This is a genomic window from Microvirgula aerodenitrificans DSM 15089, from assembly GCF_000620105.1.
GTDB classification, from domain to species: domain Bacteria; phylum Pseudomonadota; class Gammaproteobacteria; order Burkholderiales; family Aquaspirillaceae; genus Microvirgula; species Microvirgula aerodenitrificans.
In genome coordinates, this window is the sequence record NZ_JHVK01000004.1 from 225,765 (window position 1) to 282,028 (window position 56,264).

Annotated in this window: 54 protein-coding genes (2 of these 54 cut by a window edge); 27 read left to right on the forward strand and 27 right to left on the reverse strand. The window is 66.2% G+C overall.

Going from position 1 to position 56,264, the window contains the following annotated elements:
• On the reverse strand, nt 1-637 hold the 5' portion of the coding sequence (bioF, locus tag Q352_RS0106495) for an 8-amino-7-oxononanoate synthase (RefSeq protein ID WP_028498645.1). 509 nt of this gene lie to the left of the window's left edge; only the first 637 of its 1,146 coding nucleotides appear in the window; its start codon is at nt 635-637; its stop codon lies off the left edge, out of view.
• Nucleotide 638: 1 nt separating this feature from the next.
• Nucleotides 639-1,649 carry a biotin synthase BioB gene (bioB, locus tag Q352_RS0106500; protein WP_036385495.1) on the reverse strand — a complete coding sequence of 337 codons (1,011 nt, stop codon included), beginning with the start codon at nt 1,647-1,649 and terminating at the stop codon, nt 639-641.
• A gap of 49 nt (nt 1,650-1,698) precedes the next feature.
• Here bioB and Q352_RS20075 point away from each other — a divergent pair, with 49 nt between their 5' ends.
• The 3 genes from Q352_RS20075 (at nt 1,699) to Q352_RS0106515 (ending at nt 4,206) form a co-directional block, all read left to right on the forward strand.
• Nucleotides 1,699-2,487, forward strand: coding sequence for a ComFC family protein (locus tag Q352_RS20075; RefSeq protein ID WP_051528727.1), 789 nt, complete (start codon nt 1,699-1,701; stop codon nt 2,485-2,487).
• Between the two features lie 82 nt (nt 2,488-2,569).
• Nucleotides 2,570-3,034, forward strand: coding sequence for a tRNA (cytidine(34)-2'-O)-methyltransferase (locus tag Q352_RS0106510; RefSeq protein ID WP_028498647.1), 465 nt, complete (start codon nt 2,570-2,572; stop codon nt 3,032-3,034).
• Nucleotides 3,035-3,237: 203 nt separating this feature from the next.
• On the forward strand, nt 3,238-4,206 hold the full coding sequence (locus tag Q352_RS0106515) for a septal ring lytic transglycosylase RlpA family protein (protein WP_028498648.1): 969 nt from the start codon (nt 3,238-3,240) through the stop codon (nt 4,204-4,206).
• 68 nt (nt 4,207-4,274) lie between these two features.
• On the opposite strand, the gene Q352_RS22205 is transcribed toward Q352_RS0106515, so the two are convergent.
• From Q352_RS22205 to bioH, 5 genes are all read right to left on the reverse strand, one after another.
• Nucleotides 4,275-4,865, reverse strand: coding sequence for a phosphatase PAP2 family protein (locus Q352_RS22205; RefSeq protein WP_051528728.1), 591 nt, complete (start codon nt 4,863-4,865; stop codon nt 4,275-4,277).
• Between the two features lie 2 nt (nt 4,866-4,867).
• A complete protein-coding gene (gene ruvA / locus Q352_RS0106525) occupies nt 4,868-5,464 on the reverse strand; it encodes a Holliday junction branch migration protein RuvA (RefSeq protein WP_028498649.1) in 597 nt (198 codons plus the stop codon).
• A gap of 69 nt (nt 5,465-5,533) precedes the next feature.
• A complete protein-coding gene (locus Q352_RS0106530) occupies nt 5,534-6,451 on the reverse strand; it encodes a patatin-like phospholipase family protein (protein ID WP_028498650.1) in 918 nt (305 codons plus the stop codon).
• Between the two features lie 73 nt (nt 6,452-6,524).
• Nucleotides 6,525-7,421 (reverse strand): malonyl-ACP O-methyltransferase BioC, encoded by an 897-nt coding sequence (gene bioC / locus Q352_RS0106535; RefSeq protein WP_028498651.1) that lies wholly within the window; start codon nt 7,419-7,421, stop codon nt 6,525-6,527.
• A gap of 111 nt (nt 7,422-7,532) precedes the next feature.
• Nucleotides 7,533-8,312, reverse strand: coding sequence for a pimeloyl-ACP methyl ester esterase BioH (bioH, locus tag Q352_RS0106540; protein WP_036385497.1), 780 nt, complete (start codon nt 8,310-8,312; stop codon nt 7,533-7,535).
• Nucleotides 8,313-8,483: 171 nt separating this feature from the next.
• Between bioH and Q352_RS0106545 the strand changes: the two genes are divergently transcribed.
• The gene (locus Q352_RS0106545; RefSeq protein ID WP_028498653.1) at nt 8,484-9,125 is read left to right on the forward strand and encodes a bifunctional 4-hydroxy-2-oxoglutarate aldolase/2-dehydro-3-deoxy-phosphogluconate aldolase; all 642 of its coding nucleotides are present in this window, start codon (nt 8,484-8,486) and stop codon (nt 9,123-9,125) included.
• Here Q352_RS0106545 and Q352_RS22210 read toward each other — a convergent pair.
• Together Q352_RS22210 and Q352_RS22215 are read right to left on the reverse strand one after the other, a co-directional pair.
• Nucleotides 9,122-10,966, reverse strand: a complete 1,845-nt coding sequence (locus Q352_RS22210) for an HD domain-containing phosphohydrolase (protein ID WP_308417831.1) — start codon at nt 10,964-10,966, stop codon at nt 9,122-9,124. The genes Q352_RS0106545 and Q352_RS22210 overlap by 4 nt on opposite strands.
• A gap of 3 nt (nt 10,967-10,969) precedes the next feature.
• Nucleotides 10,970-12,049 (reverse strand): cache domain-containing protein, encoded by a 1,080-nt coding sequence (locus tag Q352_RS22215; RefSeq protein WP_051528730.1) that lies wholly within the window; start codon nt 12,047-12,049, stop codon nt 10,970-10,972.
• Between the two features lie 326 nt (nt 12,050-12,375).
• Between Q352_RS22215 and Q352_RS0106560 the strand changes: the two genes are divergently transcribed.
• Nucleotides 12,376-13,083: a pseudouridine synthase gene (locus tag Q352_RS0106560; protein WP_028498654.1), complete on the forward strand. Its 708-nt coding sequence runs from the start codon at nt 12,376-12,378 to the stop codon at nt 13,081-13,083.
• A 24-nt stretch (nt 13,084-13,107) separates the two neighbouring features.
• On the opposite strand, the gene Q352_RS0106565 is transcribed toward Q352_RS0106560, so the two are convergent.
• Nucleotides 13,108-13,866: a TlyA family RNA methyltransferase gene (locus Q352_RS0106565; RefSeq protein WP_028498655.1), complete on the reverse strand. Its 759-nt coding sequence runs from the start codon at nt 13,864-13,866 to the stop codon at nt 13,108-13,110.
• A gap of 142 nt (nt 13,867-14,008) precedes the next feature.
• Between Q352_RS0106565 and Q352_RS0106570 the strand changes: the two genes are divergently transcribed.
• The 3 genes from Q352_RS0106570 (at nt 14,009) to Q352_RS20090 (ending at nt 17,015) form a co-directional block, all read left to right on the forward strand.
• Entirely contained in the window at nt 14,009-15,067 is a 1,059-nt protein-coding gene (locus Q352_RS0106570; RefSeq protein ID WP_051528731.1) for a YjgN family protein, read from the forward strand.
• The gene (locus Q352_RS0106575) at nt 15,045-16,103 is read left to right on the forward strand and encodes a M48 family metallopeptidase (RefSeq protein WP_051528732.1); all 1,059 of its coding nucleotides are present in this window, start codon (nt 15,045-15,047) and stop codon (nt 16,101-16,103) included. The genes Q352_RS0106570 and Q352_RS0106575 overlap by 23 nt, the downstream gene beginning before the upstream one ends.
• 72 nt (nt 16,104-16,175) lie before the next feature.
• Nucleotides 16,176-17,015, forward strand: a complete 840-nt coding sequence (locus Q352_RS20090; RefSeq protein WP_051528733.1) for a tRNA threonylcarbamoyladenosine dehydratase — start codon at nt 16,176-16,178, stop codon at nt 17,013-17,015.
• Between the two features lie 30 nt (nt 17,016-17,045).
• On the opposite strand, the gene ruvB is transcribed toward Q352_RS20090, so the two are convergent.
• Nucleotides 17,046-18,080, reverse strand: coding sequence for a Holliday junction branch migration DNA helicase RuvB (ruvB, locus tag Q352_RS0106585; RefSeq protein ID WP_028498658.1), 1,035 nt, complete (start codon nt 18,078-18,080; stop codon nt 17,046-17,048).
• 118 nt (nt 18,081-18,198) lie between these two features.
• Complete coding sequence (locus tag Q352_RS20095) at nt 18,199-19,155, reverse strand: LysR family transcriptional regulator (RefSeq protein ID WP_051528734.1); 957 nt, start codon at nt 19,153-19,155, stop codon at nt 18,199-18,201.
• Nucleotides 19,156-19,912: 757 nt separating this feature from the next.
• On the opposite strand from Q352_RS20095, the gene Q352_RS20100 reads away from it, so the two are divergent.
• Complete coding sequence (locus Q352_RS20100) at nt 19,913-21,040, forward strand: EAL domain-containing protein (RefSeq protein WP_028498659.1); 1,128 nt, start codon at nt 19,913-19,915, stop codon at nt 21,038-21,040.
• An 18-nt stretch (nt 21,041-21,058) separates the two neighbouring features.
• A complete protein-coding gene (locus tag Q352_RS0106600) occupies nt 21,059-22,675 on the forward strand; it encodes a methyl-accepting chemotaxis protein (protein WP_028498660.1) in 1,617 nt (538 codons plus the stop codon).
• A 7-nt stretch (nt 22,676-22,682) separates the two neighbouring features.
• Here Q352_RS0106600 and Q352_RS0106605 read toward each other — a convergent pair whose 3' ends face one another.
• Nucleotides 22,683-24,179: a diguanylate cyclase domain-containing protein gene (locus Q352_RS0106605; RefSeq protein ID WP_084299921.1), complete on the reverse strand. Its 1,497-nt coding sequence runs from the start codon at nt 24,177-24,179 to the stop codon at nt 22,683-22,685.
• Between the two features lie 71 nt (nt 24,180-24,250).
• Here Q352_RS0106605 and Q352_RS0106610 point away from each other — a divergent pair, with 71 nt between their 5' ends.
• The 3 genes from Q352_RS0106610 (at nt 24,251) to Q352_RS0106620 (ending at nt 29,043) form a co-directional block, all read left to right on the forward strand.
• Entirely contained in the window at nt 24,251-26,113 is a 1,863-nt protein-coding gene (locus Q352_RS0106610) for a ribonuclease catalytic domain-containing protein (RefSeq protein WP_028498662.1), read from the forward strand.
• A 495-nt stretch (nt 26,114-26,608) separates the two neighbouring features.
• Entirely contained in the window at nt 26,609-26,998 is a 390-nt protein-coding gene (locus tag Q352_RS0106615; protein WP_028498663.1) for a hypothetical protein, read from the forward strand.
• A 71-nt stretch (nt 26,999-27,069) separates the two neighbouring features.
• Nucleotides 27,070-29,043 (forward strand): peptidase U32 family protein, encoded by a 1,974-nt coding sequence (locus Q352_RS0106620; RefSeq protein ID WP_028498664.1) that lies wholly within the window; start codon nt 27,070-27,072, stop codon nt 29,041-29,043.
• Between the two features lie 24 nt (nt 29,044-29,067).
• Here Q352_RS0106620 and fmt read toward each other — a convergent pair whose 3' ends face one another.
• Both fmt and def read right to left on the reverse strand, forming a co-directional pair.
• Nucleotides 29,068-29,997: a methionyl-tRNA formyltransferase gene (gene fmt, locus Q352_RS0106625; RefSeq protein ID WP_028498665.1), complete on the reverse strand. Its 930-nt coding sequence runs from the start codon at nt 29,995-29,997 to the stop codon at nt 29,068-29,070.
• 55 nt (nt 29,998-30,052) lie between these two features.
• The gene (gene def, locus Q352_RS0106630; protein WP_028498666.1) at nt 30,053-30,556 is read right to left on the reverse strand and encodes a peptide deformylase; all 504 of its coding nucleotides are present in this window, start codon (nt 30,554-30,556) and stop codon (nt 30,053-30,055) included.
• Between the two features lie 236 nt (nt 30,557-30,792).
• On the opposite strand from def, the gene dprA reads away from it, so the two are divergent.
• From dprA to Q352_RS0106650, 4 genes are all read left to right on the forward strand, one after another.
• Entirely contained in the window at nt 30,793-31,893 is a 1,101-nt protein-coding gene (gene dprA / locus Q352_RS0106635) for a DNA-processing protein DprA (protein WP_028498667.1), read from the forward strand.
• 113 nt (nt 31,894-32,006) lie between these two features.
• Nucleotides 32,007-32,462, forward strand: coding sequence for a Smg family protein (locus tag Q352_RS0106640; RefSeq protein ID WP_028498668.1), 456 nt, complete (start codon nt 32,007-32,009; stop codon nt 32,460-32,462).
• A 155-nt stretch (nt 32,463-32,617) separates the two neighbouring features.
• Nucleotides 32,618-34,921 carry a type I DNA topoisomerase gene (gene topA / locus Q352_RS0106645; RefSeq protein ID WP_028498669.1) on the forward strand — a complete coding sequence of 768 codons (2,304 nt, stop codon included), beginning with the start codon at nt 32,618-32,620 and terminating at the stop codon, nt 34,919-34,921.
• Entirely contained in the window at nt 34,918-35,196 is a 279-nt protein-coding gene (locus Q352_RS0106650; protein WP_028498670.1) for a hypothetical protein, read from the forward strand. The genes topA and Q352_RS0106650 overlap by 4 nt, the downstream gene beginning before the upstream one ends.
• Before the next feature lie 30 nt (nt 35,197-35,226).
• Here Q352_RS0106650 and tolQ read toward each other — a convergent pair whose 3' ends face one another.
• The 3 genes from tolQ to Q352_RS0106670 all read right to left on the reverse strand — a co-directional run bounded on the left by tolQ (nt 35,227) and on the right by Q352_RS0106670 (nt 37,929).
• Nucleotides 35,227-35,913, reverse strand: coding sequence for a protein TolQ (gene tolQ / locus Q352_RS0106655; RefSeq protein ID WP_028498671.1), 687 nt, complete (start codon nt 35,911-35,913; stop codon nt 35,227-35,229).
• Between the two features lie 54 nt (nt 35,914-35,967).
• On the reverse strand, nt 35,968-36,525 hold the full coding sequence (locus Q352_RS0106660) for an L-threonylcarbamoyladenylate synthase (protein ID WP_028498672.1): 558 nt from the start codon (nt 36,523-36,525) through the stop codon (nt 35,968-35,970).
• A 243-nt stretch (nt 36,526-36,768) separates the two neighbouring features.
• Nucleotides 36,769-37,929: an MFS transporter gene (locus Q352_RS0106670; RefSeq protein ID WP_028498673.1), complete on the reverse strand. Its 1,161-nt coding sequence runs from the start codon at nt 37,927-37,929 to the stop codon at nt 36,769-36,771.
• Nucleotides 37,930-38,155: 226 nt separating this feature from the next.
• On the opposite strand from Q352_RS0106670, the gene Q352_RS0106675 reads away from it, so the two are divergent.
• Nucleotides 38,156-40,180: an NADPH-dependent 2,4-dienoyl-CoA reductase gene (locus Q352_RS0106675; protein WP_028498674.1), complete on the forward strand. Its 2,025-nt coding sequence runs from the start codon at nt 38,156-38,158 to the stop codon at nt 40,178-40,180.
• Between the two features lie 76 nt (nt 40,181-40,256).
• Here the strand turns inward: Q352_RS0106675 and Q352_RS0106680 are convergent, their stop codons facing one another.
• Nucleotides 40,257-41,015 (reverse strand): BPSS1780 family membrane protein, encoded by a 759-nt coding sequence (locus Q352_RS0106680; protein WP_028498675.1) that lies wholly within the window; start codon nt 41,013-41,015, stop codon nt 40,257-40,259.
• 187 nt (nt 41,016-41,202) lie between these two features.
• Here Q352_RS0106680 and tkt point away from each other — a divergent pair, with 187 nt between their 5' ends.
• The 8 genes from tkt to mobA all read left to right on the forward strand — a co-directional run bounded on the left by tkt (nt 41,203) and on the right by mobA (nt 49,100).
• Entirely contained in the window at nt 41,203-43,188 is a 1,986-nt protein-coding gene (tkt, locus tag Q352_RS0106685) for a transketolase (protein WP_028498676.1), read from the forward strand.
• 62 nt (nt 43,189-43,250) lie between these two features.
• Nucleotides 43,251-44,267, forward strand: a complete 1,017-nt coding sequence (gene gap / locus Q352_RS0106690; RefSeq protein ID WP_028498677.1) for a type I glyceraldehyde-3-phosphate dehydrogenase — start codon at nt 43,251-43,253, stop codon at nt 44,265-44,267.
• A 55-nt stretch (nt 44,268-44,322) separates the two neighbouring features.
• Entirely contained in the window at nt 44,323-45,501 is a 1,179-nt protein-coding gene (locus tag Q352_RS0106695) for a phosphoglycerate kinase (RefSeq protein ID WP_028498678.1), read from the forward strand.
• 45 nt (nt 45,502-45,546) lie between these two features.
• The gene (locus tag Q352_RS0106700) at nt 45,547-46,179 is read left to right on the forward strand and encodes a LysE family translocator (RefSeq protein ID WP_028498679.1); all 633 of its coding nucleotides are present in this window, start codon (nt 45,547-45,549) and stop codon (nt 46,177-46,179) included.
• A gap of 58 nt (nt 46,180-46,237) precedes the next feature.
• Entirely contained in the window at nt 46,238-47,302 is a 1,065-nt protein-coding gene (fba, locus tag Q352_RS0106705; RefSeq protein WP_028498680.1) for a class II fructose-bisphosphate aldolase, read from the forward strand.
• A gap of 184 nt (nt 47,303-47,486) precedes the next feature.
• Nucleotides 47,487-47,738 (forward strand): molybdopterin converting factor subunit 1, encoded by a 252-nt coding sequence (gene moaD / locus Q352_RS0106710; RefSeq protein ID WP_028498681.1) that lies wholly within the window; start codon nt 47,487-47,489, stop codon nt 47,736-47,738.
• Nucleotide 47,739: 1 nt separating this feature from the next.
• The gene (locus Q352_RS0106715) at nt 47,740-48,204 is read left to right on the forward strand and encodes a molybdenum cofactor biosynthesis protein MoaE (RefSeq protein WP_028498682.1); all 465 of its coding nucleotides are present in this window, start codon (nt 47,740-47,742) and stop codon (nt 48,202-48,204) included.
• A 269-nt stretch (nt 48,205-48,473) separates the two neighbouring features.
• Nucleotides 48,474-49,100 carry a molybdenum cofactor guanylyltransferase gene (mobA, locus tag Q352_RS0106720; protein WP_028498683.1) on the forward strand — a complete coding sequence of 209 codons (627 nt, stop codon included), beginning with the start codon at nt 48,474-48,476 and terminating at the stop codon, nt 49,098-49,100.
• Nucleotides 49,101-49,198: 98 nt separating this feature from the next.
• Here mobA and aroG read toward each other — a convergent pair whose 3' ends face one another.
• From aroG to Q352_RS0106750, 6 genes are all read right to left on the reverse strand, one after another.
• Nucleotides 49,199-50,275: a 3-deoxy-7-phosphoheptulonate synthase AroG gene (aroG, locus tag Q352_RS0106725; RefSeq protein ID WP_028498684.1), complete on the reverse strand. Its 1,077-nt coding sequence runs from the start codon at nt 50,273-50,275 to the stop codon at nt 49,199-49,201.
• A gap of 188 nt (nt 50,276-50,463) precedes the next feature.
• Nucleotides 50,464-50,880, reverse strand: a complete 417-nt coding sequence (gene dksA, locus Q352_RS0106730; RefSeq protein ID WP_028498685.1) for an RNA polymerase-binding protein DksA — start codon at nt 50,878-50,880, stop codon at nt 50,464-50,466.
• Nucleotides 50,881-51,243: 363 nt separating this feature from the next.
• Entirely contained in the window at nt 51,244-51,543 is a 300-nt protein-coding gene (locus tag Q352_RS0106735; protein WP_028498686.1) for a c-type cytochrome, read from the reverse strand.
• A gap of 134 nt (nt 51,544-51,677) precedes the next feature.
• Nucleotides 51,678-52,259 (reverse strand): YggT family protein, encoded by a 582-nt coding sequence (locus tag Q352_RS0106740; protein ID WP_028498687.1) that lies wholly within the window; start codon nt 52,257-52,259, stop codon nt 51,678-51,680.
• A gap of 4 nt (nt 52,260-52,263) precedes the next feature.
• Nucleotides 52,264-53,070: a pyrroline-5-carboxylate reductase gene (proC, locus tag Q352_RS0106745; RefSeq protein WP_028498688.1), complete on the reverse strand. Its 807-nt coding sequence runs from the start codon at nt 53,068-53,070 to the stop codon at nt 52,264-52,266.
• 22 nt (nt 53,071-53,092) lie between these two features.
• Nucleotides 53,093-53,794, reverse strand: a complete 702-nt coding sequence (locus Q352_RS0106750) for a YggS family pyridoxal phosphate-dependent enzyme (RefSeq protein ID WP_028498689.1) — start codon at nt 53,792-53,794, stop codon at nt 53,093-53,095.
• Nucleotides 53,795-54,060: 266 nt separating this feature from the next.
• On the opposite strand from Q352_RS0106750, the gene thpR reads away from it, so the two are divergent.
• Nucleotides 54,061-54,618 (forward strand): RNA 2',3'-cyclic phosphodiesterase, encoded by a 558-nt coding sequence (gene thpR / locus Q352_RS20105; RefSeq protein WP_051528735.1) that lies wholly within the window; start codon nt 54,061-54,063, stop codon nt 54,616-54,618.
• Between the two features lie 257 nt (nt 54,619-54,875).
• On the opposite strand, the gene Q352_RS0106760 is transcribed toward thpR, so the two are convergent.
• Both Q352_RS0106760 and Q352_RS0106765 read right to left on the reverse strand, forming a co-directional pair.
• Nucleotides 54,876-55,604, reverse strand: a complete 729-nt coding sequence (locus Q352_RS0106760) for an amino acid ABC transporter ATP-binding protein (protein WP_028498690.1) — start codon at nt 55,602-55,604, stop codon at nt 54,876-54,878.
• Between the two features lie 10 nt (nt 55,605-55,614).
• Nucleotides 55,615-56,264, reverse strand: the 3' portion of a protein-coding gene (locus tag Q352_RS0106765; RefSeq protein ID WP_028498691.1) for an amino acid ABC transporter permease. It continues 13 nt past the right edge of the window; the window shows 650 of its 663 coding nt (coding positions 14-663); the start codon falls outside the window, past its right edge; its stop codon occupies nt 55,615-55,617.

Below are 56,264 nucleotides of genomic sequence, written 5' to 3' on the forward strand. Positions count from 1 at the left end.
CGAGTACGCCGAAGCCGTGTGCATCGTCGACATACAGCCACGCATCGTAGCGCTCGGCCAGCGCAAGCAGGTCGGCCAGCGGCGCCAGATCGCCATCCATGCTGTAGACGGCATCGACGGCGATCAGCCGCGCGCCGCCGGGATGGGCCGCCAGCCGGCTTTCCAGCCCGTCGAGGTCATTGTGGCGAAAACGCACGTGTTCGGCGCCGGACAGACGGCAGCCGTCGATCAGTGACGCATGGGCGAGCCGGTCGGAAAACACCGTGTCGCCGCGCCCGACCAGCGCACCGACCACACCGGTATTGGCCTGATAGCCGCTTGAGAACAGCAGGGCAGCCTCGCGGCCGACAAAATCGGCAAAGTGCCGCTCGAACCGGTCATGCGCCGCCAGGTGTCCGGTCAGCAGATGGGATGATCCGCTGCCGGCGCCAAAGCGGCGCGCCCCGTCGGCCAGTGCGTCGATCAATCGCGCGTCACTGGCCAGGCCCAGATAGTCGTTGCTGGCGAACGTCAGGTACGTTCGGCCATCCACCACGATATGCGGCCCCTGCGGGCTGTCGACCCGGGGACGCCGGCGACGGCGGTAACGCGCGTCGAGGTCGGCCAGGCGGTCGGCCAGTTCGGCAGGACGCGGCACGTCAGCAGCCAGCTTCCGGCTGCTGGTACGGGTACAGGTCCAGCTTGGCCATCAGTTCGGCGTCGTGGTCGGCTTCCGGGTTGCCGGTGGTCAGCAGCTTGTCACCATAGAAGATGGAATTGGCCCCGGCCATGAAGCACATGGCCTGCATCGCTTCCGGCATCTGCTGGCGGCCAGCCGACAGGCGCACGAAGCTGGTCGGCATGGTGATGCGCGCCACGGCGATGGTGCGCACGAATTCGGTCCAGTCCAGTTCTTCGGCATCGGCCAGCGGCGTACCCTCGACCTTGACCAGCTGGTTGATCGGCACCGACTCCGGCTGCGGATCGAGGTTGGCCAGACTGGCGATCAGGCCGGCGCGTTCCTTGCGCGTTTCGTTCAGGCCGACGATGCCGCCGCAGCAGACCTTGAGCCCCGCTCCCCGCACCTTGCCCAGCGTATCCATGCGGTCGTCGAAGCCGCGGGTATGAATGATGTCTTCGTAGTGTTCGGGCGAGGTATCAAGGTTGTGGTTGTAGTAGTCGAGGCCCGATTCCTTCAGCTGTTCGGCCATGCCCGGCTTCAGCAGACCGAAGGTGCCACAGGTTTCCATGCCGAGCGATTTGACCGCGCTGATGATTTCGCTGACCTTGTCCACATCCTTCTGCTTCGGGCCGCGCCAGGCCGCCCCCATGCAGAAACGGCTGGCGCCGCGCGCCTTGGCCAGCCGGGCCTTTTCCAGCACTTCTTCGACATCCAGCAGCTTCTGGCTCTGCACACCGGTATCGAAACGGGCCGACTGCGGACAGTAGCCGCAGTCTTCCGGGCAGCCGCCGGTCTTGATCGACAGCAGGGTCGACAGCTGGATCGCGCGCGGATCGAACAGGCGACGGTGCACTTCTGCGGCGCGATGGACCAGGTCGAGGAATGGCGTTTCGAACAGGGCCTCGACCTTGCACACACTCCAGTATTCAAGTTGGGGATGCGGCGTGGCGGGCTGCTGGAATTCCAGCGGACGGGACGGTGTGTTCATGGCGGATACTTGCTCGTGTCGTTGTCTGACGGAATGGGGGTCATCGTCGATGAAGCACATCACGCTGTCAAACTGGCTGCACCATTTTCTGAACAATTGTGTAAATTTTGAACAGATTTGCATCTTTTGTGCTGCCAGCGCCCGCAATCCGGTCTGCGCCCCCTGCCTGAACGCGCTGCTGCGGCCGCCGTCTCCGGCCTGCCCGCACTGCGCCGCCCCGTCGCCCGCGGCCTTGCCATGCCCGCGCTGCCTGCGCCATCCCCCGGCCTTTGCCCGGCTGACGGCCGGCTGGACGCTGGCGTTCCCGCTCGACGCCTTGCTGTACCGCTGCAAATACGGTCATGACCTTGCCAGCGTGGCCGCACTGGCCGAACTGGCGGTACAGGGCCTGTCCGGACGGGTCGCCCCGGTCGATGCGGTGATCCCCATGCCCCTGCACCCGGCCCGACAGGCGCAAAGAGGCTTCAACCAGAGCCAGGAAATGGTCCGTCCGCTTGCCCGCCGGCTGCAGATTCCCGTCATCGACCGGCAACTGTTGCGGATCAGAGACACTTCGGCCCAGGCCGGGCTGACACTGGCCGCGAGACGGCGGAATCCTCGCGGTGCCTTCGCCGTCAACGGCCGGCTGGACGGACTCGTCCTCGCCCTGTTCGACGACGTCGTCACCAGCGGTGCGACCCTGTCGGCGGCAACCCGCGCCTTGTTGCGCGCCGGTGCCGCCCGTGTCGACGGCTGGGTGCTGGCGCGCACGCCGGGCGCCAGCGAGGCCGCTGCGGAAACCGCCTACCACCAAATCGGCGCCAACGGTGAAAATCCATTGCCGACGACCCGGCCGTGACCCTCGCGCGCCCCGTTTTTGCCGTGCCGGCAGGGGGGCTGGCTTGACCAAGCCCTTGATGCGCTTGCACAATCTTTTCCACATGTTCGCCGTCGTCCTCTTTGAGCCGGAAATTCCACCGAATACCGGCAACGTCATCCGCCTCTGTGCCAACACCGGTTGCGAGCTGCATCTGGTCGAGCCACTGGGCTTTCCGCTGGACGATGCCCGCATGCGTCGCGCCGGGCTCGACTACCACGAGTACGCGACAATGACCGTTCACCGCGACTGGGACGCCTGCCAACAGGCGCTGTCCGGTCGCCGCATGTTTGCCATGACCACCAGGGCGAACCGTCGCCCCGATGCCGTTGCGCTCGAGGCCGATGACGTGTTCGTGTTTGGTCCGGAATCCCGCGGCTTGCCCGATCCGGTGCTGGCGGGATTTGCCGAAGACAGGCGCTTGCGACTGCCCATGCGGGCAGGGCAACGCAGCCTGAACCTATCAAACGCCGTCGCGGTGACGGTGTTCGAAGCCTGGCGGCAGCACGGATTTTCCGGCGCCGCCTGACACGTCCCCGCCCGACGCGGGCGGCGGGTCAATGACGGGTTGCAGTGCAGCATTTTGCCTGCCGTTCGTCCAGTAACGCTTGTGGCGGGCCGCTGGCCTCGCCTATCAAGCCATTCATGTCCTCGGGTTACAGAAAGAGCATTAGCGACATCCCGTTCCCATCAACCTTGCGCACCCCGCGCAACAGCATAAGGAAAGTGCCGATGAAGCCTTTACGATGGCTGTGGCTCGCGCTGCTGAGCACGCTGATATTTGCCGGCTGTTCTACATCGTCGGCACCGAACAACAAGACCGCTTCCGCCGGCAAGTACGCCGGCAAGAAGTTCATCCCCGCCAAGAAGGGCGGCGGTTACTACCTAGACGACGGTCCCGGCGACCTGGTCCCGGCCAACCTCGACAGCATCCCCGACGCCATTCCGGTGGATGAACCCAACCATCGCTGGGCCAACCGTCCGTACGCCGCCCTCGGCGTCAACTACACACCGGACACCAGCAACAAACCGTACCAGGCCAGCGGCACCGCCTCGTGGTACGGCAAGAAGTTCCACGGCAAGCGGACCTCGTCCGGCGAAGCCTACGACATGTTCGCCATGACCGGCGCGCATCCGACCCTGCCCATTCCCAGCTTTGTCCGCGTCACCAACAAGCGCAACGGCAAGACCGTTGTGGTGCGGATCAATGATCGCGGCCCGTTCCACAAGGGACGCCTGATCGACCTGTCGTATGCGGCCGCCTACAAGCTCGGCTACGTCGACACCGGCAGCGCCAGTGTCAGCGTCGAACGCGTATGGCCGGACGACCGGGTGAACAGCACGACCCGCCTGGCCGCCAACGACCTGCCGAAGCCGGCTGATGCCCGTCCGTTCGCCTCGGCGCTGATGCCGGTGTCGCGTCCGGCGACCATCGCCAACGATACCGTCGCCACCACGACCCGCAAGTCGATGGACTCGGCCGGTATCTGGCTGCAACTGGGTGCCTTCGGCAGCCAGGCCAATGCCGAAGCGCAGCGTACCCGGCTGCAGGCGATGATCAATGACGAGAACCAGGAAGGCGATCTGGAGATCGTGGACCGTGACGGCCTGTACCGGGTCCGCCTCGGCCCGTTCGTCAGCCCGGCCCGCGCCCGCGAAGTCGCACAGGCGCTGAAGGTCCAGACGGTGGTGATGCGCTGACCGGCGCAGCCCGCTAACAAAAACCCCCGCTGCAAAGCGGGGGGTTTTTTCGTTCTCAGACGGTTCGTTCAGCGCCGCCGGTGCCAGCTCACGCACAGCGCCACCCAGGCCAGCCCGGCGGCGGTGCCGGCCAGCACGTCGCTGAAGTAGTGGACGCCCAGCGCCGGCCGGGTCAGGGCGGTCAGCGTCAGCCAGGCCGCCAGCGCCAGCCAGACGGCGATCCGCGCGCCCGGACGCTGCAGGCGGGACGCCAGCAGCCAGGCCAGTGCGGCATACAGGGCGGTCGTGCCCATCGCGTGACCGCTCGGGAACGAGCTGCCGAAGGTACCGACATCCGCCATGCCAGGCGGCCGGGGGCGCTCGACCACCAGTTTCAGCGCACCATTGACGCCCCAGGCCCCTGCAGCAGCCAGCATCAGGAACCCTGCATCGCGCTGCCGGCCGGCCCGCCAGGCCAGTGCCGCCACCAGCGCGGCGATGCCCAGTGTCGGCAGCGCCTTGCCTGCCAGATCCCAGCCATAGGCGAACGACAGGAATGGCGCCGGCGCAGCGGCCAGCCCGCGGAAGACGGACTGGTCCAGCGCGGCCATCTGCGGCGTATTGAGTCCTGTCGCCACCGCGACGAATACCGCCGCTGCGATCCAGCCCGGCCACTTCATGCTCAGCCCTTTGCCAGCGCCTTCAGCGCCATGCGGATACCGGCGCCGACGTCGGTGCCGGCCGGCACGCCCTTCAGCGCGGCATCAGCCTCGCGGGCGTTGTAGCCCAGTGCCAGCAACGCGTTGACCATGTCGTCGCGCGGGTCGATCTCGCTGACGGCATTGCCGGCGACCATCGGCAACGGCACGCCGCTGGAGGCAACCAGCTTGCCGCGCAGTTCGAGGATCAGCCGCTCGGCGGTTTTCTTGCCGATGCCGGGCACGCGCGACAGCGCCTTGATGTCGTCGCGCTCGACCGCCAGCGCGAGCTCGTCACCGCTGAGGCTGGACAGCAGCGCCAGCGCCAGCTTGCCGCCGACACCGGAAATGCGGATCAACTGGCGGAACACTTCACGCTCGGCGCGGCTGGCGAAGCCGTACAGCAGCTGCGCGTCCTCGCGCACCGCATGATGGGTCCACAGCGTGGTCGCCGCGCCGGGCGCGGGCAGCAGGCAGAAGGTGCTCATCGGCACGTCGACTTCATAACCGACGCCAGCGACGTCGATCAGAATCTGGGGCGGGTGTTTTTCCAGCAGGGTGCCGGCAAGGCGTCCGATCATGGCGTCGTGTTCTTTGCTAGAAGGGGAAAACGGGGATTGTCGCCCGGAATGCGGCCACGGGGCCAGACGCTAGCGGGAGACGGTCCGGGTTGCCGCCTGCGCGGCGGCCAGTTCGCGCGCCTTGGCATCGATGCGGGCACGGATCAGCGGCATCATCTGCTGCGCGGCTTTTTCGCCTTCGAGAATGGCGCGGTTGCGCGCGTCGAAATCGGCGCCGCCGATCTGGCCGACCGACGGGTGGATCACCACGTCGGCATCCTTCAGCTCCTGGTTCAGCAGCCGCTCGCCCATGATGGTCACGCTCTGGTCGAGCAGGCCGAGGAAGCCTTCGGCCTTGCCGTTGCGGGCGCGGGCGGAAATGTCCACGGCGATGATCAGGTCTGCGCCCATTTCCCGCGCGGCCGAAACCGGCACCGGGCTGGTCAGGCCGCCGTCGACATAGCGACGCCCCTGGATCACCGGCGGGATGAACACATTCGGGATACTGCACGACGCACGCACTGCCTGGCCGGTATTGCCGCGCCGGAACACGACCCGGCGACCGGACGACAGGTCGGTGGCAACGGCGCCAAACGGCTTGCCGAGCTTTTCGATATTGCGATTGCCGACCAGCCGGTTCACGTAAGCCTGCAGCGCCTCGCCCTTGATGAAACCCTGGCTGGACACGGTCAGGTCGCGCAGGTCGGCCTCGTCGAGCTGCTGGGCCACCTTCTGCAACTGGAAGCCGCTGTAGCCGGCCGCGTACAGGCTGCCGACCACGCTGCCGGCACTGGTGCCGGTGACGATGTCGGCATGGATGCCATGCGCTTCCAGCACCTTGATCACGCCGATATGGGCAAAGCCCTTGGCCGCGCCACCGCCAAGCGCCAGCGCAATGCGCGGCTTGGGCAGTGCCGCCGGCGGGGTGACCGGCTCCGGCGGCGGCGTGGTCGCGCAGGCGGAAAGCAGCAGGAACAGGGAAGCGGCGAGGAAACGACGGCGTTGCATGATGGGCAGACCGGGCGGCGAAAAGCCGCCAGCGTGAAGGAAACAGGTGAAGGGAAGCTGATGCCCGGCCATTCTACGCCGGACGCCGGGGCATGAACTCGACAATGTCCCGGCCATCGTCGAGCTTGCGCTTCGGCGCTGCGGCCGGTCGCCAGGCATGGCCGTATACCACCTCATAGGTGGCCGGCAGCCGTCCTTCCCGGCGCCACTGCTCATAGTTGGCCTCGACCCGTGCCCAGGCATGCTTGCCCATCAGCCCGCGCCCGCGGCCCTCGGTCGCGTTGCGCGCGCCGATGGCCTTCAGGTCGCGCATGACGCCTTTTACGTCGTCATAGGTCAGCACGATTTTTTCCATGTCCATGACCGGCGTGGCAAAACCGGCGCGCACCAGCGCATCGCCCAGATCGTGCATGTCGATGAAGCGGTTGACGTGGGTAGCGGCATCCACACCGGCAAAGGCGGCGCCCAGTTCCTTCAGCGTGTCGGGACCGAGTGTCGAGAACATCAGCAAGCCGTCGACTTTCAGCACGCGATGGAATTCGGCGAAAACCCGGTCCGGCGTATTCATCCACTGCACGGCCAGGTTCGACCAGACCATATCGACCGAGCCGGTCGCCAGCGGCAGGTTTTCCAGGTCGCCACAGACCTGGGCCGGCGCCCGGGTGAACAGCTTCTTCAGCAGGCCGGCCGGCATCTGCTTGGCGCGCGACGCCTGCAGCATCGACAGCGCCAGATCGAATTCGACCACCCGCGCATCGGCATAGCGGTCGCGCAGGGTTGCCGCGCCATAGCCGGTGCCGCTGCCGGCATCGAGGATCACCCCCGGCGCATGCCGGATCAGGTCAAGGCGGCCGGCCATGCGGTCCGACACCTCGCGCTGCAGTACGGCGGCACCGTCATAGCTGCGCGCGGCACGGTCGAACGAGGCGCGGACGCGCGATTTGTCGGTGTAGAACGATTCAGAGCTCATCGGATTCAGCCTGCCCGCGACGGGCGAGTATGCGCATTGTCGGAAACCATAACGCGGATAGATGGGGGCGGCCGGCCGGGATGCCAAGCCACCACGGGACGGACGGTCGGGTCAGTCATGTTCCGTCAAGAACGCCGTCAGCGCGGCGAGAAAATCCGCCTCGTGCGACAGGAACGGCGCGTGGCTGGCACGCGGAAACTCGACCAGCCGCGAATCGGCGATCTGCCCGGCCAGCCAGCGGCCGGCGCCGATCGGCGTGATGGCGTCGCGCAGACCGAACAGCAACAGGGTCGGGCAGGCGATGGCTGCCGCGTCGGCCCGCAGGTCGCTGCGGACCAGCACCTCCAGCATCGCCTCCAGCCCCTGCGGCCGGCCGTGGGCAAACAGGTCGCGACGCAGCGTCGCCAGTGTCTCGCGCGCCGAGTCCGAACCCAGGGTCTGCAATGCAAGAAAGCGGGTCAGCGTGGCATCGAACGCCGTGGCCAGGCTGGCGCCGACCGCCTCGATCTGCGCCGCCTCCTGCGCATGCGGCCAGTCCGGCGCACGCACGAAGCGCGGACTGGTGGCAGTCAGCGCCAGCGAACGCACGGCATCGGGCCGGGTCGCCGCCCAGTGCTGGCCGACCAGACCGCCCAGCGACCAGCCGACCACGTGCACCGGCAACGGGAAAGCGTCGGCAATCCGCCCGGTCACCGCGTCGATCGTGGCATGGGTCGGGGCCGGGCTCAGCCCATGGCCGGGCAGGTCGACCAGATGCACGGCATGCTGTTCGGCCAGCCGGTCGGCAATCCGGTCCCAGACGCCGCCGTGCAGGCCCCAGCCATGCAGCAGCACGACGTCAGAGCCCTGCCCCCGGGTCTCGAAATGGATCAGCGGCGCCTCAGCGGACATGGGCAAGCGGCGCAACGGGCGCGATAATGCGGGCTGTAACAGCGTGGGAAGAGAGAGTCATCCGGCAGACGGGCAACGGGTCAAAACCGTATTGTAACCGGGCCGGCCGCCCTCACCATGCGAACAGCCCGCCGCCCCGCGCGGCCCCTCATGCCAACCCAGGATGCGCCCATGCCGCTAGACGCCCATTTCGCCCGAGTACCGCTGATTCCCGAAGTGTCGCTGCCGGACCCGCTCGACGCCGTCCCGCTGGCGCGCGCACTGAGCGCCGGCGGCCTGTCGCTGGTCGAGTTGCGCTGGCACGGCGCCGACACCCTGGCCGCCATTCGCGCCATCGCCACCCAGTGCCCGCAGATGGTCGTCGGCATCGGCGGCGTGATCGACGCCGCCACCTATACCCATGCGGTCGAAGCCGGGGCCCGCTTCATCTCCAGCCCCGGCAGCACGCCCAGCCTGCAGGCCGTGGCACGCAGTCACGCCGGTGTCCTCTACCTGCCCGGTGTGGCGACGATTTCGGAAGCGATGGCGGTCCGCGAAGCCGGCTTCAGCCGGGTACGGCTGGGGCCGGTGCCGATCCAGGGTGGCGTCGCCCAGGTCGCCACCTTCCACCAGGCCCTGCCCGACCTGCGCTTCATCGTGTCCGGCGGCGTCGACGCGCTGAATGCCGACAGCTTTATCGCCCAGGATGGCGTGGCCGCCATCGGCGCCGGCTGGATCGCGACCGGCGACCACCTGCAGCGGCGCGACTGGGCGTGGATCGAGGACAACGCCGCTGCCGCGCGCGAGGCACTGGCGGACTGCCGGGCCGGCTAACCCTGCGGAGGCGCGGGGGCAGGCTCCAGCAGCCGGGCCACGTCGACCTCGTCGATCTGCTCCGGGCGCAGGTAGCGCTCGGCATAGCGCCGGTATACGCCGCTGGTCAGGAACAGCGCGAACAGATCGGGGTCGATATGCCCGCCGTCGCGCATGCCGCGCATCAGCGCCAGCGCCGCCGACAGCGTCTTGCCCTCCTTGTACGGCCGGTCGACGGCCGTCAGCGCCTCGAAGATGTCGGCAATGGCCATCATGCGTGCCGGCACGCTCATCTGCCCGCCATTCAGCCGCAGCGGGTAGCCGGTGCCGTCCATTTTCTCGTGATGGCCGCCGGCGATCTCGGGCACCTGCTTCAGGTGCGGCGGGAACGGCAGTTGCGACAGCATGATGATGGTCTGGACGATGTGCTCGTTGATCTTGTAGCGCTCTTCCGGCGTCAGCGTGCCGCGCGACACCGACAGATTGTGCAGCTCGCCCCGGTTGTACTTGTACTCGGGAATCTCGAGCCGGAATCCCCACGGGTTACCTTCACCATGGACCTCGGCTTCCTTGCGCACGAACAGGTGTTCCGGCTTGTCGGCCAGCAGCGCTTCGGCCACCGGCGGCGGGATGCGCGCGCCCTTGCGCCGCGCCTCGTCCTGGCTGATGCCGAGCGTATCGTCCAGCGTACGGGTCCAGTGGCGGGCGCCAATCTGCTGCAGGCGCTCGATCTTGTCCGGCGACAGGTATTCACCGCCAATATTGCAGGCGGCCACAAAGGCGAACTCGTCGTTCAGTTCGCGCTTGCGCGCGTCGCAGGCGGCGGCCAGCAGCATCGCCTCACCGCCTTCGGCCACGCCGCGCCAGTAGTCGATGTCGGCATCGCGCTTCAGCACCTCGAAGCGCATGCGGACCTCGTGAATGCGGTCATGCAGTGTTTCCAGCTTGGTCGCCTTGTCGACCACGTATTCCGGCGTGGTGACCTTGCCGCAGTCGTGCAGCCAGGCGGCGATATGAATCGCCTCCCACTCGTCGCCGGACAGCCGGAAGTCGGCGAATGGCCCGCTGTTCGCGTCGCAGGCCGCACGCGCCAGCATCTTGGTCAGCTCCGGCACCCGCTGACAGTGGCCGCCGGTATACGGGCTCTTGGCGTCGATGGCCCCGGCCACCAGCTTGATGAACGCCTCCAGCAGCCCTTTCTGCCCTGCCAGCAAGCGCTGGTTGTCGATCATCGCCGCCGCCAGCCCGGACAGCGCCTCGACAAAGGCGATCCGCTCATGGCTGGCACTGGCCGCCTCGCCGACAAACAGCGCCAGCGCACCGATGGCGCGGCCGTCGCGGTTTTTCAGCGGCACCGCCACCAGCGTCACCCCGTCCGTACCGGCCAGTGCCGTCAGCCCGGGGCCGAACGACGCCAGCGCCGGCGATGCGGCCGCCAGCCGTTCGATCGAGGTCTCGCCGCTGGCCAGGGCCCGGGCCAGCGCAGCATCCGGATACTGTTCCAGCAACAGGCACGGCAGGATGGGCTGCCCGCCCCCCGCCACCCGGCTGCCGACCGGCAGCAGCTGGTGCGCGGCCGACTCGTCGAGCAGATACAGCACGCCGGCACCGGCCTGGCTCGCATCCAGCGTTTCCTGCAGCACCCGTGCATACAGCGACTCGACATCGCGCTCGCGCACCAGCGCCAGACCGATATTGAGGAAATTGCGGATCGTCCCCTGCATCGATTCCAGCGCCTGGCCAAGGTCGTCGATTTCGCGCACCCGCGACCGGACCCGCGCCGACTGCGAAAAATCGAAGGTGTGGATCGCCCGGGTGCGCTCGGCCAGCTCGGCCAGCGGCCGTGACACCCGGCGCGAGATCCATCACGACACCGGCAGCAACAGCAGTGCCAGCAATCCCGTCAGCAGCAGCGACTGGTTGCGCTGGCGGGTCGCGGCCACCAGCAATTCGTCCATCGGCGCCAGCACCGCCAGATACAGCGGCGGACCATGTCCGGTCGCCAGCGCACTCGATGATGAAAACCAGTCCCGGCCATCGACCTGAAAGTGGGTTTCGCCGGGTTTCAGCGCATGGCGGGAGAAGACCGCCAGCGGTGCCGAACCCAGCGCGTCCAGATCCGGCAGCTCGGGCTTGCCGGCCGGGGTCGCCGCCGGATGGCCGGGGTCGCCGCGGTAGGCCAGCACCTTGCCCTGGGCGCTGAACAGCACGATCTCGGCACTCGGCGACACCTTCTGCCGCGTCAGCAGGGCCGACAGGTCACTGAGTTCCATGTCCAGACCGACCACCACGCCCGGCACGGCTTCGCGCGCGAACGACATCCCGGCCGTACCGCTGGTGTAGAACAGGTACGGCCCGGTCATGGTATGCAGGCCGGGATTGTGGACGGCATGCTGGTACCACGGCCGGGTGCGCGGATCGAACACATAACCGGGCCGGGCAAGGCTGGCGATTTCATTGCCCCGGCTGTCGTAGCTGATCCAGCGCGCATCGGCCACGCCATCCGGCCGGTGCTCGATGCTCTGTACCAGAAAAGCGGCCTCCGCCGGCAGGTCCAGACGCTCGCGCAGGGCCGCGCTGTCCAGCCGCCGCGCCAGGAAGAAATCACCGGTGTCGTAGCCGGCGTACAGCGCAGACAGATGCGGAAAGTCTTTCAGCAGTGCCAGCAGGACCGGCAGCGAGGCCTGGCGCTGCGCCAGCGACCCGGCCCGGGCCAGCGGTCCCTGGCCAAGCTGGCGCAACAGGGTCCCGGACGGCCTCATTGCCTGGTCGAGATGCACCTGCACCGAGTCGGACGAGGCGGTGAAGATATGCGTGGTCGCATCCAGCAGCATCCGGGTCGAATCGCGATAGTGCGACCAGGTCAGGATGCCGCCGGCAGCCAGGATCAGCACGACGAACAGGGAGGCCAGGTAGACCTGGGCATGGAAAAGCCGGTTGCGCATGATGTCCCGCAAAGTTGGGAGGGAACAGTCCAGATTCGTTATAGAAGGCGGTAGTGAGAATATGCCGTTCGTCGCCTCGCCCTTTCTGTGCAATGACACACGCGGTTGCGTAATCGCAACAGAAAACCGCTGTCATATCAACCCCTTGCTTGCAGCGGCCCGCCCGGAGCGCTATGCTCCGCGCCACTCTTTTTACTGCACTGCACCATGACTTCGCCGATCCCGTCACCTTCCCCGTCCCTGCCGGTCCCGAACGAACGCCTGGCCGCCGCACTTGAAGCCGCCAGACAGGCGGCGCTGGCCTTCCGCAATCTCGCCCGGGTCTGATGCAGCTCGACCGCCTGCTGCAAAGCCAGGGCTGGGGCAGTCGCAAGCAGTGCCAGCAGTGGATACGCGCCGGACGGGTGACCGTCGGCGACGAAATCGTCACCCGGCCGACCGCCACCTTCGAGCCGGATGGCCTGCACCATGCCGTGGACGGCGAAGCCGCCGTCTGGCGCGCATCGCTGTACCTGCTGCTGCACAAGCCGGCCGGCCATGAATGTTCGCGCGAGCCACAGGCCCACGACAGCGTGTTCTCGCTGCTGCCGGCCCGGTTTGCCGCACGCGGCGTCCAGCCGGTCGGCCGGCTGGACCAGGACACCACCGGCGTGCTGCTGCTGACCGATGACGGACCGCTCCTGCACCGGATCAGTTCGCCACGCCACCACGTGCCCAAGACCTATCTGGTCACCTGCCGGCACGAGATCGACGACGCGCAGATCGACGCGCTGCTCGGCGGCGTGGTGCTGCGCGACGATCCGGCACCGGTCGCCGCGCGGCAGTGCGAACGCGTCGACGCCCGCCGGCTGACGCTGGTCATTGGCGAGGGCCGCTACCACCAGGTCAAGCGCATGCTGGCCGCCGTCGGCAATCGCGTCGAAGCGCTGCACCGGGTTGCCGTGGGCACGGTCACACTGGGCGACCTGGCCGAAGGCCAGTGGCGCGAACTGACGGCGGACGAAGTCACCGCCCTGCGCGGCACGCCGGGTTAGCCGGCGGCAATGACCGCCGTGTGCTCAGTCGCGCACGGCTGCCACGAAGAATTCACGGTTGCCGTCGCCGCCAAGGATCGGGCTGTCCAGCCAGTGCAGGACCTGCAGCCCGTGTTCGGCCAGCAACGCACGAATCCGGGTTTCCACCCCGGCGTACAGACTCTCGTCACGCACGATGCCGCCGCCGCCGACGCCGTCACGCCCGACCTCGAACTGCGGCTTGACCAGACTCAGCAGCACACCGCCGGACGCCAGCAGCGGCAGGGCCGGCGGCAACGCCAGGGTCAGCGAGATAAAGGACACGTCACACACGATCAGGTCGACATGCCCGGCCCCGGCCGCGGCACGAATGGCGTCGAGGTCCAGGGCACGGGCATTGATGCCCTCGAAAGCCACCACGCGCGGGTCGGCGGCAATGCGCGGATGCAGCTGGCCGTGGCCGACGTCGATGCCGACCACCCGTGCCGCACCGGCCTGCAGCAGGCAGTCGGTGAAGCCGCCGGTCGACTGGCCCACATCCAGCGCGATCACGCCGTCGACACGCACGCCGGTCTGTGCCAGCGCACCGGCCAGCTTCAGCGCGCCACGCGACACATAGCGGTCGGCCGGGTCCGGCGTGACGACGATATCGTCGCCGGCATGCAGCGTATCGCTCGGCTTCTTCAGGACATGGGCGCCATCATGACGGGCGACGCTGACGCGCCCGGCGGCAATCAGCCGCTGCGCGGCAGTGCGCGACGAGGCAAAACCCAGTTCAACCAGCAGGAGATCGGCACGCGGCATGGCGTTTTATCGACGGTAACGGACAGGGTCGCGATGGTCGGCACCCGGCTGCACGCTGTCAAGCGCCGGCCGCGCAATTTAGGACTCATCCGATCCCGGAGCGCCGCAAGCCTTGCTACCATGCCGTCTCGATCAAAAAATCATGCAAATTATGACCTTTATACCCGACGACGCACCGATGGCCGACGCCACGCCGCTGACTTTCACCGCAACCGGCAGCGAATACTTCCGCATCTGGATCGTCAATCTGTTCCTGTCCATCCTCACCCTCGGCATCTATTCCGCCTGGGCCAAGGTGCGCACGCTGCGCTACCTGTACCGCAACACGCAGCTGGACGGCCACGGTTTCGACTATCACGGCAACCCGCTCTCCATCCTCAAGGGCCGCATCATCGTCTTCGCGCTGGTGGTGGTGACGCAGGTGCTGGAGGGCATCCTGCCGCTGCTGTCGCTGGTACTGAGCGCGCTGTTCGTCGCCGTCCTGCCCTGGCTGATCATGCGCTCGCTGAGCTTCCGCATGGCCTATACCAGCCATCGCGGCCTGCGCTTCGGTTTCGATGGCCGGCTGGCCGGCGCCTACCGGACGCTGCTGCTGTGGCCGGTGCTGGCCCTGGTCTCGTGCGGCCTGCTGGCGCCGATCGCCTACCAGCGCTTCAAGCAATACCAGCATGAGCACTCCCGCTACGGCAGCACCCCGTTCCATATCCGGCTGCGCACCGGCAGCGTGTACGGGCTGATGTTCGCCGTGATCGGCATGCTGATCGTCACCGGCGTCATTGTCGCCACGCTGACCTCGATCCTGCTGGATGGCGGCAATCTGGAAATGCCGGCCGTGTCGAGCCTGCTGATGATCGCGCTGCCGGCCTATGCCGGGATCTTCGCCATCAACGCCTTCATGGTGGCATCGCTGCAGAACCTGGTCTGGTCGGGCACCACGCTCGGCGACGACGCGCTGCGCTTCCGCAGCGACGTGCGCACGCTGCCGCTGCTGGCCATTCTGGTCACCAACCTGCTGGGCATGATCGTCACCCTGGGCCTGTTCTACCCGTTCGCCCGCATCCGTCTGCTGCGCTACCGGCTGCAGCATGTCAGCGTGGCCGCCAGCGTGCCGCTCGACAGCTTCGCCGCCGGCCAGACGCAAGATGTTTCTGCGCTTGGCGACGCCATGACGGACTGGTATGACATCGATATCAGTCTCTGATCCGGCCGGCCCGGCCAGGGTCGATGCCCGTCTGTTCGACGGCAAGACCGCGCAGGCCCGCGCGGTGGTGCTGTCGTTCCGCCATGGCGCGCTGCAGGTGCAGGGCGACGGCATCGCCTTCGAGGTCGCACCGCGCAGCGTGCAGCTGTCCGATGCCCACCGTCATGCCCCGCACCAGCTCGGTTTTCCCGACGGCAGCCTGTGCGAAGTCGACGATCAGCAGGGGCTGGAACGGCTGCTGGTGCAGGCCGGCATGCGCACCAGCCGCATCGACCGCTGGCAGCAACACTGGCGGGCCGCGCTGCTGGCGTTGCTGCTGATGGTCGCCGTCATCGTCGGAGGCTACCGCTTCGCCCTGCCATGGGTGTCGGCGCAACTGGCCGCCGCCGTGCCGGATTCGGTCACGACGGTGATGGATGCGTCCACGCTCGACCTGCTCGATCGCAGCCTGATGCGTCCGACCACGCTGCCGGCCAGCCGGCAGGCGGCGCTGCGGGCGCGTTTCGCCGCGCTGGACGGTGTGCCGGCCGGGGCCGGGCCGCTGCTGTTCCGCGCCAGTGACATCGGTCCCAATGCCTTTGCCCTGCCGGGCGGCACGCTGGTCATGACCGACGAACTGGTGGCCCTGAGCCGCGATGACGACGCGCTGATCGGTGTGCTGCTGCACGAGGCAGGCCACGTCGACCGGCGACACGCGCTGCGGCAGATGGTGCAGACCACGGTGGTCGGCAGCGCATTCGCCTTCTGGCTCGGCGACTTCTCCAGCCTGCTGGCGGTCTTGCCGGCCACCTGGCTCGAACTGCGCCATTCGCGCGACGACGAGACCGAGGCCGACGAATACGCGATCCGGCTGCTGCATATGAATGGCCTGCACGCCGCGCCGCTGGCCGCGCTGCTTGGCCGGCTCGACGCCGCACATGCGCCATCGGCGGCGGATGCGCACCAGCGGAACATGGAGTGGGCATCGACCCACCCGGACACCGCCGGACGAATTGCCCGGCTGCGTCAGGCGGACCGCGAGCGCTTCCCGGGCTGATAGACGACGCGATGCTTGCGCCGGGGCGGCACCGGCGCTAGCATCCGCCGTTTTTTCAAGAACTTGCCTGCCATGACCGCGCCCGACCTTGACCGCCGATTCGGCGGGATGAACCGCCTGTATGGCGACGATGCCGCCCTTCGCATCCGCGCGGCGCACGTCTGTGTCATCGGGATCGGCGGGGTGGGCAGCTGGGCAGCGGAGGCGCTGGCCCGCTCAGGGGTCGGCAGGCTGACACTGATCGACCTGGACAATGTCAACGAATCCAATGTGAACCGTCAGATCCATGCACTGGACGGCGTGTTCGGCCAGCCCAAGGTCGAGGCCATGGCCGCCCGCCTGCGCGCCATCCACCCGCAGTGCGAGATCCGGCTGATCGAGGATTTCGTCACCGTCGACAACGTTGCCGATTTGCTGGCTGGCCCGTTCGACGCCGTTGTCGATGCGATCGACGACATTCGTGCCAAGGCAGCGATCGCGGCGCACTGTCACCGGGCGCGAATCCCGCTGGTGGTCAGCGGCGGCGCCGGCGGCCGCGTTGACCCGACCCGGGTGCAGGTCGACGACCTGTCGCGGGTGACCGGCGACGCCGTCTGTGCCCGGCTGCGCTATACGCTGCGCCGCGGCTACGGTTTCCCGCGCGAGGCCGGGCGCAAATTCGGCATCGAGTGCGTGTATTCGGCCGAGCCGATACGCCGCCCGCAGGCCGGCGCCGCCTGTGACACCGGTACCGCCCCGCAGGGACTGGCCTGTGCCGGCTATGGCTCGGCAGTCACCGTGACCGCCGTGTTCGGCCTGGTCGCGGTCAGCCGTGTACTGGCACGGCTGACCCGGGTTGCGCCGGCAAACCGGGACGAGGCGACGGACGGCAACACCGGCGGGCAAACGACGGAACAGCACACCAGCTGTTGACCGGCAGTCCCCGCCCCGGCTGCCACCGCCCTAGACGGACGGCGCATCCAGCCCGAAATGGCTCCACGACAGCGCCGTCGCCATGCGGCCGCGCGGCGTACGCTGCAGATAGCCCTGCTGGATCAGATATGGCTCGATGACGTCCTCGATGGTATCGGTCGATTCCCCGATCGCGGCGGCCACGTTGTCGAGGCCGACCGGCCCGCCGGCAAACTTGTTCAGAATGGCATCGAGCAGCTTGCGGTCCATCACGTCGAGCCCGGCCGGATCGACATCGAGCATTGCCAGAGCGGCATCGGCAACGGCGGCGGTCACGCGGCCGTCGTGCTTGACGTCGGCGTAGTCGCGCACCCGGCGCAGCAAGCGGTTGGCAATCCGCGGCGTGCCGCGGGCACGGCGGGCGATCTCGAAGGCGCCGTCATCGGCCAGATCCACGTTCAGCAGACCGGCCGACCGGGTCACGATCTGCTTCAGCTCGTCGGCGGTATAGAACTCCAGCCGCGCCACGATGCCGAAGCGGTCGCGCAGCGGGTTGGTCAGCATGCCGGCGCGGGTCGTCGCCCCGACCAGCGTGAACGGCGGCAGGTCGAGTTTGACCGAACGGGCGGCCGGCCCTTCGCCGATCATGATGTCGAGCTGGTAGTCCTCCAGCGCCGGATAGAGGATTTCCTCCACCACCGGCGACAGGCGGTGAATTTCGTCGATGAACAGCACATCGTGCGGTTCCAGATTGGTCAGCAGCGCCGCCAGGTCGCCGGCACGCTCCAGGACCGGACCACTGGTCTGGCGCAGGTTGACCCCCAGCTCGCGCGCCACGATATGGGCCAGCGTGGTCTTGCCCAGCCCCGGCGGTCCGAACAGCAGCACATGGTCCAGCGCCTCGCCGCGCATCTTGGCCGCCTCGATAAAGATGGTCAGCTGTTCGCGCGCCTTGTGCTGGCCGACATAGTCGTCGAGCTGCTTCGGGCGCAGTGCACGCTCCAGCGCTTCTTCCTGGTTGGACAGCGGGCGGGGCGCAACGACGCGTTCGGGCGCACCGCTGGTAAGGGAGTCGGTTTCAATCATGAGCTGGCTTCTTGCGGATTGGCGGCCCCGTCGGCACAACGCGGCCAGGCGCGGAAATGTGCCAAGTGTAGCCGCCGTCAGCCCGATGCTGGTCAGAATTCGGCTGACAGCCGCCCGTTCAATTCAGGGCGGATGCCGCCATCGCCCCCAGCAGCCGGCGCTTGAATGCCGGGGCCGCGCCAAACTGCTCGCGCAGCAGGGAGATAAACAGGCGTACCCGGGCAGGCAGGTGCTTGCGGCTGGGGTAGATGGCATAGATGCCCCCGGCCGACAGGTTCCATTCCGGCAGCACATGGACCAGACGGCCGGCCGCCAGATCGTCGGCGACCAGAAAGTCCGGCAGTTCCGTCACACCGCCACCCGCCAGCGCCAGATTCCGCATGATGCTGGTGCTGTTGGCGCGCAGACGCCCCTTGACCAGCACTTTTTCGTCCTTGTCACCGGGACGGGAGAACACCCAGTGCCAGGACTGCGCGCTGGTTTCATGCGCGATCAGCGAATGCTCCAGCAGATCCTGCGGCGTGCAGATCCGGTCGTGACGCGTCAGATAGTCGCGGCTGGCCACCAGGCTCTGGCGGCAGTCCGCGAGCTTGACCGCATGCAGGCTGGAGTCCCGCGGCTGGCCGACGCGGATGTCGATGTCGACCCGCGAGGCCAGCAGATCGATGTGGTTTTCCGTGGCCATCAGGTCGAACGTGACCTCCGCGTATTGTCCGGCAAACGCCACGGCACTTTCGGTCAGATAGTGCAGGATCAGATAATCCGGCGCGGCAATGCGCAACAGCCCGTGCGGATATTCGTGATCGCTGCGGACCACGGCCACCGCATCACGGTATTCATCAATGATCCGCCGACAGGCCTGCAGGAATTTCTCGCCGGCAGGTGTCAGTGACATGCTCCGTGTCGTGCGCAGCACCAATTGTGCATTCACGTAGGTCTCGAGTTTCTTGATGCGCTCGCTGACGACGGAATGACTGACTCTCAGTGCTGCCGCTGCGGCGGTAAAAGAACCTTCTTCGCCCAGTGCCACAAAGGCAAGCACGCACTCCGGGTGCAGGATTTTGTAATTGTCCATAGGAATAAAACCAATTGTTATTTCGATCAGGCCTTCAAAGCGAAGGAGAATGAGCTTTCGTCCCGTCGCCACCGTGTGGGGAATCAGGGATGAAGCCACCACCTATTTCCAATCACTGCTCACTGTCTGTCACCGAAAGGCCAGATAGCTGCAATCCACGTTTACAATCATAGGTGTATGTAAGTTGCCAGACAATAGACTTCGGACGAGCGGCGGCTACCGGCTTTTTCTGGCAGGCGAGAAAACAGGCGATGCAAAATCCAAGTTTTCCGGCATCCAAAAATTGCAATGTAATAAAAACGCACTGGCTCCGGCGTTTGGCAGCCTCGCACCGTCACTACATTACCGTGTCCTTGACGCAAGTAGCATAAAAACTATTCGATCCCATAGACATATGTTTTTGCAGAAAATGCTGGCTGTTTTCCTCGCGCCGGATAAATAAAACGGATTTCCACCATATAATCTGCCGGCATCCCATAAATGATTTACCTGAATAACCAACAGGTGTTTTTTTGCAGCAACTATATAATTAACACCATTCCGCAGAATCCCTGCCCTGATTCAAGATAAAAATCCGCAGGCCGATGTTCCGGGCACACCAGGCATTTTTCCGGAACGAGCGGTTACCTCTTCGGTACCCGGTTGAAATTTGACAAGGACGGGGAAAATTTTGAACGTCTTGCAGGAGAAATTACGCTCTCCCGCCAATCGGCAGCCCTTTGCCCTTGGCGTACTGACTCTCAGCGATTACCACGCCATGCTGGCAATTGACGGACGGGCCCGCGCACAGGCGCAAATCCGGCTGATCTGCGATCTGCTGGAACAGCACAGCTGCCACATTGCCGATGACAGTCTGGCTTTTGTGCTTCCGTACCAGGCCGGGCAGGACCTGCAGATCCTCGGCAATGCCCTGCTGGCCCGCATCACCAGCGTGCGCCAGATGCGCTCCAGCGAGTCACTGCCGATCCCGGTCCACCTCATCCTGCTGGCGGCCCACACCCCCGTCCATTCGCCGGACAGCCTCATCGACCGGGCGCTGGTGGCCAGCCAGCGGGCCGGGCCGGCCGCCCACTCCCGCCTGACGCTGATCGACGACGCCGAACAACTGGACGAGAGAATCGAGCCGCTGCGCAGGGAGGACAGGGTCCGCGGGGCACTGGAAGCCGATCGTCTCACGCTGTACTCGCAGCGCATCCTGCCGCTCGACTCGATCGGCAGCGATTGCTATCACCATGAAATCCTGGCCCGCCTGACCGACCACGACGGCGCGCTGTGGATGCCGGACTCCTTCCTGCCGGAGGCGGAGAGACTCGGCCTGATGCCGGAGCTGGATCGCCGGGTCGTCGACCGCGCCTATGCCTGGCTGGCAAACCATCGTCCGGGCGGCAACACGCCGTGCCGGTGGACCGCCATCAATCTGTCCGCGCACAGCCTGACGGAAACCGACCTGCCCGCGTTCATCGAAGCCCGCCAGCGTGAGCACCGCATCAATCCGGCGGAAATCTGCTTTGAGCTGACGGAAACCAGCCGCATCAGGGATCTGCCGCGCGCCATCGCCGTGATGCAGCGGCTGCGGGAGTACGGCTACCGCTTCGCACTGGACGACTATGGCAGCGGCAGCGCCACGCTGTCCTATCTGCGCGACCTGCCCGTCGACCTGGTCAAGATCGACGGCAGCTTCATCATTGGCCTGGACCAGAGCCCGCTGAACCGCGATCTGGTCCGCGAGCTGTGCCGAACCTGCCGGCACCTCGGCAAGCAGATCGTGGCCGAGAAGGTCGAGAACATGCAGGTACTCGACTGCGTCACCGGACTGGGCATCGACTATGCCCAGGGCTATGCGATCGAAAAACCCGTTCCGCTGAATCAGCTCGAACCTCACTGAGCCTCCTCCGAGTCACACATGAAAATATCGACCCGCCTCTATGCGCTGTGCAGCACCGGCATCATCGGCCTGCTGATTGTGTCCCTTTCCGCCCTGCTGGCCTTCGGCAGCATCCGGACCTCCATCGCCAGCATCACCGACGATTCACTGCCGTCGGTCAAGGCACTGGCAGAGCTGCAGGACCAGTTTTCAACCCTGCGCCACAATATGCTGCTGCATGTCCTGAGCCTTCACGCCGAAGACAAGGCCGCATTGCGCGCGAATATCGCCGAAGGCAGCAAATGGCTGAACGAGCACTTCAAATACTATGCCGACAACCTGGCCACGAATGCGCAGGACACAGCCAACATCAAGGTGCTGCAGACGGAAGTGGAGCGCTATCAGGCGCTGATGTACCAGGTGCTGGCATTGTCCGACCTCGGGCAGACCGACCAGGCGGCCGCCATGATCGCCCAGGCCACACGCCCTCAAGGGAAAGTAACCCTCGAGACCTTCAAGCGAACCGTCGACTTCAACATCTCGGTACTGGATCAGTCCGAGCAGGACGTGGACGAATCGATCGACAATGCCCGACTGGTGCTGCTGGGGGTGACAACCGTGGTCGTCTTGCTGCTGCTGGGCGGCGGCATCTGGGCGGTCAGGACCATTTACGGGCCGATGACGTCCCTGCGCGACGGGCTGAACCAGCTTGCCCGGGATTTCGACTTCACCCGCCGCTTCCGGCGCCGGCAACAAGACGAAATCAGTGAGACCTACCAGGCGCTGAACGGGCTGCTGGACGTACTGCAGGGCAGTTTCCAGCGCCTCCACACCCTGGGCAGCAATGTGAATGCAGCGGCGGAAACGGTGGCAGCCGCCTCGGCTGACGTCTCGCAGGCCTCGCTGCAGGTCAGCGAATCGGCGGCCAGCATGTCGGCGGCCGTCGAGCAGATGACCGTCAGTGTGACCCATGCGGCCGACCGCGCCGAACAGGCCAGTCACAGCAGCCAGCAGGCCGGCAAGGAAGCCAGCCATGGCGGCGAAGTCATCGACGACACCATCCGCGGCTTCCGCAACACCGAGTCGACCGTGCAGCTGGCCGCAGGCCAGATCGAGCAGTTGAAGGCCCATACTGCGGCCATTGGCACGGTCATCGCCGTGATCAAGGATATCGCCGAACAGACCAATCTGCTGGCGCTGAACGCGGCGATCGAAGCCGCCCGCGCCGGCGAGTCCGGCCGCAGCTTTGCCGTGGTCGCCGATGCAGTCCGCATGCTGGCCGAGCGAACGGCAACCTCGACGCAGGAGATCACCCGGACCGTGCGCCTGATCCAGCAGGGGGCCAATGAAACCGTGGAGTCGATGCAGGGTGTCGTGTCCCTGCTTGGCCACGGCATGAGCCAGGCGGAACTGGCCACGGTCGCCATTCAGCGCATCATCGACAGCACGGACGGCACGGTGACCCAGGTGGCGGAAATTTCCGGTTCGATGCGCGAACAGTCGCTGACCAGCACCAGCATTGCCCAGGGGGTCGAACATATCGCCCGGATGACCGAGCAGAGCCATACCAGCGCCACGCATACGGCGGCGTCGGCCGCCTCCCTGCGCGAGGCGGCCGCCGAGATGCAGGACACCCTCCAGGCCTTCCGCGTCTAGTGTCGCCTCAGACGTCCGTCTCCAGCGTGGTCAGCTGCTCGGCAGCCGGCAGCCGGGGATCTGCCTCGCACAGACGCATGCTGAACGACAGCCGTTCGGCGGCGTCGCCGTCACCGAGCGCCAGCTCGGAGAAGGCCAGCGACAGGCTGTCGAGCAGCGCCTGCGCGGCTTCCAGCCCGGTATCGGGCAGCACCAGCACGAAGGCGTCGCCATCGACACGCCCGATCAGGTCGTTGCGGCGCAGCCGCTTGCGCAGGAAGCGCGCCCAGGTCGCCAGCACCCGGTCGCCGGCGGCATAGCCCCGGCGCCGGTTGAACGACGAGAAGCTGTTCAGGTCGACCAGCGCCAGCACCAGTGGCTGCGCGCTGCGTGCCACGCGCGACAGTTCCTCGTCCAGCCGTTCGCACAGCGCCTGGACCGTCAGCGCCCCGGTCAGCGCGTCGCGCTGGCTCAGTCCGAGCTGCAGCCGGCGGCGGCGGCCGGCACGCTGGACCGCCACCAGCAGTTCATCGGTCGCGACCGGCCGCGCCAGCCAGTATTCGATGCTTTCGTCGGACAGCCGTCGCTGCGGCTGCAGCGCCTCGCTGGCCAGCATCAGGACCGGCATCGGCGGTACCGGGCAGGTCTGCCGCACCACCCGGGCAAAATCCAGGCCGTCGCAGTCAGGCAGGATGCGGTTGACCAGCAGCACGTCCGGGTGATTGCGCAACATGCTGTCGTAGCCTTCGGCGCCGGAAGAGGCCAGCAGGACCTCGATGCCGGCAGCGGTCAGCGCGTCGGCATACCAGTGGACCAGATCGACCTGCGGGTCGATCACCAGGACGCGCAACGGCTGGCTGTCCGCCAGCGGGACCGCCAGCGCCGTCAGCAGTTCGTCGTGACCGACCGGCCATGGCAGGAACACGCTCGCCCCCAGCCGGACGGCGGCAATGCGGCTGGCAAAGTCCGATTCCGGCGACAGGACGACGAACGGTATGTGGGCCAGCCGGGTCCGCGCCAGCGCCGAAATCGCCGCATCGTGGCGGCTGTCGGTACGCACCAGCGCCAGCGCGGCCGGCTGAAAAGTGTCCAGCGCGGCGATCAGCGCATCCGGGTCCGGGTGGACGCTGAGCGTTACGCCATAGCGGGCCAGCGACTGTTCCAGCGCCGCGACGTCATCGCCGGGCCCGGCCAGCAGCAGGATGCCGCCATGCACCACCGGCAGGCCCGGCGGCGGCGAGGCCAGCTTGCGGCTGGCCTTGAGCCGGGCGAGACGGGCCGCCAGCGCCTGGGTCAGGTCGGCCGGCGGGTGCCCGGTCTGCCTGGCCTCGCGAACGGCATCGTGCAGTGAATGCGCCAGGGTCTGGGCAGCGGCGACCAGCTCATCCTCGCCATCGCGCTCGGCCTGGCATTTCAGGTTCAGCGCCAGATAGGCGAGGTGAGCCGCCAGTGGCGTATCCCAGCCACGGCCCAGCAAGGCGAGGCCCCGCTCGATGTCGGTCAATTCTCGGGACAGGTCTGGCATGCAGGGCTCCGGGCGCACAGTCAGGCGCCGCTGTTATAATCGCCGCCTTTTTCAGCAATGCGGTCAAGGCGATGGCGACCAACGTATTTTACGAGGAAGACGGCGGATTCAAAGTGGGCGCCGTCCTGACCGACAACGATACCAGCCTCCAGGTGGAGGCCCCTCACGGCAAGCGATCCAAAATCAAATCGGCAGCGATCCTGCTGCGCTTTAGCTCGGCCCTGGCCGATTTCCTGCCTGCAGCCGAGCAGCAGGCGGCGGAAATCGACATCGACTTCCTGTGGGAGTGCTGCGGCGACGCGGAGTTCGATGCGGCAACGCTGGCAGAAGATTATTTCGGCCACAAGCCGTCAGCACTGGAAAGTGCGGCGATTGCCCTGCGCGTGCATGGCGCCCCGATGTATTTCTACAAGAAGGGCAAGGGCCGCTACAAGGCCGCCCCGCACGAGGCGCTGCAGGCTGCGCTGGCCGGCATCGAGAAGAAAAAGCGCCAGCAGCAGCAGATTGACGGCTGGGTCGACGCCTGCCGCGCCGGCCAGCTGCCGGAAGAGTGGAAGCCGCACCTGATGTCGCTGCTGTGGCGTCCGGACAAGAACACGCTGGAATGGAAGGGGCTGGAAGCCGCCAGCAAGGCACTGCAGGTGTCGCCGCTGAAGCTGGTGGCCGAGCGCGGCGGCATTTCGTCGGTGCCCGACTATCTGCTGGCCGGTTTCATCATGGAGCACTTCCCGCGCGGACGCGGCTTCCCGGTGTTCGAGGCGGTCGAGATGCCGGCCGGCCTGCCCGACGCCGGTGTCGAAGCGTTCTCGATCGACGATTCCGCTACCACCGAGATCGACGATGCGCTGTCGCTGACCCGCCTCGACAACGGCAACTGGCGCATCGGCGTCCATATCGCCGCGCCGACGCTTGGCGTCGGTCCGGATTCGGACGTGGAAAAGCTGGTATTCCAGCGCCTGTCGACGGTGTATTTCCCCGGCGAGAAGATCACCATGCTGCCTGATTCGCTGGTCCAGCAGTTCACGCTGGCCGAAGGCCGGCACTGCCCGGCGGTCAGCGTGTACTTCGAGGTGGCGCCGGACGACTATCGCATCCTCGGCCACGAAAGCCGGGTCGACAGCGTGAAAATCACCGCCAACCTGCGCCACGACTGGCTGGAAACGGTATTCAACGAAGACACGCTGGCCCACGATCCGGGCCGCGACTATCCATACAAGCACGAGTTGCGCGTGCTGTGGGAATTCGCCAACGCGCTGGAAGTCGGCCGCGGCAAGGCCGACAGCAACCAGCAGCAGCGTCTCGACTACAACTTCGCCATCGTCGATGGCAAGGTGGTGCTGACGCCGCGCCGCCGCGGCGCGCCGATGGACAAGCTGGTGTCCGAGCTGATGATCCTGGCCAACGCCACCTGGGGCGGCGACCTGGCCGCCGCCGGCATCCCGGCCATGTACCGGGCACAGACGGCCGGCAAGGTACGCATGACCACCGCCGCCGAACCGCACGTCGGCCTCGGCGTGCCGCAGTACGCGTGGTCGACCTCGCCGCTGCGCCGCGCGGCCGACTTCGTCAACCAGCAGCAGATCGTGGCCATGGTTCGCGGCGAGACCCCGCGCTACAAGCGCGGCGACCCCGACCTGTTCGCCCGGCTGCGCGATTTCGACGTCGCCTACAACGCCTATGGCGATTTCCAGTACCAGATGGAGCGCTTCTGGTGCCTGCGCTGGTTCAGTCAGGAAAACGTGAGCGACATCACCGCGCAGTGGATCAAGGACGACCTGGTCCGCCTCGACGGCCTGCCGATGGCCACGCGCGTGGCCGGTCTGCCGGAAATGGCCGCCGGCGAGCGGGTGCGGCTGCAGGTGGCACGCATCGACGAGCTGGCGCTGGAAATCGAATTCCGCGTGCTCGGCAAGGTCACGCCGGAAAGCGCCTGACGCCAGTGGTGCCGCCAGGGCCGGTTCGCCGGCCGTCGGCGGCACCGGCGCGACGCCGCACTACAAAATGGCGTCATTTCCCTTTCCGTTCAGCGGCTTGCCATCGCAAAGCCCGCCGACTGCCACTAGAATTCCTCCCGATCACAGACGGCAATCACGCCGTCCGTCAGACTGTCCACGAAGAACGGACGAGCGAAGCGAGGTTTCCCCGCGGCGGCGGGGACGGAAGAGGCAGGATTCAATCAGGCAGACTGCCGTGCTCACGACAGTTTCTGTCAGTCGGGCGTGCACCGACGCCACTGCAACCGTCTGTGCCAACCTTTATCAGCAGTCTGACAGACGGCAATCACGCCGTCCGTATGCCATTATTGCAAGTGGTGTCAGGCCCGGCCCGACAGCCTGGCCAGGCGGAGGGTCGCGACACCGTTTTCGCCCCCTCGTCCGTCAAGGGGACACGTCCGGACGCCACTGCAGGCGCCCTTACCGGAGAGTCCCGTGAAGTTCGACAGCGCGTTCTTTTTCACCGGTGCCGCCATTTGCGGCGCCCTGTTTCTCGTCAATGCCGCCTGGATCCTGCTGCCGATCCCGCTGCTGCTGATGTTCACCGCCGTGGCGATCGACGACTGCCGTCGCCTGCGTTCGCTCGACACCGATGCCGCCGCCATGCTGCTGGATACCCCGCGCAAACCGATGATGCCGCTCGACGGCTTTCGCGGCCGCGAACTGATGTTCTACAGTGCCGGGCAACCGGTGTACCGCCTCCTCAGCGACGGTCAGCAGCTGTGGATCTTCCTCGGCCACCGCGACGAAGTCGACGCGCCCGACGTGTCGATCTGCGTGTTTCCCGGCTATCTGTACGGGCAGGCGGCACACAGCGGCACGTGAGCGGTCGCGGCGGCGCCCGGTCGATCCGTTATACTGCCGCCCTTTTCCTACCGACCCCGGACGACCACGTCATGAGCCTGCCCGCCCACCAGCTTGAACTGCTCGCGCCCGCCAGGACCGCCGACATCGGCCGCGAGGCGATCCTGCACGGCGCGGACGCGGTTTACATCGGCGGCCCGTCGTTCGGCGCGCGCCACAACGCCTGTAACACGGTGAGCGAGATCGCCGGTCTGGCCGAATTCGCTCACCGCTACCACGCCCGCATCTTCGTCACCCTGAACACCATCCTGCACGATGCCGAGCTGGAACCGTCGCGCCAGCTGGTCTGGCAGCTGTACGAGGCCGGCATCGATGCGCTGATCGTGCAGGACATGGGCCTGCTGGAACTCGACCTGCCACCGCTCCAGCTCCACGCCAGCACCCAGTGCGACATCCGCACACCGGAAAAGGCGCGCTTCCTGGCCGATGCCGGTTTTTCCCAGGTGGTGCCGGCGCGCGAGCTGACGCTGGCGCAGATCCGCGCCGTGCGCGATGCGCTGCCGGCCGACACCACACTCGAATTCTTCATCCACGGCGCATTGTGCGTGGCGTTTTCCGGCCAGTGCTATATCAGCCATGCCGACAACGGCCGCAGCGCCAACCGGGGTGACTGTTCGCAGGCCTGCCGGCTGCCGTACACGCTGACCGATGCCAGTGGCGGCGTGGTCGCCTTCGACAAGCATCTGCTGTCGATGAAGGACAACGACCAGAGCGCCAATCTGGAAGCGCTGATCGACGCCGGCGTGCGCTCGTTCAAGATCGAGGGGCGCTACAAGGAAGCCAACTACGTCAAGAACATCACCGCCCACTACCGGCTGCTGCTCGACGAGATCCTCGAACGCCGCCCGGAACTGGCGCGCGCCTCCAGCGGCCGCAGCGAGATCCTGTTCACGCCGGATATCGACAAGTCCTTCCATCGCGGCCATACCGATTATTTCGTCAACGGCCGCCATGACGATATCGGCGCCTTCGATTCGCCGACCTTTATCGGCGTACCGGTCGGCACGGTAACGCGGCTGGCCCAGGACTGGTTCGAGATCGACGCCACCGAGCCGCTCGCCAACGGCGACGGCCTCAACTACATGAAAAAGCGCGAAGTGCACGGCATGCAGGCCAATACCGTCGAAATGACCGGTCCTGGCGAGAACGGCACCACGCGCTGGCGGGTGTATCCAAACGAGGGCATGCGCGCGCTGGACGGGCTGAAGCCGGGCACGGAAGTCAGCCGCAACCGCGACCATGCCTGGGAGCAGGCGCTGACACGCAAGTCGGCCGAGCGCCGGGTCGGCGTCTGGCTGAAGCTGGAAGACCAGCCCGACGGGCTGAAACTGACTGCCACCGACGAGGATGGCGGGACGGCATCGGCCGCCATGGCGCTGACGCTGGAACCGGCCCGTGACGCCGCGCGGGCGGAAGCCGGGCTGCGCGACAGCCTGGCCAAGCTGGGCAGCACCATGTTCGTCGCCCACGGCGTCGAGCTGGCGCTGGCCTCGGCCTGGTTCGTGCCGGCCTCGGCCATCAACGCCCTGCGCCGCGACGTGGTCGCCCGGCTGGCCGCCGCGCGCATCGCCAACTGGCCGCGCCCGCCGCGCAAGGCGCCGCTGGAACCGCCGGTGCCGTATCCGGAGACCTCACTGTCGTATCTGGCCAATGTGTACAACGACAAGGCCCGGGCGTTCTATGCCCGCCACGGCGTCACGCTGATCGATGCGGCCTACGAGGCGCACGAGGAGCCGGGCGAGGTCAGCCTGATGATCACCAAGCATTGCCTGCGCTTCAGCTACAACCTGTGCCCGAAGCAGGCCAAAGGGGTCATCGGCGTCAAGGGCCAGATCCGCGCCGAGCCGATGACGCTGAAGTCCGGCAACGAGACCTATACCCTGACCTTCGACTGCAAGCCGTGCGAAATGCACGTCATGGGCAAGATAAAGAAACACATTTTCAACGCCCCGCCGCCGTCCAGCGTGCCGGTCCAGCCGCTGACCTTCCACCGCAAGCAGCCGTAGGGTCAGCGGCCCGGGCGACCGCCCTTATGCAGGGTCGGTGCCGAGCAACTGGCCGACCAGCCCGTGCCGGCCGGCCGCGAAGGCACTGGCCGCCAGGCGCCTGCCGCCGGCAGGCTGGACTTCGCTCAGGCGCAGCGCGCCATCACCGCAAGCGACCAGCAGGCCGTCGTGGCCGGCTTCCAGCACCGTGCCAGGCGCACCGCGCCCGTCGGCCGGGCTCGCCCCCCACACTTTCAGCAGATCGCCGCCCAGCGTGGTCCACGCGCCCGGCACCGGGCAGTAGCCGCGCACGGCACGGTCGAGTTCCGCCACCGGCCGGGTCCAGTCGAGCCGGGCCTCTTCCTTGTCGAGCTTGGCCGCATAGGTGACGCCCGCTTCCGGCTGCGTGCAGGGCGGGAAGGCGGCCGGATCGGCCAGCACCTCGACAATGGCGGCCGCGCCCAGCGCCATCAGCCGGTCGTGCAGGCTGGCGGCAGTGTCGGTGGCGCTGATCGGCGTGCGCACGACATGCCGCATCGGACCGGTGTCCAGCCCGGCTTCCATCTGCATGATGGTGACGCCGGACTCGGCATCGCCGGCCAGCAGCGCGCGCTGGATCGGCGCGGCGCCACGCCAGCGCGGCAGGATCGACGCATGGATGTTCAGGCAGCCGAGCGGCGGGATGTCCAGTACCGCCTGCGGCAGGATCAGCCCGTAGGCGGCCACCACCATCACGTCGGCCCCGATGTCGTGCAGCGCTTGCCGGGCGCCGGCATCGCGCAGCGTCTGCGGCTGGCTGACCGGCAGTCCCAGTTCCAGCGCGCGCGCCTTGACCGCCGACGGCTTGAGCTTCATGCCACGGCCGGCCGGCCGGTCGGGCTGGGTCAGCACCAGGGCGATGTCGTGTCCGGCGGCATGCAGCGCGGACAGGGCGGCGGCGGCGAAATCCGGCGTGCCGGCGAAGATGAGTTTCATGTGACGATCCGATCTGAAAAAGCGAAATCCGGGCGCCAGGCCCGGTGCGATCACGCTACATGCTCTGGCGTTCGCGCTTCTTGAGCTTGTTCCGGATCCGGTTCTGCTTCAGCGGCGACAGGTACTCGACGAAGACCTTGCCGTCGAGGTGGTCGATCTCGTGCTGGATGCAGATGGCCAGCAGGCCGTCGGTATCCAGCGTGAACGGCTTGCCGTCGCGGTCCAGCGCCTCGACGATCACGTGCTCGGCACGGGTCACCTTGTCGTAGACGCCCGGCACCGACAGGCAGCCTTCCTCGTACACCACCTCGCCATCGCGATGGGTGATGACCGGGTTGATGAACACCTGCAGTTCGTCATGGGTGTCGGACAGGTCGATCACCAGCAGGCGTTCGTGCACGTCGACCTGCGTCGCCGCCAGGCCGATGCCGTGCGCGGCGTACATGGTCTCGCCCATGTCGTCGATCAGGGTGCGGATGCGATCGTCCACCTCGGCCACCGGCCTGGCGATGGTGTGCAGACGGTCGTCCGGGTAATTCAGGATGTTGAGCAGCGCCATAGGGTGATGTTATCTAATACATTGCGTTGTCTGGGGACGGGTCGCCGGAGGCGGCGGGGCCTCGCCGCACCGTGGTCATGCCCGGTATTCCGGACCGCCTGACCGTCGGCGCCGCCCGTCATTGTCGTTCATCTGCAACATGGTGCTGTCCGTTTCGTCCGGCAAGAGGCTTCCATGCGCTTTTCCATTATATCGGCTGTGACGACGCCAGACCTTATCGCCGTGGCGATACGGCCATGAGCCTGCTGACCGGCCACGATGCCTGGCTGCATCTGTTCCATGTCCGGGGCCTCGGTCCGATCGGGTTCAATGCCCTGCTGGAGGCATTCGGCACGGCGGAGGCCATCTGCGCTGCGCCGCCCCGGCAGCTGGCCAGCGTCGTATCGCGCCAGCTGGCCGCGGCGATTGCCGGCGACGACAGCCGGGCTGCGCGCCAGGCGGCAGCCGACTGGCTGGCCGCCGACGCGACCCGTTCGCTGCTGACACGGCTCGACGCAGACTACCCGCTGGCGCTGGCACAGTCGCCGGCCGCGCCGCCGCTGCTGTTCCTGCACGGCCGGCGCGAACTGCTGTCCCGGCCGCTGTTCGCCATCGTCGGCAGCCGGCATGCCAGCGCGCAGGGCATCCGCGATGCCAGCCGCTTCGCCCGGGCGCTGGCCGACACCGGCTATACCATCGTCAGCGGCCTGGCCGCCGGCATCGACGCGGCGGCCCATGACGGCGCGGTCGACACCCCGGCGGCCACCGTCGCCGTGATCGGCACCGGTATCGACCGCGTCTATCCGGCCTGCAACCGGCCGCTGGCACGACGCATCGCCGGTCACGGCCTGATCGTCAGCGAGTTTCCGCTCGGCACGCCGCCGCTGGCCGCCCATTTCCCGCGCCGCAACCGCATCATCGCCGGGCTCGGCGCCGGCTGCCTGGTGGTCGAGGCCGGCCTGCGCAGCGGCTCGCTGATCACGGCGCGCCAGGCTGCCGAGGCAGGCCGCGAAGTGTTCGCCATTCCCGGGTCCATTCACTCGCCACTGTCGCGCGGCTGCCATGCGCTGATCCGCGACGGCGCCAGGCTGACCGAGTCGCTGGATGACATCCTGGCCGAACTGCCGCCCTTGCCGGCACTGCCGCCGGTCGCCGGACCCGCCGCTGTCCCGGAGAGTGAATTCGCCGCCGGCGACGCGCGGCTGCTGGCTGCGCTGGGCTTCGATCCGGTCGATGCCGATACCCTGGCGCAACGTACGGGCTTGACGGTGGAGGGGGTTTTGGCGATGCTGCTGCCGCTAGAGCTCGCTGGACGGGTCGCCCCGCTACCGGGCGGCCGCTACCAGCGGGTCGTTTGACGCCCGCCCGTTCATGCCGGAGCCGAATTCGGGCTCCACGCGACGGGCAGGGTGCGAGTCGCCGCCGGCGTCGGGCCTCACCGCCCTTTGTTTCCACTGAAAAAGCCGCCGCCATGCTCGATATCATTGCCTTTCTTGTCCAGGAATACCGCGACTTCGCCGCCTGTCCCGAACCGGAACACCTGGCGCAAAAACTGTCCGCAGTCGGTTTCGAAGACGAGGAAATCGACGATGCGCTGGACTGGCTGGCCGAACTGGCCGCCGACGATGCGTCGCCGATCGTGTTTGCGGAAAGCACCGCCACGCGCATGTTCAGCGCCAGCGAATGCGAACACCTGCCGGTCGATACCCAGGGGTTCATCCACTTTCTCGATACGGCCGGCGCCCTGACCAATCTGCAGCGGGAGCAACTGATCGACCGGCTGATGGCACTGCCCTCGGACGATCTCGATCTCGATGCCGTCCGCCTTGCCACCCTGGCCGTTCTGTGGCGTCACGCTGCCGACATCGACATTCTGGTGGCCGACGAGTTGATGGTCGCCATCGACGGTCAGCCACCGTTGCAATAACGCCGGTCCGGCATCGTCCCGGACCGCACCGAAAGCGCCGAACGCTTGTGAGCGAACGGCTTTAGGCTCTACCATCGCGCCCTTCACCCGGCCGGCGCTTGCATTTGGCGCCGCTTTCCCGAATACATTTAGGGACTATTGACGTCTCGAACTCCATGTCCGCCAATCTGCTGATCGTCGAATCGCCGTCCAAGGCGAAGCCACTGAAAAAATATCTCGGGTCCGATTTCGAGGTACTCGCCTCCTATGGTCACGTTCGCGATCTGGTGCCCAAGAACGGCGCGGTCGACCCCGAACACGACTTCGCGATGAAGTACCAGATCATCGCGCGGAACTCGAAACACGTTGACGCCATCGCCGCCGCGGTGCGCGAAGCCGACACCATCTATCTCGCGACCGACCCGGACCGCGAGGGTGAAGCCATTTCGTGGCACCTGATGGAAATCCTCAAGAACAAGAAGCTCTTGAAGGACAAGAAGGTGATGCGCGTGGTGTTCCACGAGATCACCCGCAACGCGGTGCTGGAAGCCGTCGCCAACCCGCGGGAAATTTCGCAGGACATGGTTGATGCCCAGCAGGCGCGCCGTGCGCTCGACTATCTGGTCGGCTTCAACCTGTCGCCGCTGCTGTGGAAGAAGATCCGTCGCGGCCTGTCCGCCGGCCGCGTGCAGAGCCCGGCCCTGCGCCTGATCTGCGAGCGCGAGATCGAAATCCGTGCGTTTACCGCCCAGGAATACTGGTCCGTGCATCTGGACAGCCACAAGGGCCGGCAGAAATTCGGCGCCAAGCTGAACGAGTGGCAGGGCAAGAAGCTCGAGCAGTTCGACATTCCCGACGAAGCCACCCAGGCCTCGGTGCTGGCCGCGCTGTCCGGCCACGACGCTGCGGTCACGGCGGTGGAAAAGAAGAAAAAATCGCGCAACCCGGCCGCACCGTTCACGACCTCGACGCTGCAGCAGGAGGGGGTGCGCAAGCTCGGCATGACCACCGACCGCACCATGCGCACCGCACAGCAGCTGTACGAGGGCATCGACGTCGGCCAGGGCCAGATCGGTCTGATCACCTACATGCGTACCGACTCGGTGGCGCTCGCCAACGACGCGGTCGAGGAGATCCGCTTCTACATCGGCCAGCACTTCGACGCCGACTACCTGCCGAAAACGCCGTCGGTGTTCAAGAACAAGGCCAAGAACGCCCAGGAAGCGCACGAAGCCGTGCGCCCGACATCGATCTTCCGCACGCCGGAATCGGTCAAGCCGTTCCTGACCGCCGACCAGTTCAAACTGTACGACATGGTCTGGAAGCGGACGCTGGCCTGCCAGATGACCGCCGCAAAGTTCGACACCACCGCGGTCGACATCGCGGTCGGTGACGGCGTGTTCCGCGCCACCGGTCAGGTGCAGACCTTCGCCGGCTTTATCGCCGTGTACCAGGAAGACGTCGACGATACCGCCGACGACGACGAGGACAGCGCCAAGCTGCCGCTGCTGGAAGTCGGCGACGTGCTGCCGGTGGACAAACTGTCCGGCGAGCAGCATTTCACCCAGCCGCCGCCGCGCTACTCGGAAGCGTCGCTGGTGAAGACGCTGGAAGAATATGGCATCGGCCGTCCGTCGACCTATGCGTCGATCATCTCGACGCTGAAGGATCGCGAGTACGTGATCCTCGACAAGAAGCGCTTCCAGCCGACCGATACCGGCGAGATCGTCAACAAGTTCCTGACCGAGCACTTCGCCCAGTACGTCGACTATCACTTCACCGCCCGGCTCGAAGACCAGCTTGACGATATCTCCACCGGCAAGCGCCAGTGGATCCCGGTGCTCGACGGCTTCTGGAAGGGATTCCACAAGCAGATCACCGAGAAGGAAAGCATCAGCCGCGCCGAGGTCACCACCGAAAGCCTCGACGAAGCCTGCCCGAAGTGCGGCAAGCCGCTGAACATCCGCTTCGGCAAGCGCGGTCGCTTTATCGGCTGCACCGGCTACCCGGACTGCGACTACACCCGCAACCTGAACGAAACCGCCGAGCAGGCCGCCGCCGAAGAAGAAGCACCGGTCATCATCGAAGACCGGGTCTGCCCGGAGGACGGGGGTCAGCTGGTGGTCAAGAAGGGCCGCTACGGCAAGTTCATCGGCTGCGCCAACTACCCGAAGTGCAAGCACATCGAGCCGCTGGAAAAGCCGCGCGACACCGGTGTCGAGTGCCCGGAATGCAAGACCGGTCACCTGATCGAACGCAAGAGCCGCTACGGCAAGCTGTTCTACAGCTGCAACACCTACCCGAAGTGCAAGTACGCGACCTGGAACCCGCCGGTGGCGGAGACCTGCCCGAAATGCGGCTGGCCGATCCTGACCATCAAGACCACCAAGCGTCGCGGTACCGAGAAGGTGTGCCCGCAGAAGGAATGCGGCTACAGCGAGGTCATTGCCCCGCCGGAAGCGAAGACGGCGGAAGAATGATGCCGAAGCGCCTGATCGTCCTTGCTGCCATGGCCGGCGCCTTCACCGGCCTGCCGGCACTGGCGGCCGGGTCCGGGGACACCACGGACCGTCCGCGCGCCACGGCAACGCCGTACGACGCCATTCGCGCCGCGGTGCCGGTCTCGACCAGCCCGCTCGCCATCGGCCGCCGTGCCGCCCTCGACGATCAGCGGCCGACGCCGCGCAGCGCCGGCATCGCCTCGACCCGCCCGGCCGGGCAGGACACCCCGCAAAAAAAACCGCCCGGACAGTGATGTCCGGGCGGTTTTCTTGTCGGGTCAGCCTCAGTTCGGGGCCTTGGTCGCCTGACGCTGGAGGATGTTCGAGAACTCCTCCATGAAGGTGTCGAAGCGGTTGGCGAAGCGGTCGATGTCGTAGGCGAAGCGGTTGTAGGCGACAACGGCCGGGATGGCGGCGAACAGGCCGATGGCGGTGGCGATCAGCGCCTCGGCGATACCCGGAGCGACCGTGGCTAGCGTCGCATTGCCGGCGTTCCCGAGCCCGATGAACGCATGCATGATGCCCCAGACCGTACCGAACAGGCCGATATACGGGCTGACCGAGCCGACCGTGGCCAGGAAGGCGGTATGGCGGTCCAGCTCGTCCAGCTCGCGCTGGGCGGCGGCCTTCATCGCGCGGCGGGTGCCGTCCATGGTGTCGGACAGCTCACCGCCCGGCTGGCGGCGCAGTTTGACGAATTCGGCAAAGCCGGCCTGGAAGATCTTTTCCATGCCGATGCCGTCCTTCTTGCCCGACACTTGCTGGTACATGTGGTTGAGGTCGGCACCGCTCCAGAACGCGCGCTCGAAATCCTCGGTATGCAGACGGGCATGGCGCACGTCGATCCATTTCATGATGATGCGGGTCCACGACAGGACCGACATGACCATCAGCAGGGCCATGATGAACTGAACCGGCAGACTCGCATCCAGCAACAGCTTGACGACCGACAGGGATTGGGTGGTTTCCACGACTGAGAGAACCTTTGTCTTAGACGAGTTAGGACTTTAACTGGCGTGCGAAAGCTATCGCAATACACGCCCACTGGCAAAATCGATAATGGTGGATGGGCGACGACGACGGCCGACCAGGCCCGGCAGCGTCAGCAGGCGGTCGCCGAATGCATGCCGGCACGCAGCGGCACTGCGCAGTGAACGCTTGCCGGCCACATTGGCCGACGTCGACACCAGCGGCCCCAGCCGGCGGGTCAGCGCGGCCACGCCGGCATGGGCCGAGACGCGAACGGCCAGCGTAGTATGCCGGCCCCGCAGCCACGGCAGCGCCTGACGACCGGCCGGCAGCAGAAACGTGGTCGGACCCGGCCAGCGCGTGGCCAGACGCGCGCGCCCGGCCGTGTCCGGCATGCGGATCAGGCCGCGAAACGCCTCCACCCCGGCGCCGACCACGATCATTCCCTTGTGATTCGGCCGCCCCTTGATGCGCAGAATGGCCTTGAGCCCGCGCGCATTGCGCGGATCACAACCCAGTCCGAAACATGACTCGGTCGCGTAGGCGATCACGCCGCCGCGCTTGAGATGTCTGCGGGTCTGACGAAGGAGAGAGGCGGAAGGGAAGCGGTACATGACGGCAAAAATGGGACGACGGCGCCATTTTGGCACGTTGCCGGCCCGGATGCAGGCAGAAGCGCAAAAGAATACCAGACGGCCGGCCCCGGGGCAGGCCACAAAAAAGCGCGAACGGGCGCAGCGCGGCGCGCTAACGGCACATCCCGACCAGATTGCCGTAGACCAGCGCCGCCTCCGGCCGCGTATAGCCATACAGCGCCAGCAGCACTGCGGCCAGGATCAGCGCACCGCCAAGCCACTTCATGCGCCGGCCTCCGCGCGCTGCAGCGGTCGCTCGCGAATCGGCAGGCACAGCAGCGCCGCCATCACCCCCAGCACCACGCTGGCCCACCACACCGGGTCATAGCTGCCGGTGCTGTCGTACACCCGCCCGCCAAGCCAGATGCCGAAGAAACTGCCGAGCTGGTGAGCGAAAAACACCAGCCCGCCCAGCATCGACAGGTAATGGACACCAAAGATGCCGGCGATGATGCCGTTGGTCAGCGGCACGGTGCCGAGCCACAGGAAACCGATGGCGGCCGAGAAGGCAATGGCACTGGCCGGCGTCACCGGCAGCAGCACGAACAGCACGATGGCCAGTGCACGACAGGCATAAATGCCCGACAGCAGCCGCGACTTGTCGTGCCGCGCGCCCATATGGCCGAACAGCCAGGTGCCGACGATATTGGCCAGCCCGATCAGTGCCAGACTCAGCGCACCGACCGAGGACGACAGCCCGCGATCAGCCAGGAAGGCCGGCAGGTGGACGCCGACGAAGGACACCTGGAAACCGCAGACGAAATAACTCGCCGACAGCAGCAGGAAACCGGGATGACGCATCGCTTCGCGGAAGGCGTCGCCGACCGGCTGCGATGGTCGCTCGATCCCCTCGACCCGCAACGGCCATGCCAGCGGCACGATCAGCAGCGTCAGCGCGGCGAACACCAGCAGGGTGGGGCTGGCACCGAGATGATCGATGCCCCACTGGCCGGCCGGCAGCAGCAGGAACTGGCCCAGCGAGCCGGCTGCCGCCGTCAGCCCCATCGCCTGGCTGCGGCGATGCGGCGGCGCCAGCTTGCCAACCACGCCGAACACGACGCCATAGGTCGTGCCGGCCAGACCGATGCCGATCATCACGCTGCCGAGCAGCGGCATGCCGGGCACCGCCAGCGTCCACAGACCGGCGGCGTAGGCGAGGGCGCCGGCCACCAGCACCCGGCGCGCGCCGGCACGGTCGGCCCAGGCGCCGGCGAACGGCTGCGCCGCGCCCCACAGCAGGTTCAGGATCGCAAAGGCAAAGGCGATCGTCTCCCGTCCGCCGCCGGCCGACAGCGGCTCCAGGAACAGGCCGAAGCTGTGACGGATGCCCATGGCCAGGGTGATGATGACCCCGGCGAACCACAATACGCGCGTCAATGGCATGACGTTTTTCCCCATTTCTCCACCGCGACCGCCGCTCGTTCTGACTGCATGGCGGGGTTTGTCGGCATTCGGGCCTACTATTCCATTGGCACCCGGGCCATGACAAGCCCAAATAATCAAACGGTCGTTTGACAGCATCGACGGCCGCCGGTATGTTCGGGACCATGGCCAAGCCGTCGGCCATCCGCCTTCCCGTGACCCGCACGCCCCCTCCGTGGAGAAAAACATGACCGCCTATCCGCACCTGCTTGCCCCGCTGGACCTCGGCTTCACCACCCTGAAAAACCGCGTCCTGATGGGGTCCATGCACACCGGACTGGAAGAGCTGCCCGACGGCCCGGAGCGGCTGGCGGCGTTCTATGCCGAACGCGCACGCGGCGGCGTCGGTCTGATCGTGACCGGCGGCGTCGCGCCGAACGAAAAGGGGCGGGTGTATGCCGGCGGGTCGGAACTGACCAGCGCCGCCGAAGGCGCCCGCCACCGTGTCGTGACCGACGCCGTGCACGAAGCCGGCGGCAAGATCGCGCTGCAGATCCTGCATACCGGTCGCTACAGCTACCAGCCCGAACCGCATGCGCCATCCGCGCTGCAGGCGCCGATCAACCCGTTCGCGCCGCTGGCCATGACCGGGGACGACATCCGCCAGACCCTGGCCGATTTCGCCCGCTGCGCCGTGCTGGCGCGCGATGCCGGCTATGACGGGGTCGAGGTGATGGGGTCGGAAGGCTATCTGATCAACCAGTTCCTCACCACGCGCACCAACCACCGTGACGACGAGTGGGGCGGCTCGTTCGAGAACCGCTGCCGCTTTGCGCTCGAGGCGGTTCGTGCCGTGCGCGCCGCGACCGGCCCCGACTTCATCATCATCTACCGCCTGTCGATGCTGGATCTGGTCGACGACGGTTCGAGCTGGGACGAAATCGTCGCCCTGGCCCGGCAGGTCGAAGCGGCTGGCGCCACGATCATCAATACCGGCATTGGCTGGCACGAGGCCCGTATCCCGACCATCGCCACCATGGTGCCGCGTGCCGGCTTCGCCTGGGTAACCCGCAAGCTGATGGGCTCGGTCGGCATCCCGCTGGTGACCACCAACCGCATCAACGACCCGGCTGTGGCCGAACGCGTGATCGCCGACGGCTGCGCCGACATGGTGTCGATGGCGCGCCCGTTCCTCGCCGACCCGGCTTTCGTGCAGAAAAGCGCGGAAAACCGCGCCGACGAGATCAACACCTGCATCGGCTGCAACCAGGCCTGTCTGGACCACATCTTCGCCGGCAAGCTGACCTCCTGTCTGGTCAACCCGCGCGCCTGCCACGAAACCGTGCTGGTCACGCCGCCGGCCCCGGCCCGCAGCAAGCGCCTGGCCGTGGTCGGCGCCGGCCCGGCCGGCCTGGCCTTTTCCACCGAAGCCGCCCGTCGCGGCCACGCGGTGACGCTGTTCGACGCGGCCGACGCGATCGGCGGCCAGTTCAATATCGCCCGCCAGATTCCGGGCAAGGAAGAATTCAACGAAACGCTGCGCTATTTCCGTCGCCAGATCGAGCTGACCGGCGTCGAGCTGCGCCTCGGCCACCGCGTCGGCGCCGACGACCTGGCCGGCTTCGACGAGGTGATCCTGGCCACCGGCATTGCGCCACGCCTGCCGGCCATTCCCGGCATCGAACACCCGAAGGTGCTCAGCTACGTCGACGTGCTGAAGCACAAGAAACCGGTCGGCAAGACCGTCGCCATCATCGGCGCCGGCGGCATCGGCTTCGACACCGCCGAATACCTGACCCAGGGCGGCGAATCGACCAGCCTCGACCCGGCTGCCTTCGCCCGCGAGTGGGGCATCGACATGGCGCTGGCCCATCGCGGCGGCCTGGCTCCCGCCGGGGTCGCGCCGCATGCCAGTCCGCGCAAGGTGTACCTGCTGCAGCGCAAGGCAAGCAAGGTCGGCGACGGCCTCGGCAAGACCACCGGCTGGATCCACCGTGCCAGCCTGCAGATGCGCGGCGTGAAGATGGTCAACGGCGTCAGCTACGACCTGATCGACGACGCCGGCCTGCACATCACCGTCAAGGGCGAGACCCAGGTGCTGCCGGTCGACAATGTGGTGATCTGTGCCGGTCAGGACCCGCTGCGCGAGCTGGTCGAGCCGCTGCAGGCGCGCGGACAGACCGTGCACCTGATCGGCGGCGCCGACGTGGCGGCCGAACTCGACGCCAAGCGCGCCATCCTGCAGGGCACGCAACTGGCACTGTCGATCTGATCGCCCCCGGGGGCAGCAAACGAAGCAAAAGCAATGGCGGCCATCAGGCCGCCATTGTCGTTCTGGTGCAGGTCAATCAGCCGATGACATCCACATTCTGGCCGGTCTCGCGCCCGCTGCCGAACAGGTCGTGGTAGCCGACGACCGGCACCAGCAGCGCCAGCGGCGTGAACACCAGCATGCCGAGGCCGAGCAGCATGGCCGCCAGCATCATCAGCGCCATCATCCACAGGAACATGACGAAGAACGCGCCGAAGTTGCGCACGCTGGCAGTGAACGATTCGCGCAGCGCAGCCAGCGGCGCCAGTCCGTGCCACAGCACCAGGATCGGTGCCAGCCAGAAGGCCATCGTCAGCAGGAAGGTCGCCGGCAGTGCCGCCACCAGCAGGGCCGACACCACCTCGCCCAGCAGCGCCGGGTCCTCGGGCGCCAGCGTGCCGGTCGGCATGCTGAAGCCCAGCATGGCCGCCAGCGAGAAAAACACCAGGTACATCAGTACCGATGCGGCCAGGTACATCGCGCCGAGCACGAAGAACGGCAGCGCCCGCTGCGACTCGAAACAGCCGAACAGGTCGAGCACGCGCGGGCGTTCGTCGCGCGCAGCGCGGGCCGCAGCCACGGCGCCGCCGGCCATCAGTGCCGGGGTCAGGATCGCGGCCAGCAACTGGCCGAGCACCGGCACCATGCTCAGCACCAGCTGAATCAGCATGAAGACAACACCGATGCCGATCCATGGCAGCGGATAGTCACGGAACAGACGCCATGCGGCGACGATCCAGCGCCGACCGGCACTGGCAGGAACGCGCCGGACTTCCGGCAACGGGGTGGACTGCATGAAAACTCCCTCAGGGCTTATTACAGCTTCGATGCAGGCGGAAGGTTGCCGCCCACGTCGTCATTCGGCGATAATCGCATGATTTTTTTGCAGGCTTTCGCGTCCTGCGCCTCCGGTGACCCTCCGACCCGGACGCCGTGCCGCGCGGCAGGCCCGCCTACACAGCCACTCTTCCGAGGTTTTTTTGATGGTCACGCGCAAAGAGCTCGCTGACGCCGTTCGCGTTCTCAGCATGGATGCAGTGCAACAAGCCAATTCCGGCCACCCCGGCATGCCGATGGGGATGGCGGACATTGCCGTCGCATTGTGGAAGCATCACCTTAAGCATAACCCTGCCAACCCGAAGTGGGCCGACCGCGATCGCTTCGTGCTGTCGAACGGGCACGGCTCCATGCTGCTGTACAGCCTGCTGCACCTGACCGGCTACGATCTGTCCATCGACGACCTGAAGCAGTTCCGCCAGTTGCATTCGAAGACGCCGGGCCATCCCGAATACGGCTATGCGCCGGGCATCGAGACCACGACCGGGCCGCTGGGGCAGGGTATCACCAACGCGGTCGGCATGGCGCTGGCGGAGAAGGTGCTCGGCAAGAGCTTCAACCGGCCGGGCCACGACATCGTCGACCACCGCACCTGGGTCTTCCTCGGTGACGGCTGTCTGATGGAAGGCATCAGCCATGAGGCCTGCTCGCTGGCCGGCACCTGGGGCCTGTCCAAGCTGACCGCGTTCTGGGACGACAACGGCATCTCCATCGACGGCGACGTCGAAGGCTGGTTCACCGACGACACGCCGAAGCGTTTCGAAGCCTACGGCTGGCACGTGATCCGCAACGTCGACGGCCATGATGTCGACGCCGTGCTGAAGGCCATCGACGCCGCCCGCGCCGAAACCGGCAAGCCGACGCTGATCTGCTGCAAGACCGTGATCGGCATGGGCGCGCCGAACAAGCAGGGCGGCCACAACGTGCACGGCGCCCCGCTGGGCGCGACCGAAATCGCCGCCGCCCGCGAATTCCTCGGCTGGCCGCATGCGCCGTTCGAGATCCCGGCCGACATCTATGCCGGCTGGAGCGCCCGCGACAGCGGCAATGCCGCCGAAGCCGACTGGACCGCGCGCTTCAATGCCTACCGTGCCGCTTTCCCGGCCCTCGCCGACGAATTCGAACGCCGCATCGGTGGCAAGCTGCCGGCCGACTGGGCCGCCTTCGCCGCCGACGTGGTCGCGCAGATCGCCGCCAAGGGCGAGACGCTGGCCACCCGCAAGGCATCGCAGAACGCCATTGAAGCCTTCGCGCCGAAGCTGCCGGAGCTGCTCGGTGGCTCGGCCGACCTGGCCAGCTCGAACCTGACGCTGTGGTCCGGCTCGAAGGACGCCAACAGCGCCGAAGGCGGCAACTACGTGTACTACGGTGTGCGCGAGTTCGGCATGGCCGCAATCATGAACGGCCTGTACCTGCACGGCGGCTTCAAGCCGTACGGCGCCACCTTCCTGATGTTCAGCGAATACGCACGCAATGCACTGCGCATGGCGGCGCTGATGAAGATCAGCCCGATCTTCGTGTTCACCCACGACTCGATCGGTCTGGGCGAGGACGGCCCGACCCACCAGCCGGTCGAACAGGTCGCCACCCTGCGTCTGATCCCGAACATGGACACCTGGCGCCCGTGCGACACGGTGGAATCCGCCGTGTCCTGGCAGGCTGCCATCGAGCGCAACGACGGCCCGAGCACGCTGATCTTCAGTCGCCAGAACCTGCCGTTCATCCCGCGTGATGCCGGTCAGGTGGCCGCAATCCGCCGCGGCGGCTACGTGCTGCGCGATGCCGACAATGCCCGTGCCGTGCTGATCGCCACCGGCTCGGAAATCGAGCTGGCACTGAAGGCGCAGACCGCGCTGGCCGGGCAGGGCATTCCGGTTCGCGTGGTGTCGATGCCGTCGACCAGTGTGTTCGACCGCCAGGGCAAGGACTGGATCGCCTCGGTGCTGCCGAAGGCGCTGCCGCGCGTCGCCATCGAAGCCGGCCACCCGGACGGCTGGCGCAAATACGTCGGCCTGGACGGCGCCGTGGTCGGCCTCGACCACTTTGGCGAATCCGCGCCGGCCAAGGTGCTGTTCGAAACCTTCGGCTTTACCGTCGACAACGTCGTCGCCACGGTGAAATCGGTACTGTAAGCCTGACCGGCGGCGCCTGCGGGCGCCGCCGCACCCTTTACGAATGACTGGAGATCTACGCCATGGCTCTTCGCCTTGCCATCAACGGATACGGCCGCATCGGCCGCCAGGTCCTGCGCGCCATCTACGAATACAATCTGCGCAACGAATTTGAAGTCGTGGCGGTCAACGCCTCCGGCGACCTGGCTACCAATGCGCACCTGACCGCCTTCGACACCGTCCACGGCCGTTTCGCCGGCGAAGTCAGCCATGACGACAGCCACCTGATCATCAACGGCGACGCCATTCCGTTCTTCGCCACCCGCAACCCGGCCGAACTGCCGTGGAAGGCGCTGAATGTCGACCTGGTGCTCGAATGCACCGGCGCCTTCACCTCGAAGGAAAAGGCCCGCGTCCACCTCGAGGCCGGCGCGAAGAAGGTGCTGATCTCGGCGCCGGGCGGCGATGACGTCGATGCCACCGTGGTCTACGGCGTCAACGATGACGTGCTGCGCGCCGGCATGACCGTGGTCAGCAACGCCAGCTGCACCACCAACTGCCTGGCACCGGTCGCCAAGGCGCTGAACGACAGCCTCGGCATCGTCAAGGGCCTGATGACCACCATCCACGCCTACACCAACGACCAGGTGCTGACCGACGTCCGCCACAAGGACCTGCGTCGCGCCCGTTCCGCCACCCAGAACATGATCCCGACCAAGACCGGCGCGGCCAAGGCCGTCGGCCTGGTGCTGCCGGACATGGCCGGCAAGCTCGACGGCTTCTCGGTGCGGGTGCCGACCATCAATGTGTCGCTGGTCGACCTGACCTTCGAAGCGGCCCGTGACACCACGGTGGCCGAAGTCAACGAACTGATGAAGGCGGCGGCCGACGGCCCGATGAAGGGCGTGCTCGGCTACAACACGCTGCCGCTGGTGTCGATGGACTTCAACCACACCCGTGAGGCTTCGCACTTCGACGCCACGCTGACCAAGGTGTCCAACGGCAACCTGGTCAAGGTTCTGGCCTGGTACGACAACGAGTGGGGCTTCAGCTGCCAGATGCTGAATACTGCCCGCGCGATGTTCGCCGCGCGTCAGTAATCCCCCGGAGGGCCGCTACGGCCCTCCACTCAATTTATTAACGGGCTCCAAGGCCATGCATTTCAACAAACTGACCGACATCAATCTCGACGGCAAGCGCGCGCTGATCCGCGTGGACATGAACGTGCCGGTGAAACACGGCAAACTCGGCGACGACACCCGCATCCGCGCGTCGATGCCATCGATCGAACACTGCCTGAAGCACGGCGCCGCCGTCATCCTGATGTCCCACCTCGGTCGCCCGACCGAAGGGGAACCGCGGCCCGAGGACAGCCTCGCGCCGGTCGCGCAGCGTCTGTCCGAGCTGCTGGGCCAGCCGGTACCGGTCATTACCGCATGGCAGGACGGCATCGACATCAAGCCGGGCCAGGTGGTGATGCTGGAAAACGTCCGCCTGAACCGCGGCGAGAAAAAGAACCTGCCCGAGCTGGGCCAGGCGTATGCCAGCCTGTGCGATGTCTTCATCAACGACGCGTTCGGCACCGCCCACCGTGCCGAGGCCTCGACCCATGCCGTTGCCCGCTTTGCGCCCCTGGCCTGTGCCGGCATCCTGCTGACCGCCGAACTGGAAGCCCTCGGCCGCGCCCTGGAGGCCCCGGCCCGCCCGCTGGTCGCCATCGTCGCCGGCTCCAAGGTGTCGACCAAGCTGACCATCCTCGAATCGCTGGCCGACAAGGTCGACCAGCTGATCGTCGGCGGCGGCATCGCCAACACCTTCCTGCTGGCCGAAGGCCATGGCATCGGCAAGTCGCTCGCCGAATCCGAACTGGTCGGCGAAGCGAAGAAGGTCATTGCCAAGATCCGCGCCAATGGCGGCGATGTGCCGCTGCCGACCGATGTGGTCGTCGCGCCGGAATTCTCGGAAAACGCCGACGACACGCTGAAGCTGGTCGATGACGTCACCAAGGACGACATGATCCTCGACATCGGCCCGCAGTCCGCATGCCGCCTGGCCGAAATCGTCGCCCATGCCGGCACCGTGGTCTGGAACGGCCCGGTCGGCGTGTTCGAGTTCGACCAGTTCTCCGGTGGCACCCAGACCCTGGCGCGCGCCATCGCCGACAGCGACGCGTTCTCGATCGCCGGCGGCGGCGATACCCTGGCCGCCATCGCCAAGTTCGGCGTGACCGACCGCATCGGCTACATTTCCACTGGCGGCGGCGCCTTCCTCGAATTCCTGGAAGGCAAGGAATTGCCGGCCGTCGCCATCCTGGCCGAACGCGCCTCGCACTGATCCCGGTCCCGGCAGATGCCGGCCCGGCAACTCCTGGAGTGGCCCATGTCGTTCAATACCTGGCTCCTGTTCGTCGTGACCGTGTTCTTCGTCTCGGCCACTCCCGGCCCGAACATGCTGCTGGCGATGACCCACGGCATTCGTTATGGCGTGCGCCATACGCTGCCGACCATGTCCGGCCTGCTGGTCGGGCTCGGTCTGATCATGGCCGGTTCCGCCGCCGGACTGGGGGCGGTACTGGCCACGTCCGAGCTGCTGTTCGCCGTCATCAAGTACGCCGGCGCCGCCTATCTGATCTGGCTCGGGCTGCGCACCTGGTTTGCCCGGGTCGAAGCGCCCGCCGTCGCCGAGACCGATCCGCAGCTGCGCGATGCCAGCTGGCAGCAGCGCTTTCGCACCGGTTTTCTGGTGTCGATGAGCAACCCGAAGGCTTTCATTTTCTTTACCGCCCTGTTCCCGCAGTTCATGCATGCCGATGCGCCGCAAGGCCCGCAGTTGCTGGTGCTGGCCATCACGTTCTACGTGATCGAGACCAGCTGGCAGTTCGTCTACGCCACCGGCGGCGCCCGGCTCAAGCACTGGCTGACCAGCCCGTTGCGGATGCGCTGGGTGAACCGCTTTGCCGGCAGTTCCTTCATGGTGGCCGGCGTTGCGCTGAGCAGCGTGAGCAAGGCCTGATCATTACCCGTTCGCGCGCGGCCCCTGCCGTGCGCGCCGTTTTCTGGAGAATCCAAACATGGCTCTCGTTTCCCTGCGCCAGCTGCTCGATCATGCAGCCGAATACAGCTATGGCCTGCCGGCCTTCAACGTCAACAACCTCGAACAGATGCGCGCCATCATGGAAGCCGCCGACAAGGTCGACGCGCCGGTGATCGTCCAGGCCTCGGCCGGTGCGCGCAAATACGCCGGCGCACCGTTCCTGCGCCACCTGATCCTGGCCGCGATCGAAGAGTTTCCGCATATCCCGGTGGTCATGCACCAGGACCACGGCACCAGCCCGGATGTGTGCCAGCGCTCGATCCAGCTCGGCTTCAGCTCGGTGATGATGGACGGCAGCCTGAAGAGTGACGGCAAGTCCCCGGCCGACTACGACTACAACGTCGACGTGACCCGCACCGTGGTCAACTTCGCCCATGCCTGCGGCGTGTCGGTCGAAGGCGAGATCGGCTGCCTCGGCAGTCTGGAAACCGGCATGGCCGGCGAGGAAGACGGCGTCGGCGCCGAAGGCGTGCTCGATCACAGCCAGTTGCTGACCGACCCGGAAGAAGCCGCGCAATTCGTCAAGGATACCGGCGTCGACGCGCTGGCCATCGCCATCGGCACCAGCCACGGCGCGTACAAGTTCTCCAAGAAGCCCACCGGCGACGTGCTGCGCATCGACCGCATCAAGGAAATCCACGCCCGCATCCCGAACACCCATCTGGTGATGCACGGCTCGTCCAGCGTGCCGCAGGAATGGCTGAAGATCATCAACGAGTTCGGCGGCGATCTCGGTGAAACCTATGGCGTGCCGGTCGAGGAAATCGTCGAAGGCATCAAGCACGGCGTGCGCAAGGTCAATATCGACACCGACCTGCGTCTGGCCAGCACCGGCGCCGTGCGTCGCTTCCTGGCCCAGCATCCGGCCGAATTCGACCCGCGCAAATTCCTGAAGGTCTCCACCGACGCGATGCGCGACCTGTGCATCGCCCGCTACGAAGCCTTCGGCTCGGCCGGTCAGGCCAGCAAGATCAAGCCGGTCAACCTCGACACCATGGCCAATCGCTACGCCAGCGGCGCGCTGGCCCAGGTCGTGCGCTAAATCCCGCACCTTTCGTCCCCGCTAACGGGGACCGCCCGGCCGTGGGCATGACATGGCCCGGGCAGGCATCAGAGGCCGTTCGTCCGCGAACGGCCTCTGTCGTCTATGCCGTCCGGACGATGGCAGCCCGGCCGTCGAACGCATATAGTTCCGTTGCCCCGTCTGTCACCCATCTGAAAACGCCATGCAGCTACACATCCTGTACTTCGCCCGCCTGCGCGACACCTTCGGCCGCGCGGAAGAACACCTGGAATTCTCCGGCACCACCATCGGCGCCCTGATCGACCTGCTGGTCGCCCGGGGCGACGACTGGCGCGAAGCGCTGGGAGGCGGGCGCCCGTTCCGCGTCGCCCGCAACCAGGCGATCGCCACCGTGGACACCGTGCTCAGCGAGGGCGACGAAATCGCGATCTTCCCGCCGGTCACCGGAGGCTGAAATGGACGTCCATATCCGTGTCAGCCACGACGACTTCGATACTGCCGCCGAGATCGCGCGTTACCAGCGCCCCGGTATCGGCGCCGTGACCGCCTTTGTCGGCCTGGTCCGCGATTTCGGTGATGGTGACAACGTGGTCGCCCTGGAACTCGAGCACTATCCGGGCATGACCGAAAGCGAACTGGCGGCCATCATCGATGACGCCGGCCGCCGCTGGCCACTGGATGGCGTCACGGTTATCCACAGGGTAGGCCGGCTGGAACTGTCCGAACGCATCGTGCTGGTCGTCACCGCCTCGGCCCACCGCCGCGCGGCCTTCGAGGGCTGCGAGTTCGTCATGGACTGGCTGAAGACCCGGGCGCCGTTCTGGAAGCGCGAATGGGGAGCGGATGGTCAGTCGCGCTGGGTGGACGCCAAGGACAGCGACGACAGCGCCACCGCGCGCTGGGAAGATACCCCCAAATAAGTCACACCCTGCCCACACTTTATCCATAGACTTGTCCACAGCGCGGCGTTGTCCCGCTTCCGCCCAGACCGTGCCACCGCGATTTTCATCCACCGTTTTATGCACAGGCTGCACGGCAATGTTTCCCGTGAAACATTTCAGCAATGGCAGCAGAAAATCCTGCAATAACAGCATGTTCTGCGTGAAACCGGAATAAGCCCGCCATAAGACAAGAGTATTGACAATTTCCATGCACAAAGTTATCCACAACTCAGACCGGATTTTCCTGCATGGAAAATAAGACCGGAAATGTCCGCGCCTACTCGGCACTGATCCTGGCAGGCGGCCAGGCATCGCGGATGGGCGGCGTCGACAAGGGCTGGGTCCGCCTCGGCCAGACGCCGCTGATCCGCTGCTCGCTCGTGGCGCTGTCACGCCAGGCAGAGCCGCCGCGGCAGGTTCTGATCAGCGCCAACCGCCACCTCGACGACTATGCGGCACTGGGCGTACCGGTGCTGCCGGACGTGCTTCCCGGCTCGCTCGGACCGCTGGCCGGCCTGCACGCGGCACAATTGTCCCCATTGTTATCCACAGGCGAACCGCTGCTGGTCATCAGCGTGGACACGGTCAGACTGCCGGACAATTTCGCTTCGCGATTACTGGATGCCCTGGCAGCCGGCCACGACGCCGTATCCGCCAGCGACAGTGAGCGCTGGCACCCGACACTGATGATGGTCAGGACCGGCCAGGCCGCGTCGCTGGCGGATTACCTGCTTGGCGGCGGGCGCAGCATCCGCGGCTGGCTGGGCGGCCTGCGCCACGCCACGGTGGCATTCGGGCAGCCGTTCCCCAATCTCAATACGCTGGACGATGTGGCCAGCCTGGCGGCCGGGCAGGGCGGTGTCGCGCCCGACTGAAGGCCGGCTTTTCGACCGTGCTGTCCACAGCCGCCAGACAGAAAGAAACCGCCCCGTGGCCGATGCCACGGGGCGGTTTCTGTCTCCACTGCCGATGCTTACTTGCCGGACGGTGCGCCGTTCTTCGCCCGGCGGGCGCGGACCGCATCGGCCAGGGTGCCCAGCAGGTCGACCGTATCGTCCCAGCCGATGCACGCGTCGGTGATGCTCTGGCCGTAGGTCAGCGGGCAGTTCGGCTTCTGGTCCTGGCGGCCTTCGACCAGGTGCGACTCGATCATCACGCCGAAAATGTGTTCGTCGCCACCGGCCAGCTGGGCAGCGATGTCATCGCCGACTTCCATCTGCCGGCGGAAGTCCTTGCGGCTGTTGGCATGACTGAAGTCGACCATCAGCTTCTGCGGCAGGCCGACGGCGGCCAGTTCGGCCGCTGCGGCCTGCACGTGCGCAGCCGAGTAGTTCGGTTCCTTGCCGCCCCGCAGGATCGCATGGCAGTCCGGGTTGCCGCCGGTGTTGACGATGGCGGAGTGCCCAGTCTTGGTCACCGACAGGAAGTGGTGGGAATTGCCGGCGGCACGGATGGCGTCGATGGCGATCTTCAGGTTGCCGTCGGTACCGTTCTTGAAGCCAACCGGACAGGACAGACCGGACGCCAGTTCGCGGTGCACCTGCGACTCGGTGGTCCGCGCGCCGATCGCGCCCCAGCTGATCAGGTCGGCGAAGTACTGCGGCGTGATCATGTCGAGGAATTCGGTCGCGGCCGGGATGCCCTGGTCGTTCAGTTCCAGCAGCAGCTTGCGCGCAATGCGCAGGCCCTTGTTGATATCGTAGGACTCGTCCAGGTTCGGGTCGTTGATCAGCCCCTTCCAGCCGACGGTCGTGCGCGGTTTCTCGAAGTAGACCCGCATCACCACCACCAGCGCGTCTTCGTGCTGCTGGCGCAGCGCCTGCAGACGATTCGCGTACTCGTGCGCGGCAGCGGTATCGTGGATCGAACACGGGCCGACCACGACCAGCAGACGGTCATCCTCACCATGCAGCACGCGGGAAATATCGCGACGCGTATTAAAAATCAGTTCCGACGCCGCCTCGCTGATCGGGAGTTCATACAGATGGGCGATCGGCGGAAGCAGTTCCTTGATCTCACGGATTCGGACGTCGTCGGTCTGGCGTTGCATGATGAAGGCTTTCGGCTGCGAGGGAAAATGTTGCGAGGCATCAAATCTATCGCGCTTTGCCGGCAGGTGCAAACGCGATACCGCGCCGTCATGGACCGGCGACAGGATTCCCGGCAAGCAAAACGCCGCCCGTGAGGGCGGCGCAGGCTCATGGCGGCAATGTCGCCAGACATTGCCGGGGTGCCGGATCAGTCGGCGAACTGCTTCTTCAGCCGTTCGCGGCGTTCCTGGGCTTCGACCGACAGCGTCGCGGTCGGGCGGGCCAGCAGGCGCTTGAGGCCGATCGGCTCGCCGGTGTCTTCGCAGAAGCCGTAGGAGCCGTCTTCGAGCTTCTTCAGCGTCGACTGGATCTTTTGCAGCAGCTTGCGCTCGCGATCGCGGGTGCGCAGCTCCAGCGCGTATTCTTCTTCCAGTGTGGCCCGATCCGCCGGGTCCGGCGTGGCCTCCTGCTCTTGCAGGTGGTTGGTTGTGGCACTGGCGTTGTTGATCAACTCTTCCTGCATCTGCAGGAGACGTTCGCGGAAGAACTCCAGATGATCGGCGTTCATGTAGTCGCTATCGTCGCCGTTCCAGTTGAGGACGTCCTGTTCGGTCAGCTTGGCCATATTTGTTATCCGGCGAGATGAAAACGGCGGGCAGATTACCGGTGGTAGCGCTTGAGAGCAACCACCGCAATGCGGGGACATGCCCCGTTCCCCCGTTTCAACGCACATATATAGAGGGGGGAATGCCGTTCTACAAGGTATTTCAATAAAAGTGAAGCGGGAAAACGATCCCCGCTCCGGACGGTCGACAAACCCCGCCAGGTCAGGACGCTGCGGTCCGCGAGGTTCCCCCGCGACGGGCGAGGGTGGTGGCCGTCGGTGCCCACCTTTTATAGCAGCATGGTGCGGAAAAGCGGCCACGTGCGGTGATGCGCCGGACGCAAGGCGGGGACGATGCCGCCGCGCCCGGCATGGAGCGCCAGATTACTTCTGCGACAGCACCCACTTGACCAGCGTCTTCGCATCCGCTTCGCTGATGTTGTTGGCCGGCATCGGGACCGGACCCCAGACACCCGATCCGCCCTTCATCACCTTTTGCACCAGCGCGGCTTCATTGCCACCCTTGTACTTGGCAGCCACGTCCTTGAACGCCGGGCCGACCAGCTTCTTGTCGACGGTGTGACAGGACATGCAGTTCTTCTGCTGAGCCAGTTGCAGGTTGGCAAACGCCGGCAGGGTCGTCATCGTGCCCAGCACGGTCAACGCCACGAGTATTTTTTTCATCGATTGTTCTCCACAGGGTAATCAGGCCACGCGGGGACACTGCCCCGCGTGCGCGTCAGCATACTCTTTATTTTTCTGGAAAATATTGATCAACCTCTAGGCAACTGACATAAACCGCCGTCAGTCGGCCCCGCTCAGACACCGAACTGCAATTGTGCCAGCAGCATCCGCTCCAGGAAGGCTATCGGCAGCATCAGCACCACCTGAAGCACGATCAGCAGCGCCAGCGGCGACAGATCCACCTGGCCGATCATCAGCCGGCGGAACGGCCGCAGGAACGGTCGCGTCAGCAGTTCCAGCAACGGTGCCAGCGGATTGTACGGGCTGACCCAGGACAGTACCGCCTGGACGATGACCGCTCCCATCAGCAGGTAGACCGTGGCACGGAACACATACAGTACCGCCAGCAGCGCCATCGACAGCCAGTTGGATGGCAGTGCGAAATTGTACGGCAGCGGTGCCAGCACCAGCAGCAGCACGATGGCGATCAGCGAGGTCAGCCATGCGGTCAGCAGCGTGGCCGTATCGTAGCCGCGCCAGGCCGGAATCCGCTTGCGCAGCGGAAGTACGATAAAGTCGGTGGCCGAACGGACGAACTGGACCAGCGGATGGCGCAACGGCGCGTTGGCCAGCTGCAGGTAGAAGCGCAGCAGCAGGACCAGCACGAACAGGTCGGAGGCGGTCTGGATCAGGAAACGCAGGGTATCGGCTAGCATCGGCTCAGCTCCGCGAGAAGTCGGCGCTCATTTCGACCGCCCGGGCGCGGCAAGCCAGCGCACCGCGCACGATGGCCTCCTTGACCCGGTCATCCTCGAAGCTGGCGATCGCCCGCTCCGTGGTACCGCCCTTGCTCATCACCTTGCGCTTGAGTTCGCCAGCCGGCTCGCCGCTGTCGCGCAGCAGCGCGATGGCACCCTCGAACGTTTCCAGCGCCAGTTGTCGCGCGGTCTCGGCATCGAAACCGACGTCGCGGCCGACCGCTTCCAGCGCTTCGACAAAATGGAACACATAAGCCGGACCGCTGCCGGACACGGCGATGACATCGTCGATGCCGCTCTCGGTCCCGACCCACAGCACGCGACCTACCGCCGTCATGATCGCTTCGGCAGCGTTCCGGTCGGCCACGGCCACGTCTGCCGCCGCGTAGAGGCCGCTGACGCCCTTGCCAACCAGGGCAGGGGTGTTGGGCATCACCCGCACGATGCGCGTCGTGCCGCCGCTCCAGCGCGACAGGGTGGCGATATCCACGCCGGCAGCGATCGACACCAGCAGCGCGCCGTTCAGTCGCGGGGCCAGTTCGGTGCAGACCGCCTTCAGGTTCTGCGGCTTGACCGCCAGCACGATGACATCGTCGGCAGACAGCGCGGCGGGCAGGGCGGACAGCGCCGTCACGCCATACTTCGCCGCCAGGGCATCACGCTTTTCCTCGCTGTGTTCGACCACGCTGATCGTCGTTCCGGGCTGGCGGTACAAACCGCCGATGATGGCGGTGGCCATATTGCCGCCGCCAATAAACAAGACGTTCATGAGTGCTCCAGAAAAAGGGGGGTTAACGCACGCCGTAGTCGCGCGCACCGAAAATCGCCGTACCGACCCGAACCAGTGTCGAGCCGGCGCCGATGGCCGTTTCCAGATCGGACGACATGCCCATCGACAGCGTGTCGAGTGTCAGCCCGTCGGCGCGCAGCTGCTCACGCAGCGCCGCCAGCCGGGAGAACTGGCCGGCCAGCGTGGCCGGGTCGGCATGCGGGTCCGGTATGCACATCAGCCCGCGCAACGTTAACCGCGGCAACTTAGCCACGGCTTGCGCGAGGGCAATTGCCTGCCCGGGCTCGCAGCCGCTCTTGCTCTGCTCGCCGGAGACATTGACCTGCACACAGACGTTCAGCGCCGGCAGCTGTGCCGGGCGTTGTGCCGACAGCCGCTCGGCAATCTTCAGCCGGTCGACCGAATGCACCCAGTGTGCCAGCTCGGCCACGACGCGCGTCTTGTTGCTTTGCAGCGGGCCGATGAAATGCCACTCGATATCGGTCAGTGACGCCAGTTCGGCGCACTTGCTTTCCAGCTCCTGCACATAGTTTTCGCCGAAGGCACGCTGCCCGGCGACATGGGCGTCGCGGATGGCATCGGCGGGAAAGGTCTTGCTCACGGCCAGCAGGCGTACGCTGCCCGCAGGCCGGTTCGAGGCTTGTTCCGCCAGGCGGATACGCTGGTTCACCTGCTCCAGCGCGGAAGAAAGGGACATTGTCATGTTTTCGCGTTGCGGTGGGGGTAAACGGTTTCTACAACTCAGAATGCAGTCATGCCACTCGCGGAGAAAGTATAAACGGTGCGTTGACGGCCGGACTGCGGAGATTGGCGGGCAGCAACGGCTTGCAAGACCCCGGCGCGCACCACCACGGCGGACAGTCGCGGACTGTCGGCGGGGAAGCCAAGGCATCAGCATGCCCGATCGCCATGATAGTCCAATCCACGCCAGCCGGACCGTTGACGGCGTCCACCGCCAGGGAGACCGAAATGCGCCTGTTCTTTGCCGCGACACCGCCGCCGCCACTGTCTGCGGCCCTGTGCGCCGTGTCGCAGACCCTGCTGCCGCAAAGCGGCGGGCGCCAGGTCCCGCCCCGGCTGATCCACCTGACCCTGGCCTTTCTCGGCGAGATGCCCTCGGCACGGGTGCCGGTGCTCAATGCACTGGCCGCTCCCTTGCCGTTCATTCCGTTCACGCTGACCCTGAGCCGCGCCGGCAGCTTTTCCACCCGCGCCGGCTGGCTGGCCCCCTCGCAGACACCGGCGGAACTGCGCCAGCTGGTCGAGGTGCTGACCTCGACACTGAACGGCAACGGGTTTCACGTGGAACAACGCGCGTACCGCGCACACCTGACCGTCCTGCGCTCACTGCAGCAGCCCCTGCCGGCACAGGCGCTTGCCGAACCGCTCGACTGGTACATCGACCACTATGCGCTGGTCGCCTCGACCCTGACGCCGCACGGCCCGCGCTACAAGATCATGTGCCGGTTCGGACGGCTGCAGGATCAGAACAGTGAAAGCGGAACGGTGCAGCAGCCGCTTCCGTAAATGCAGAACGGTGAGCCTCAGCTCACCGTCAGACTGCTGATAAAGGTTGGCACAGACGGTTGCAGTGGCGTTGGTGCACGCCCGACTGACAGAATCTGTCGTGAGCACGGCAGTCTGCCTGATTGAATCCGGCCTCTTCCGTCCCCGCCGCCGCGGGGAAACTTCGCTTCGCTCGTCCGTTCTTCGCGGGCGGGGTGGATGGACAAACGGTGAGCCAGCGCTCACCGTTTGTCCATTACCGGGGCGGAAACCCGCGATCAGTGATTCAGGATCTTCGACAGGAACTGCTGCGCGCGTTCGCCGCGCGGTGCGCCGAAGAAGTCGTCCTTGCTGCAATCCTCGACGATCGAACCGCGGTCCATGAAAATCACCCGGTCGGCCACGCGTCTGGCGAAGCCCATTTCGTGCGTCACGCACATCATGGTCATCCCTTCGCGCGCCAGCTCGGTCATCACGTCCAGCACTTCATTGATCATTTCCGGGTCGAGGGCCGACGTCGGTTCGTCGAACAGCATGGCAATCGGGTCCATCGCCAGCGCACGGGCAATGGCGACGCGCTGCTGCTGGCCACCGGACAGCTGTCCCGGAAACTTGTTCGCCTGTGCCTTCAGGCCGACACGCTCCAGCAGCTTCATGCCCTTGTTCATCGCTTCTTCCTTGCCGCGGCCGAGCACTTTCTGCTGGGCGATGGCCAGGTTCTCGGTGATCGACAGGTGCGGGAACAGCTCGAAGTGCTGGAACACCATGCCGACCCGGCTTCTGAGTTTCGGCAGGTTGGTCTTCGGGTCACCGACCGAGATGCCGTCGACGATGATCTCGCCCTTCTGGAACGGTTCCAGCGCATTCACGCACTTGATCAGCGTCGACTTGCCCGAGCCGGACGGCCCGCAGACCACGACGACTTCGCCGGTCTGCACGGCGGTCGTGCAGTCGGTCAGCACCTGAAACTCGCCGTACCACTTGGAAATGTTCTTGATTTCAATCATGGGGAATTCCTTAACGCACGATGGCGATTTTGGCATGCAGCCGTTTCACCAGTCGCGACAGCGCATAGCTGATCACGAAGTAGATCACCGCAACGGCGGAGTACATTTCCACCAGCGTGTTGTCACGGTTTGCCACCTTGCTGGCCGCCCCCAGCAGGTCGGTCGCGCCGACCACATAGACCAGCGAGGTATCCTGGAACAGGATGATGACCTGCATCAGCAGCAGCGGCACCACGTTGCGGAACGCCTGCGGCAGGATCACATAGCGCATGTTCTGCCCGTAGGTGAAGCCCATTGCCGCCCCGGCGCTGACCTGGCCGGTCGAGATCGACTGGATGCCGGCACGGATGATCTCGCAGAAATAGGCGGCCTCGAACACGGCGAAGGTCACATAGGCCGAGCGCTCGGCGCCGACATCGAGGCCCAGCATCAGCGGCACCAGGATGTAGATCCAGAAGATCACCAGCACCAGCGGAATCGAGCGGAACAGGTTCACGTAGCTGGACGCGAGCAGGTTCAGCCACTTCATCGACGACAGGCGGGCCATGGCCAGCAGGGTGCCGAACAGCACACCAAACACGGTCGACGTCAGCGTCAGCGACAGCGAGTACTTCAGGCCCTGCCACAGGAAGCCCTGCGCATGGACGACAGCGGAGAAAT

Bases quoted from the DNA above. Each gene is read 5' to 3' on its own strand.
- bioB (WP_036385495.1), bottom strand. From the start codon at position 1,649: ATGAACACACCGTCCCGTCCGCTGGAATTCCAGCAGCCCGCCACGCCG.
- Q352_RS20075 (WP_051528727.1), top strand. From the start codon at position 1,699: ATGAAGCACATCACGCTGTCAAACTGGCTGCACCATTTTCTGAACAAT.
- Q352_RS0106510 (WP_028498647.1), top strand. From the start codon at position 2,570: ATGTTCGCCGTCGTCCTCTTTGAGCCGGAAATTCCACCGAATACCGGC.
- Q352_RS0106515 (WP_028498648.1), top strand. From the start codon at position 3,238: ATGAAGCCTTTACGATGGCTGTGGCTCGCGCTGCTGAGCACGCTGATA.
- Q352_RS22205 (WP_051528728.1), bottom strand. From the start codon at position 4,865: ATGAAGTGGCCGGGCTGGATCGCAGCGGCGGTATTCGTCGCGGTGGCG.
- ruvA (WP_028498649.1), bottom strand. From the start codon at position 5,464: ATGATCGGACGCCTTGCCGGCACCCTGCTGGAAAAACACCCGCCCCAG.
- Q352_RS0106530 (WP_028498650.1), bottom strand. From the start codon at position 6,451: ATGCAACGCCGTCGTTTCCTCGCCGCTTCCCTGTTCCTGCTGCTTTCC.
- bioC (WP_028498651.1), bottom strand. From the start codon at position 7,421: ATGAGCTCTGAATCGTTCTACACCGACAAATCGCGCGTCCGCGCCTCG.
- bioH (WP_036385497.1), bottom strand. From the start codon at position 8,312: ATGTCCGCTGAGGCGCCGCTGATCCATTTCGAGACCCGGGGGCAGGGC.
- Q352_RS0106545 (WP_028498653.1), top strand. From the start codon at position 8,484: ATGCCGCTAGACGCCCATTTCGCCCGAGTACCGCTGATTCCCGAAGTG.
- Q352_RS22215 (WP_051528730.1), bottom strand. From the start codon at position 12,049: ATGCGCAACCGGCTTTTCCATGCCCAGGTCTACCTGGCCTCCCTGTTC.
- Q352_RS0106560 (WP_028498654.1), top strand. From the start codon at position 12,376: ATGCAGCTCGACCGCCTGCTGCAAAGCCAGGGCTGGGGCAGTCGCAAG.
- Q352_RS0106565 (WP_028498655.1), bottom strand. From the start codon at position 13,866: ATGCCGCGTGCCGATCTCCTGCTGGTTGAACTGGGTTTTGCCTCGTCG.
- Q352_RS0106570 (WP_051528731.1), top strand. From the start codon at position 14,009: ATGCAAATTATGACCTTTATACCCGACGACGCACCGATGGCCGACGCC.
- Q352_RS0106575 (WP_051528732.1), top strand. From the start codon at position 15,045: ATGACATCGATATCAGTCTCTGATCCGGCCGGCCCGGCCAGGGTCGAT.
- Q352_RS20090 (WP_051528733.1), top strand. From the start codon at position 16,176: ATGACCGCGCCCGACCTTGACCGCCGATTCGGCGGGATGAACCGCCTG.
- ruvB (WP_028498658.1), bottom strand. From the start codon at position 18,080: ATGATTGAAACCGACTCCCTTACCAGCGGTGCGCCCGAACGCGTCGTT.
- Q352_RS20095 (WP_051528734.1), bottom strand. From the start codon at position 19,155: ATGGACAATTACAAAATCCTGCACCCGGAGTGCGTGCTTGCCTTTGTG.
- Q352_RS20100 (WP_028498659.1), top strand. From the start codon at position 19,913: ATGCTGGCAATTGACGGACGGGCCCGCGCACAGGCGCAAATCCGGCTG.
- Q352_RS0106600 (WP_028498660.1), top strand. From the start codon at position 21,059: ATGAAAATATCGACCCGCCTCTATGCGCTGTGCAGCACCGGCATCATC.
- Q352_RS0106605 (WP_084299921.1), bottom strand. From the start codon at position 24,179: ATGCCAGACCTGTCCCGAGAATTGACCGACATCGAGCGGGGCCTCGCC.
- Q352_RS0106610 (WP_028498662.1), top strand. From the start codon at position 24,251: ATGGCGACCAACGTATTTTACGAGGAAGACGGCGGATTCAAAGTGGGC.
- Q352_RS0106620 (WP_028498664.1), top strand. From the start codon at position 27,070: ATGAGCCTGCCCGCCCACCAGCTTGAACTGCTCGCGCCCGCCAGGACC.
- fmt (WP_028498665.1), bottom strand. From the start codon at position 29,997: ATGAAACTCATCTTCGCCGGCACGCCGGATTTCGCCGCCGCCGCCCTG.
- def (WP_028498666.1), bottom strand. From the start codon at position 30,556: ATGGCGCTGCTCAACATCCTGAATTACCCGGACGACCGTCTGCACACC.
- dprA (WP_028498667.1), top strand. From the start codon at position 30,793: ATGAGCCTGCTGACCGGCCACGATGCCTGGCTGCATCTGTTCCATGTC.
- Q352_RS0106640 (WP_028498668.1), top strand. From the start codon at position 32,007: ATGCTCGATATCATTGCCTTTCTTGTCCAGGAATACCGCGACTTCGCC.
- topA (WP_028498669.1), top strand. From the start codon at position 32,618: ATGTCCGCCAATCTGCTGATCGTCGAATCGCCGTCCAAGGCGAAGCCA.
- Q352_RS0106650 (WP_028498670.1), top strand. From the start codon at position 34,918: ATGATGCCGAAGCGCCTGATCGTCCTTGCTGCCATGGCCGGCGCCTTC.
- Q352_RS0106660 (WP_028498672.1), bottom strand. From the start codon at position 36,525: ATGTACCGCTTCCCTTCCGCCTCTCTCCTTCGTCAGACCCGCAGACAT.
- Q352_RS0106670 (WP_028498673.1), bottom strand. From the start codon at position 37,929: ATGCCATTGACGCGCGTATTGTGGTTCGCCGGGGTCATCATCACCCTG.
- Q352_RS0106675 (WP_028498674.1), top strand. From the start codon at position 38,156: ATGACCGCCTATCCGCACCTGCTTGCCCCGCTGGACCTCGGCTTCACC.
- Q352_RS0106680 (WP_028498675.1), bottom strand. From the start codon at position 41,015: ATGCAGTCCACCCCGTTGCCGGAAGTCCGGCGCGTTCCTGCCAGTGCC.
- tkt (WP_028498676.1), top strand. From the start codon at position 41,203: ATGGTCACGCGCAAAGAGCTCGCTGACGCCGTTCGCGTTCTCAGCATG.
- gap (WP_028498677.1), top strand. From the start codon at position 43,251: ATGGCTCTTCGCCTTGCCATCAACGGATACGGCCGCATCGGCCGCCAG.
- Q352_RS0106695 (WP_028498678.1), top strand. From the start codon at position 44,323: ATGCATTTCAACAAACTGACCGACATCAATCTCGACGGCAAGCGCGCG.
- Q352_RS0106700 (WP_028498679.1), top strand. From the start codon at position 45,547: ATGTCGTTCAATACCTGGCTCCTGTTCGTCGTGACCGTGTTCTTCGTC.
- fba (WP_028498680.1), top strand. From the start codon at position 46,238: ATGGCTCTCGTTTCCCTGCGCCAGCTGCTCGATCATGCAGCCGAATAC.
- moaD (WP_028498681.1), top strand. From the start codon at position 47,487: ATGCAGCTACACATCCTGTACTTCGCCCGCCTGCGCGACACCTTCGGC.
- Q352_RS0106715 (WP_028498682.1), top strand. From the start codon at position 47,740: ATGGACGTCCATATCCGTGTCAGCCACGACGACTTCGATACTGCCGCC.
- mobA (WP_028498683.1), top strand. From the start codon at position 48,474: ATGGAAAATAAGACCGGAAATGTCCGCGCCTACTCGGCACTGATCCTG.
- aroG (WP_028498684.1), bottom strand. From the start codon at position 50,275: ATGCAACGCCAGACCGACGACGTCCGAATCCGTGAGATCAAGGAACTG.
- dksA (WP_028498685.1), bottom strand. From the start codon at position 50,880: ATGGCCAAGCTGACCGAACAGGACGTCCTCAACTGGAACGGCGACGAT.
- Q352_RS0106735 (WP_028498686.1), bottom strand. From the start codon at position 51,543: ATGAAAAAAATACTCGTGGCGTTGACCGTGCTGGGCACGATGACGACC.
- Q352_RS0106740 (WP_028498687.1), bottom strand. From the start codon at position 52,259: ATGCTAGCCGATACCCTGCGTTTCCTGATCCAGACCGCCTCCGACCTG.
- proC (WP_028498688.1), bottom strand. From the start codon at position 53,070: ATGAACGTCTTGTTTATTGGCGGCGGCAATATGGCCACCGCCATCATC.
- Q352_RS0106750 (WP_028498689.1), bottom strand. From the start codon at position 53,794: ATGACAATGTCCCTTTCTTCCGCGCTGGAGCAGGTGAACCAGCGTATC.
- thpR (WP_051528735.1), top strand. From the start codon at position 54,061: ATGCGCCTGTTCTTTGCCGCGACACCGCCGCCGCCACTGTCTGCGGCC.
- Q352_RS0106760 (WP_028498690.1), bottom strand. From the start codon at position 55,604: ATGATTGAAATCAAGAACATTTCCAAGTGGTACGGCGAGTTTCAGGTG.